The organism is Nonomuraea sp. NPDC050733, assembly GCF_040654215.1.
Classification (GTDB): domain Bacteria; phylum Actinomycetota; class Actinomycetes; order Streptosporangiales; family Streptosporangiaceae; genus Nonomuraea.
In genome coordinates, this window is sequence record NZ_JBFAHO010000006.1 from 342,354 (window position 1) to 384,502 (window position 42,149).

At 73.1% G+C, this 42,149-nt stretch carries 34 protein-coding genes (1 of these 34 only partly in view); 13 read left to right on the plus strand and 21 right to left on the minus strand.

What is annotated here, in order from left to right; translation table 11 throughout:
- A protein-coding gene (locus AB0H64_RS15000; RefSeq protein WP_357624013.1) for a thiamine pyrophosphate-dependent enzyme crosses the window boundary here: on the minus strand, positions 1–431 show its 5' portion. Its footprint begins 1,789 nt before the window's first position; only the first 431 of its 2,220 coding nucleotides appear in the window; its start codon is at positions 429–431; its stop codon lies off the left edge, out of view.
- Positions 432–627: 196 nt separating this feature from the next.
- Between AB0H64_RS15000 and AB0H64_RS15005 the strand changes: the two genes are divergently transcribed.
- Positions 628–1,977: a hypothetical protein gene (locus AB0H64_RS15005; RefSeq protein ID WP_357624014.1), complete on the plus strand. Its 1,350-nt coding sequence runs from the start codon at positions 628–630 to the stop codon at positions 1,975–1,977.
- Positions 1,978–2,028: 51 nt separating this feature from the next.
- Here the strand turns inward: AB0H64_RS15005 and AB0H64_RS15010 are convergent, their stop codons facing one another.
- Positions 2,029–2,625 carry a hypothetical protein gene (locus AB0H64_RS15010; protein ID WP_357624016.1) on the minus strand — a complete coding sequence of 199 codons (597 nt, stop codon included), beginning with the start codon at positions 2,623–2,625 and terminating at the stop codon, positions 2,029–2,031.
- Positions 2,626–2,917: 292 nt separating this feature from the next.
- A complete protein-coding gene (locus AB0H64_RS15015; protein WP_357624017.1) occupies positions 2,918–3,526 on the minus strand; it encodes a helix-turn-helix domain-containing protein in 609 nt (202 codons plus the stop codon).
- Positions 3,527–3,590: 64 nt separating this feature from the next.
- Here AB0H64_RS15015 and AB0H64_RS15020 point away from each other — a divergent pair, with 64 nt between their 5' ends.
- A complete protein-coding gene (locus AB0H64_RS15020) occupies positions 3,591–5,159 on the plus strand; it encodes a carboxyl transferase domain-containing protein (RefSeq protein WP_357624019.1) in 1,569 nt (522 codons plus the stop codon).
- A gap of 42 nt (positions 5,160–5,201) precedes the next feature.
- On the opposite strand, the gene AB0H64_RS15025 is transcribed toward AB0H64_RS15020, so the two are convergent.
- Positions 5,202–6,419: a transposase gene (locus tag AB0H64_RS15025; protein WP_357624021.1), complete on the minus strand. Its 1,218-nt coding sequence runs from the start codon at positions 6,417–6,419 to the stop codon at positions 5,202–5,204.
- Between the two features lie 107 nt (positions 6,420–6,526).
- On the opposite strand from AB0H64_RS15025, the gene AB0H64_RS15030 reads away from it, so the two are divergent.
- From AB0H64_RS15030 to AB0H64_RS15040, 3 genes are read left to right on the plus strand one after another with little or no spacing between them, the layout of a single operon-like run.
- A complete protein-coding gene (locus AB0H64_RS15030; protein ID WP_357624077.1) occupies positions 6,527–8,572 on the plus strand; it encodes a biotin carboxylase N-terminal domain-containing protein in 2,046 nt (681 codons plus the stop codon).
- Positions 8,572–9,483: a hydroxymethylglutaryl-CoA lyase gene (locus tag AB0H64_RS15035; protein ID WP_357624023.1), complete on the plus strand. Its 912-nt coding sequence runs from the start codon at positions 8,572–8,574 to the stop codon at positions 9,481–9,483. The genes AB0H64_RS15030 and AB0H64_RS15035 overlap by 1 nt, the downstream gene beginning before the upstream one ends.
- A gap of 6 nt (positions 9,484–9,489) precedes the next feature.
- Positions 9,490–10,626, plus strand: a complete 1,137-nt coding sequence (locus AB0H64_RS15040; protein WP_357624024.1) for an acyl-CoA dehydrogenase family protein — start codon at positions 9,490–9,492, stop codon at positions 10,624–10,626.
- A gap of 26 nt (positions 10,627–10,652) precedes the next feature.
- Here the strand turns inward: AB0H64_RS15040 and AB0H64_RS15045 are convergent, their stop codons facing one another.
- Positions 10,653–11,159, minus strand: coding sequence for a DUF402 domain-containing protein (locus AB0H64_RS15045; protein ID WP_357624026.1), 507 nt, complete (start codon positions 11,157–11,159; stop codon positions 10,653–10,655).
- Between the two features lie 63 nt (positions 11,160–11,222).
- Here AB0H64_RS15045 and AB0H64_RS15050 point away from each other — a divergent pair, with 63 nt between their 5' ends.
- Together AB0H64_RS15050 and AB0H64_RS15055 are read left to right on the plus strand one after the other, a co-directional pair.
- Positions 11,223–11,585, plus strand: a complete 363-nt coding sequence (locus AB0H64_RS15050) for a GNAT family N-acetyltransferase (protein ID WP_357624028.1) — start codon at positions 11,223–11,225, stop codon at positions 11,583–11,585.
- 54 nt (positions 11,586–11,639) lie between these two features.
- A complete protein-coding gene (locus AB0H64_RS15055; protein ID WP_357624030.1) occupies positions 11,640–14,537 on the plus strand; it encodes an AAA family ATPase in 2,898 nt (965 codons plus the stop codon).
- 79 nt (positions 14,538–14,616) lie between these two features.
- Here the strand turns inward: AB0H64_RS15055 and AB0H64_RS15060 are convergent, their stop codons facing one another.
- From AB0H64_RS15060 to AB0H64_RS15090, 7 genes are all read right to left on the minus strand, one after another.
- Positions 14,617–16,407 carry an FtsX-like permease family protein gene (locus tag AB0H64_RS15060; protein WP_357624031.1) on the minus strand — a complete coding sequence of 597 codons (1,791 nt, stop codon included), beginning with the start codon at positions 16,405–16,407 and terminating at the stop codon, positions 14,617–14,619.
- 5 nt (positions 16,408–16,412) lie between these two features.
- On the minus strand, positions 16,413–17,153 hold the full coding sequence (locus tag AB0H64_RS15065) for an ABC transporter ATP-binding protein (RefSeq protein ID WP_357624033.1): 741 nt from the start codon (positions 17,151–17,153) through the stop codon (positions 16,413–16,415).
- A gap of 6 nt (positions 17,154–17,159) precedes the next feature.
- Complete coding sequence (locus tag AB0H64_RS15070) at positions 17,160–17,684, minus strand: PadR family transcriptional regulator (RefSeq protein ID WP_357624034.1); 525 nt, start codon at positions 17,682–17,684, stop codon at positions 17,160–17,162.
- Positions 17,685–17,807: 123 nt separating this feature from the next.
- Positions 17,808–19,919 (minus strand): transglycosylase domain-containing protein, encoded by a 2,112-nt coding sequence (locus AB0H64_RS15075; RefSeq protein ID WP_357624036.1) that lies wholly within the window; start codon positions 19,917–19,919, stop codon positions 17,808–17,810.
- A gap of 701 nt (positions 19,920–20,620) precedes the next feature.
- Complete coding sequence (locus tag AB0H64_RS15080) at positions 20,621–22,951, minus strand: hypothetical protein (RefSeq protein WP_357624038.1); 2,331 nt, start codon at positions 22,949–22,951, stop codon at positions 20,621–20,623.
- A gap of 82 nt (positions 22,952–23,033) precedes the next feature.
- A complete protein-coding gene (locus AB0H64_RS15085; protein WP_357624039.1) occupies positions 23,034–24,050 on the minus strand; it encodes a sugar kinase in 1,017 nt (338 codons plus the stop codon).
- Positions 24,047–24,973, minus strand: a complete 927-nt coding sequence (locus tag AB0H64_RS15090; RefSeq protein WP_357624041.1) for a pseudouridine-5'-phosphate glycosidase — start codon at positions 24,971–24,973, stop codon at positions 24,047–24,049. The genes AB0H64_RS15085 and AB0H64_RS15090 overlap by 4 nt, the downstream gene beginning before the upstream one ends.
- 207 nt (positions 24,974–25,180) lie before the next feature.
- Here AB0H64_RS15090 and AB0H64_RS15095 point away from each other — a divergent pair, with 207 nt between their 5' ends.
- The 6 genes from AB0H64_RS15095 (at position 25,181) to AB0H64_RS15120 (ending at position 32,734) form a co-directional block, all read left to right on the plus strand.
- Positions 25,181–26,698, plus strand: a complete 1,518-nt coding sequence (locus AB0H64_RS15095) for an NAD(P)/FAD-dependent oxidoreductase (RefSeq protein WP_357624042.1) — start codon at positions 25,181–25,183, stop codon at positions 26,696–26,698.
- A 66-nt stretch (positions 26,699–26,764) separates the two neighbouring features.
- Positions 26,765–27,460, plus strand: coding sequence for a response regulator transcription factor (locus AB0H64_RS15100; protein WP_357624043.1), 696 nt, complete (start codon positions 26,765–26,767; stop codon positions 27,458–27,460).
- On the plus strand, positions 27,457–28,794 hold the full coding sequence (locus AB0H64_RS15105) for a HAMP domain-containing sensor histidine kinase (protein ID WP_357624044.1): 1,338 nt from the start codon (positions 27,457–27,459) through the stop codon (positions 28,792–28,794). The genes AB0H64_RS15100 and AB0H64_RS15105 overlap by 4 nt, the downstream gene beginning before the upstream one ends.
- Before the next feature lie 40 nt (positions 28,795–28,834).
- Positions 28,835–30,007: a bifunctional glycosyltransferase family 2/GtrA family protein gene (locus tag AB0H64_RS15110; RefSeq protein WP_357624045.1), complete on the plus strand. Its 1,173-nt coding sequence runs from the start codon at positions 28,835–28,837 to the stop codon at positions 30,005–30,007.
- The gene (locus tag AB0H64_RS15115) at positions 30,007–32,097 is read left to right on the plus strand and encodes a glycosyltransferase family 39 protein (protein ID WP_357624047.1); all 2,091 of its coding nucleotides are present in this window, start codon (positions 30,007–30,009) and stop codon (positions 32,095–32,097) included. The genes AB0H64_RS15110 and AB0H64_RS15115 overlap by 1 nt, the downstream gene beginning before the upstream one ends.
- 16 nt (positions 32,098–32,113) lie before the next feature.
- Positions 32,114–32,734, plus strand: coding sequence for a TetR/AcrR family transcriptional regulator (locus tag AB0H64_RS15120; protein ID WP_357624048.1), 621 nt, complete (start codon positions 32,114–32,116; stop codon positions 32,732–32,734).
- An 88-nt stretch (positions 32,735–32,822) separates the two neighbouring features.
- Here the strand turns inward: AB0H64_RS15120 and AB0H64_RS15125 are convergent, their stop codons facing one another.
- The 9 genes from AB0H64_RS15125 to AB0H64_RS15165 all read right to left on the minus strand — a co-directional run bounded on the left by AB0H64_RS15125 (position 32,823) and on the right by AB0H64_RS15165 (position 42,011).
- On the minus strand, positions 32,823–33,089 hold the full coding sequence (locus AB0H64_RS15125; RefSeq protein ID WP_357624050.1) for a hypothetical protein: 267 nt from the start codon (positions 33,087–33,089) through the stop codon (positions 32,823–32,825).
- A 71-nt stretch (positions 33,090–33,160) separates the two neighbouring features.
- Entirely contained in the window at positions 33,161–34,012 is an 852-nt protein-coding gene (locus AB0H64_RS15130) for a helix-turn-helix transcriptional regulator (RefSeq protein ID WP_357624051.1), read from the minus strand.
- A gap of 104 nt (positions 34,013–34,116) precedes the next feature.
- Positions 34,117–34,329 carry a hypothetical protein gene (locus AB0H64_RS15135; RefSeq protein WP_357624053.1) on the minus strand — a complete coding sequence of 71 codons (213 nt, stop codon included), beginning with the start codon at positions 34,327–34,329 and terminating at the stop codon, positions 34,117–34,119.
- Between the two features lie 94 nt (positions 34,330–34,423).
- On the minus strand, positions 34,424–35,230 hold the full coding sequence (locus AB0H64_RS15140) for a GNAT family N-acetyltransferase (protein ID WP_357624079.1): 807 nt from the start codon (positions 35,228–35,230) through the stop codon (positions 34,424–34,426).
- Between the two features lie 182 nt (positions 35,231–35,412).
- Positions 35,413–37,107: an acyclic terpene utilization AtuA family protein gene (locus AB0H64_RS15145; RefSeq protein ID WP_357624055.1), complete on the minus strand. Its 1,695-nt coding sequence runs from the start codon at positions 37,105–37,107 to the stop codon at positions 35,413–35,415.
- Entirely contained in the window at positions 37,107–37,898 is a 792-nt protein-coding gene (locus AB0H64_RS15150) for an enoyl-CoA hydratase-related protein (protein ID WP_357624056.1), read from the minus strand. Before AB0H64_RS15150 ends, AB0H64_RS15145 begins: the two co-directional genes overlap by 1 nt.
- Entirely contained in the window at positions 37,895–39,799 is a 1,905-nt protein-coding gene (locus AB0H64_RS15155) for a biotin carboxylase N-terminal domain-containing protein (RefSeq protein WP_357624058.1), read from the minus strand. Before AB0H64_RS15155 ends, AB0H64_RS15150 begins: the two co-directional genes overlap by 4 nt.
- Positions 39,796–41,328 (minus strand): carboxyl transferase domain-containing protein, encoded by a 1,533-nt coding sequence (locus AB0H64_RS15160; RefSeq protein WP_357624081.1) that lies wholly within the window; start codon positions 41,326–41,328, stop codon positions 39,796–39,798. The genes AB0H64_RS15155 and AB0H64_RS15160 overlap by 4 nt, the downstream gene beginning before the upstream one ends.
- A gap of 53 nt (positions 41,329–41,381) precedes the next feature.
- Positions 41,382–42,011: a TetR/AcrR family transcriptional regulator gene (locus AB0H64_RS15165; protein ID WP_357624060.1), complete on the minus strand. Its 630-nt coding sequence runs from the start codon at positions 42,009–42,011 to the stop codon at positions 41,382–41,384.
- Positions 42,012–42,149 lie beyond the last annotated feature (138 nt).

The following is a 42,149-nucleotide window of genomic DNA, read 5'->3' on the forward strand; positions in this document are numbered from 1 at the left end:
AGGTCGGGATGGCCGAAGACCTTGTGCCGGCCGCCCGCGATCGGCTCCTCGGCGGCGGCGCACAGACCCAGGAGGACGTCGCGCAGCCCCTGGTCGGGCAGCCGCCCGGCCTGCTCGGAGCGGGTGAGGTAGAAGGCCCCGGAGCGGTAGTGGAGCAGCGCCGGGTCGGTGGGCCGCAGGGCGGCGGCCACGGCCGCGTTGCCCTCGTGGCCGGCCGAGCCGATCGTGTAGAAGCCTTCGTCGCGCTCGCGCAGCCAGCGGGCGGCGATGTCGAGCAGCCGGCTGTCGAGCTGGCGATGGAACAGGGTCCTGGCCTGATCGCCGGTCAGCGAGCTGCCGTCGCGGATGGGGCGTGCCGGATCCCGGACCGGAGCCGCCGTCAACGCCGTCGCCGCCTGGATGAAGTGAGTCTCAACTGTGTCCCGCGCCACAAGCCCGATTATGTCCCCTGCCGCCGCCCGCGTCTGCTCGTCGGCCGTGGCATGTTGTGGACCGGTCCGATTAACGGTGATCTATGAGAGATTGTCAGATTTGCGAACACTTACGGGTTCCTGTGCGTCTATTGAGTGAAAACGTGGCACCCTCAATTGCCGCGTTGAACCACTGGGGTCTCTGAAAGGAACCCGTATGTTACAACGCATCCGTACGGCCGCCATCGTGCTCACGATGGGAGCCGGGGGCCTGGTCATGGCCCCCGCCGCCTCGGCCGCCGCGGCACCCGCCATCTCCAAGGTGAGCGTCAGCCCCGGGTCGATCGTGGTCTTCGACAAGGCCGTCCCGGCGACGTTCTCCTTCACCACCAAGGACGTCGGCTCCACCGAGCTCCAGCTCAAGCCGCCCGGCGTGAGCGCCGGCAGCCCGATCGCGCTCACGGCCAAGCCGTTCGGCCAGTGGACGAAGTGGACCGGCACCCGCGCGTTCGAGGCCAAGGACGCCGGCACGTGGAACGTCCTGGCCATCGCGCACGGCTCGGGCTCCTCGGGCGAGAAGTCCGTCACCGGGACGTTCGAGGTCCGCAAGGCGCTCGACACCAAGATCGTCGACTTCGACGCCGACCCCGACCGGGTCTCGCGCGGTGACGCGCTCAGGGTCTCCGGCACGCTCCTCGCCGGCGGCAAGGGGTACGCCGGGCAGTCCGTGACGATCACGTTCCGCGAGCAGGGCACCGACGCCTACCGGCACGTCACCAAGGCGACCACCGGCGCCGGCGGCGCCTTCGCCGCCCGTGTCCGCGCCGACGCCACCGGCTGGTGGCGGGCCGAGTTCGGCGGCAACACCGAGGCCGTCTCCTCCGTCAGCGACACCGACCGGGTCGACGTGCGGGTCCGCGACCGCGGCACGGCGATCACCGGCTTCGACGCGACGCCCGACCCCGTCGACAAGGGCGCCACGCTCCGCTTCGAGGGCACGCTGCGCTCCGGCGGCCACGGCCTGCCCGGCCAGCGGGTGGCCGTCCAGTTCAAGGCCCGCGGCTCCGACCGCTGGGAGTACGTCACCAGTGACGTGACCGGACGCCACGGCCGCTTCGAGGCGTCCGCGACGGCCGCCGAGTCGGGCTGGTGGCGTGCCGTCTACCGGGGCACCAGGGGCTTCGACGGCTCGGTCGGCCACGCCGACTGGGTGCGGGTGGTCGAGCCCACCCCGCCGCCGGTGGAGCAGGCCGACACGCGCGTCGTCGCGTTCAACGCCTACCCGGAGCCGGTCAAGCGCGGCAGGTACCTGAAGGTCAAGGGCCTGCTGCAGATCGACGACGAGGGCACCTGGGAGGGGTACGCGGGCAAGGTCGCGCTGTACTTCAAGCCCGCCCACTCGCGCTCCTGGCAGTACGTCAAGACCACGTGGTCCGGTGACAGCGGCAAGCTGTCCACCAAGGTCAAGGCGTGGAAGTCGGGCTCGTGGAAGTTCGTCTTCGCCGGCGACGACGACGCGCGGGGCGACAGCAGCCGCTCGGACTACGTCCGCGTGGTGAAGCGGTAACACCCGCCCAACGCTGAGGCCCGGGAGCTCACCCCGGGCCTCACGCGTGTGCTAGGCGCGCTCGGGTGCCTTCGCACCCAGGCTGACGAGCATGGCCTTGATGTCGGTCATGTCGCCTGTGAGCCCTGTGACCGCGCCCTTGAGGTGGGCGATGTCCTGCTCGACTCGACCGAACCGCTGGTCGATGGTCTCGAACCGTTGATCGATGGTCTCGAATCGCTGGTCGATGACGTCGAACCGTTGATCGATGGTCTCGAACCGCTGGTCGATGACGTCGAACCGTTGATCGATGGTCTCGAACCGCTGGTCGATGACGTCAAATCGCTGGTCGATGGTCTCGAACCGCTGGTCGATCTTTTCGAATCGGCCGTCGACCTGCTCGAACCGGAGGTCGATCAGATCGAGACGCCCGTTGACGTGCTCGAAGCCCTGCTTCATCTCGGCCCGGGTGTCGCTGATCCGCGAGTCGAGTTCCTTGAAGCGGAGGTCGAGCGCCTTGAGGACGTTTCGGCCGACGATGTCGACGCGATCGTGCAACACGCCGAACCGCTCTGCGATGCTCGTGTCGGGCATGCCGCTCACTGTACGAGCTTCGAGAGCGGCGACCCGTACTTTCAGACGATCCATTTCCACATGCAGGTCAAGCATTGGGGTTCCTTTCGCGAAGTGATCGACGGGTGTCGCTCGCCTGCCTGCCGCGGAGAGAACATTACAAGAAGTACTCGTACCGTCGCTCTCCGAATGTGGAAGTGTGCGCCACTAGTCCGCCCGCCGGAACTGCGCGATCCCGGCCACCAGGAGCGCCAGACCCAGGACCGTCACCAGCCCCAGTTCCAGCCCACCCCGAGCAATGCGAACAAACCCGCGAGGGTGAGACGCCCGCTCGCTTGCGAGGGGAGGGATGTCAACCGGTATCCGTTCTTCGAAAAAAGAAACGGTGTTAGCGGGCGTTAACGGCGGCGTCGATGGCGGCACGGGCCATCGCGCGCAGCAGCGGGCGCATGTCGCGCGCCGGCAGCTCTCCCGCGCTGTACGGGGTGGAGTTCAGCAGCCCGAAGACCGCGTGGGTGGCGGCGCGCAGCCGGGCGGCGGGGCAGCCCGGGTGCAGCTCCGCCAGCACCGTCACCCACTCCTCGACGTAGAGGCGCTGCAGCCGCCGGATCCGCCGCCGGTGCGGCTCGGGCACATTGCCCAGCTCCCTGTCGTGCACGGTGATCAGCGCCGGCTGCTCAAGGGCGAAGGTGATCTGCACGTCGAGCAGCGCGTTCAGTGTCTCGGCGGAGGAGGCGGCGGGTGTCGCGGCGGAAGTGACGACGGCGGCGGCCGACTCGCGCAGCCGGGAGCTGACGTCGAGCAGCATCTCGGCCAGCAGGGCCTCCTTGCCGGCGAAGTGCCGGTAGAGTGCCGGGCCCGAGACGCCGACCGCCGAGCCGATGTCCTCGATGGACACGCCGTGGAAGCCTCGGGAGGCGAACAGCCGGGCGGCGGCGTCGAGGATCTCGGCGCGCCGATTGCCGCGGTTGCGGGTAGGGGTACGGGCGGTCGTCACGTCTCACATGCTAGACGGTTACGTTAACGGTGACTAACATCTCGAACAGGACGAGAGGGGAGTCATGAGCGACTGGCCCGTATTGAGGTCGTCCGCCGATCCCGGCGGCGAGGACTTCAAGCGCAACGCCGAGCGCAACGAGGGGCTCGCCGCCGAGCTGCTCGAACGGCTCGCGATCGCGGCGCAGGGCGGCACCGAGCGGGCGCGCCGCCGCCACGTCGAGCGCGGCAAGCTGCTGCCGCGCGACCGGGTCGACGGCCTGCTCGACCCCGGCTCCCGCTTCCTGGAGCTGTCGCCGCTGGCCGCCAACGGTCTGTACGACGACCAGGCCCCCGCCGCCGGCATCATCACCGGCGTCGGCCGGATCTCCGGCCGGGAGTGCGTGGTCGTGGCCAACGACGCCACGGTCAAGGGCGGCACGTACTACCCGATCACCGTGAAGAAGCACCTGCGCGCGCAGGAGGTGGCGCTGCACAACCGCCTGCCCTGCGTCTACCTCGTCGACTCCGGCGGCGCGTTCCTGCCCAAGCAGGACGAGGTCTTCCCCGACCGCGAGCACTTCGGCCGCATCTTCTACAACCAGGCCACGATGTCCGCGCTCGGCATCCCGCAGATCGCCGCCGTCCTCGGCTCCTGCACGGCGGGCGGCGCGTACGTCCCCGCGATGAGCGACGAGGCCGTCATCGTCCGCGACCAGGGCACCATCTTCCTCGGCGGCCCGCCGCTGGTGAAGGCGGCCACCGGCGAGGAGGTCACAGCCGAGGAGCTCGGCGGCGGCGACCTGCACGCCCGGGTCAGCGGCGTCACCGACCACCTGGCCGCCGACGACGCCCACGCGCTGGCCATCGTCCGCGACATCGTCTCCACCCTGGCCCCCCGCGCGCCCCGGCCGTGGCCGGTCGCCACGCCCGAGGAGCCCCGCCACGACCCGCGCGAGCTGTACGGCATCGTGCCCGGCGACACCCGGCAGCCGTACGACGTGCGTGAGGTCGTCGCCCGGATCGTGGACGGCTCGCGGTTCCTGGAGTTCAAGGCCGAGTACGGCCCGACGCTCGTCACCGGCTTCGCGCACCTCCACGGCCACCCGGTGGGGATCGTCGCCAACAACGGGATCCTGTTCAGTGAGTCGGCCATGAAGGGCGCCCACTTCATCCAGCTGTGCGACCAGCGCGGCATTCCGCTGGTGTTCCTGCAGAACATCAGCGGCTTCATGGTCGGCAAGGCGTACGAGGCGGGCGGCATCGCCAAGCACGGCGCCAAGATGGTCACCGCCGTCTCCTGCGCCCGGGTGCCCAAGCTCACCGTCGTCATCGGCGGCTCGTTCGGGGCGGGCAACTACGCGATGGCCGGGCGGGCGTACTCGCCGCGCTTCCTGTGGATGTGGCCGAACGCCCGCATCTCCGTCATGGGCGGCGAGCAGGCGGCCAACGTCCTCACCACGGTCGGCTCGGCCGACGCCGACGCCGTCCGCGCCCAGTACGAGCACCAGGGCAACCCGTACTACTCGACGGCCCGGCTGTGGGACGACGGCGTCATCGACCCGGCCGACACCCGCACCGTCCTCGGCCTGGCCCTGTCCGCGGCGGCCAACGCCCCGCTCGAACCCGTCCGCTACGGCGTCTTCAGGATTTGACATCCTCACCTGCCTGCGGGCAGGTGATTCCAACGGCAACAGCTACTCAATGAGGAGGAGGTCGCGTTGAGGTTCACGGTTCACAGGCTCACCCGACGACGAGCCTCCCCGTGCGGACACGGCATGCCCTGCCGCGTATGCGATGTTACGTGCCGCGTTCACATCGGCGTTGGCGGCGTATCCGCAGGAGCGGCAGCGGAAGACGGCTTGGCTCTCGCGCGCCTCCCGATCCACGATCCCGCACACCGAACAGCGCTGGCTCGTGTACGCGGCTTTGACCTTGACGACGCGGCCCGGAGCCTTCTGCCCCAGCCGCGCCACCAGCATCCCCCATCCCGAGGCCAGAATGCCCCGGTTCAGGCCTGCCTTCTGCCGCACACTCCGCCCTGGATTCGCGACACTGCCTCGTGCCGACCGGATCATGGCAGAGATCTTCAAGGCCTCGACGCCTATCACGTCGAACTCACGGGCCACATAGGTGGACGTGCGCTCCACCCAGTCCTTGCGTCGGTCGCGCTCGCGGGTCTTCAACCTGGCGATGCCCAACTTGAGCCTGTCTCTCCGCTTGGAACCTCGCTTGGCGCGGGCCAACCGGCGCAGCAGGCGTATCAGTCGCGCCTTCTCCGTCTCACGCAGGCCGGGTACCAGAAACTGCTCGCCGGTGGACAGCGCAGCCGCAACTGCAACGCCCCGATCCACGCCTACCACTGCCCCGTTGCCGGGTGCGGGGATCGCCTCTGGAACGACGGCGAAGGCGACATGCCAGCGACCTGCCGCATCTCGGGTGATCCGATAAGACTTCACGCCGGCGGAGACAGGACGCGACCAGCGAAAACGCACCCAACCCACCTTGGACACCCGTACCGCGCCCACACGCCGCGACAGGCGCCGCACCTCCCGCGATGTCGTCGCGACAATGCGGAACCCCTCACCGCTCCCGCGCCTGCGCCACGTCGGCCGTCCGTGTGTGCCGGTGAAGAAGTTGCGCATGGCCTGGGCGAAGTCCTTGAGCGTCTGCTGCTGCACGATCACCGAACCGGCACGCAACCAGGCGGACGTCCGCCGCGCTGCGGTGAGCTGACGGCACTGCTCGGTGAACCCGGGAGCGCTTCTCCGTCCCGGTCGCCAGTGCCCGTGCTGCTCTACCGCGAGGTTCCAGACGAACCGGGCATGCCCATAATGCTCCAGCAACGCAGCCTCCTGGGCTTGCGTCGGCTGAAGGCGATACCGGCACACGCTGGTCAACCTAGCTCCGCCCACCGACAAAACCGGGAGATGCCGATGCCCTGCCGTTCCGCGCTTCCTCCCTGTCCTGCGGGGCGGGGCAGCCGCGCTGAAAGCGCTCGGTGACGCTCGCCATGGCCCACATGCTGTTCGACACCGTCCTCGTCGCCAACCGGGGTGAGATCGCCGTCCGGGTGATCCGCACGCTGCGGGCGCTCGGCATCACCTCGGTCGCCGTCCACACCGCCTCGGACGCGGGGGCGCGGCACGTGCGGGACGCCGACCTGGCCCTCCAGATCCCGAAATATCTGGACATGGAGGCGATCGTGGCGGCGGCCCAGGCGTCCGGCGCCCAGGCGGTCCACCCCGGCTACGGGTTCCTCGCCGAGAACGCCGCCTTCGCCCGCCGCTGCGCCGAGGCCGGCCTGGTCTTCGTCGGGCCGCCGCCCGAGGCCATCGACGCGATGGGCGACAAGATCCGCGCGAAGGCGACCGTGTCGGCCGCCGGTGTGCCCGTCGTCCCCGGCGCCGCCGAGCCCGCCGAGTCGCTGGCCGAGTGGAGCGCCTTCCCCGCCCTGATCAAGCCCTCCGCCGGCGGCGGAGGGAAGGGCATGGTGCTGGTCCGCTCGGCCGCCGAGCTGCCGGACGCGATCGAGTCCGCCCGCCGTACGGCCCGCGCCGCGTTCGGCGACGACACGCTGCTCGTCGAGCGCTACGTCGCCAACCCCCGCCACATCGAGATCCAGGTCCTGGCCGACGCGCACGGCGGCGTCGTCCACCTCGGCGAGCGCGAGTGCAGTCTCCAGCGCCGCCACCAGAAGATCGTCGAGGAGGCGCCGTCGCCGTTCGTGGACGCGGACCTGCGCGCCCGCATGGGCGCGGCGGCCGTCGAGGCGGCCCGCGCGGTCGGCTACACGGGGGCAGGCACGGTCGAGTTCATCGTGGACGGCACGACCGGCGAGCACCACTTCATGGAGATGAACACCCGCCTTCAGGTCGAGCATCCCGTCACCGAGCTGGTCACCGACCTCGACCTGGTCGAGCTCCAGCTCCGGGTGGCGGCGGGCGAGCCGCTGCCGTTCGCGCAGGACGACGTGCGGCTGCGCGGGCACGCGGTGGAGGCCCGCGTCTACGCCGAGGACCCGGCGCGCGGCTTCCTGCCGACGGGTGGCCGTGTCCTCGCCCTGGACGAGCCCGCGGGCGAGGGCGTGCGGGTGGACTCGGGGCTGACCGCGGGCATGGTCGTGGGCAGCGAGTTCGATCCCATGCTGGCCAAGGTGATCGCCTGGGCCCCGTCCAGGGAGGCGGCGCTGCGGCGGCTGGACCAGGCGCTGGCCCGGACCGCCGTGCTCGGCGTCACCACGAACGTCCCGTTCCTGCGCGCCCTGCTCACCCACCCCGCGGTCGTGGCGGGCGAGCTCGACACCGGATTGGTCGAGCGGGCCCTGCCCGGCCTGCCGCTCACCGGCGAGCCCTCCGCGGAGGCCCTGGCCGCCGCCGCGCTCGCCTTCCACGCCCAGCCCCCGGGCGCCGACCCGTGGGACGTCGCCGACGGCTGGCGGGTCGGTGAGCGGGCGTGGACGACGTGGCGGCTGGAGTCGCGTGGCATGGTGCACGCCGTCCAGGTGCGCGGCCTGCCGTACGGCTCCTCCGGCACGGGCCGGGCCGCGGAGGCGGCACACGCGGCGGAGGCCACGGCGGCCGCCGAGGCGCGGCTGCCCGGCGACGACTCCGGCCGGGCCACCCCCGCGCGGATCCGTCGGGACGGCTCCCGGCTGTCCGTCACGCTCGGCGGGCGCACCCGTCACTACACGCACGCCCGTGACGGCGACACGCTCTGGCTCGCCGCTGACGGCGCCGCGTGGGCGTTCACCCGCCACCTCATCGGCGACCCCGGCGACCGCCCCGGCGCGGCCGGCTCCGGCGACGGCGTCGTCCGCAGCCCCATGCCCGGCACCGTCCTGGTGGTCAAGGCCCAGGTGGGCGACCAGGTCGCCGAGGGTCAGCCGCTGCTCATCGTGGAGGCCATGAAGATGGAGCACACCGTCACCGCCCCGCTCGCCGGCCGCGTCACCGAGCTGCCCGCCCAGGCCGGCCGCCCGGTCGACATGGACGCCGTCCTGGCCGTGGTCGTACCCGAGGCCCCGGCCACGCGGGACGCCGCGGTCACACCCGAGGAGGCGTCCTGATGCGCCGGCCGTACGGACTGGAAGGTCTGCCCCACCACGTCACCGTCTACGAGGTCGGCCCGCGCGACGGCCTGCAGAACGAGGCCGCGGTCGTTCCCGTCGAGGCGAAGGCGGAGTTCGTCCACCGCCTCGCCGACGCCGGACACAAGATCATCGAGACGACCAGCTTCGTCCACCCCCGGTGGGTGCCGCAGCTCGCCGACGCCGACGAGCTGCTGGCCCGGGTCGAGCGCAGGCCCGGCGTCCGCTACCCGGTCCTGGTGCCGAACGAGCGCGGCCTGGACCGGGCGCTGGCCCGCGACGTGGACGAGATCGCCGTCTTCGCCAGCGCCACCGAGACGTTCGCCGCCAAGAACCTCAACCGCAGCCTGGAGAGCCAGTTCGACATGTTCGAGCCGGTCGTCGCCCGCGCCCTGGCCAACGGCGTCAGGGTGCGCGCGTACGTCTCCATGTGCTTCGCCGACCCGTGGGAGGGTCCCACGCCCGTCCAGCAGGTCGTGGAGGTCGGCGAGCGGCTGCTGGGGCTCGGCTGCCACGAGCTGTCGCTCGGCGACACCATCGGCGTCGCCACGCCCGGTCACGTCACCGCGCTCATCGAGGCGTTCGGCTCGCCCGACCGGCTCGCCGTCCACTTCCACGACACGTACGGCCAGGCGCTCGGCAACACGCTCGCCGCGCTCAGGGCCGGAGTGACCACCGTCGACGCGTCCACGGGCGGCATCGGCGGCTGCCCGTACGCCGAGTCGGCCACGGGCAACCTCGCCACCGAGGACCTCGTCTGGATGCTCGACGGCCTCGGCGTCGAGACCGGGCTCGACCTCGGCCGGCTCGTGGAGACCAGCACCTGGCTGGCCCGGCTGCTCGGCCGGCCCAGCCCGTCCCGCGTCGTCCAGGCCCTCTCGAAAGGCTGACCACCCATGCTGACCGGCGAGTACGAAGAGCTGCGCAAGACCGTCGAGGCGTTCGCCCGCGACGTCGTCGCCCCGGTGATCGGCGAGCACTACGAGCGGGAGGAGTTCCCGTACGGCATCGTGCGGCAGATGGGCGCGATGGGCCTGTTCGGGCTGCCGCTGCCGGAGGAGTACGGCGGCATGGGCGGCGACTACTTCGCCCTCTGCCTGACGCTGGAGGAGCTGGCCCGGGTCGACTCCAGCGTGGCCATCACCCTGGAGGCGGCCGTGTCGCTGGGCGCCATGCCGATCTACCGGTTCGGCACGCCCGAGCAGCGCCAGGAGTGGCTGCCCAGGCTGGCGACGGGCGAGACGCTGGGCGCGTTCGGCCTGACCGAGCCCGGCGGCGGCTCCGACGTGCCGGGCGGCATGCGCACCACGGCCGTCCTCGACGGCGACGAATGGGTGATCAACGGGACCAAGGCGTTCATCACCAACTCCGGCACCGACATCACCGGCGTGGTGGCGGTCGCGGCCCTCACCGGCGAGCGGGAGATCTCCACGATCCTCGTGCCCAGCGGCACGCCGGGCTTCACGGTGTCGAAGAAGTACTCCAAGGTCGGCTGGAACGCCTCCGACACCCGCGAGCTGGCCTTCGGCGACTGCCGTGTGCCCGCCGCCAACCTGCTGGGGGAGCGCGGGCGCGGTTACGCCCAGTTCCTGCGGACCCTCGACGAGGGGCGCGTCGCCATCGCCGCCATCGGCGTCGGGCTGGCGCAGGGCTGCGTGGACGAGTGCCTGCGCTACGTACGGGACCGCAGGGCGTTCGGCCACCCGATCGGCCACTACCAGGCCATCCAGTTCAAGATCGCTGACATGGAGGCCCGGGCCCACACCGCCCGCCTGGCCTACTACCACGCGGCCGAGCGGATGCTGGCCGGGGAGTCGTTCAAGAAGGAGGCGGCCATCGCCAAGCTGGTCTCGTCGAACGCCGCCATGGACAACTCCCGCGACGCCACGCAGATCTTCGGCGGGTACGGGTTCATGAACGAGTTCCCGGTGGGCCGCTTCTACCGCGACGCCAAGATCCTGGAGATCGGCGAGGGGACGAGCGAGGTGCAGCGCATGCTCATCGCCCGCCAGCTCGGACTCGGCGACCTCTGACCCGTTGCCGCTCGGATCGGTGAGGTTCAGCCCGAACCCTGGACCAGGGCGAACCACTTCTCGTGGGCGCCGCCGAACGCGCCCTGACGCGAGCCCACGGCCGTCATCAGCATGGCGGCCGTCTCCTCCGCCCGGGCGACCACCTCGGCCGGGTAGCCCAGCAGCACCTGGTGATCGGCGAACTCGTCCTCGTCGTCCAGGAACAGCCGCCCGTCGCGCATCCGGATGACGTCCAGGTCGAGGTCCACCATGGTGACCTCGCCCTCGCGCCACTCGGGCACCGTCGTGACGTCCACGTACACGTCCGTGCGGTGCGACGGGGCGTGGAAGCTGGCCGTCCACCACGCCTCGCGCGGGAACAGCATCACGATCCCGGTCTCCCACGTGACCGGCGGGTCCGCGCCCTTGCGGGCCAGGGTGCCGTCAGGCACCCCGACCCACGCGCCGTGCTCGTCCTCACCGAGGAGCGTCCCCCGGTGGTGCCAGTGCAGCGCGCCACCGTACTTGCGGTAGACGACCATGATCTCGCTCACGTCCGGAACGCTAACCCACGGACCCGTGTGCCGCCCAGGGGAGGGCCCCCTACGGTGAGGATCATGACGTCGATCGACACCGTGGGGACGGCAGGGGAGCCGGTCATCAGGCCGGCCCGGGATTCGGACGCGGACGAGCTGTTCGCGCTGGCCCGGGAGTTCGCGACGACGTTCCGGCCCGGGCGCGACGCGTTCGACGAGGCGCTGCCGCGGCTGCTGGGCGACGAGGACGCCCTGCTGGTCACCGCTGTGAAGGGCGGGCGGGTCCACGGCTACCTGCTGGGGTTCACGCACCTGACCCTGTTCGCCGACGGGCCGGTCGACTGGGTGGAGGAGGCCATGGTGCGGCCCGGATCGAGACGGCAGGGCATCGGGCGGGCGCGGCTGGAGGAGTCGGCCGCGTTCTTCCGCAAGATGCTCAGGTAGGGAGCCCGTACGGCCGGGCTCGTCCTGTCGGGGGCGGATGGCATCCTGTAGGGCGTGACGATCCACATGGTGAGCCCGCTGTTCGTCGGCCGGGCGGGCGAGCTGGCCGCGCTCGGCGACGCCCTGGCCCGCGTCCGCGCCGGGGCGTCGTCCACCGTGCTCGTCGGAGGCGAGGCCGGCGTGGGCAAGACGCGGCTGGTCGGGGAGTTCACCGGCCGGGCCGGCGACGCGCTGGTGCTCGTGGGGGGCTGCCTGGAGCTCGGCACCGAGGGCCTGCCGTTCGCGCCCTTCAGCGCCGTGCTGCGCGGCCTGGTGCGCGAGCGGGGCCGCGACGGCGTCGCCGCGCTCGTGCCCGGCGGCACCACCCGCGGCCTGGCCCGGCTGCTGCCCGAGTTCGGCGAGCCCGACCGCGACGGCGCGGAGGCCCGGGCCAGGCTGTTCGAGCAGGTGCTCGGGCTGCTCGAACGGCTGGCGGAGGACCAGCCGGTGATCCTCGTCATCGAGGACGCCCACTGGGCCGACCGCTCCACCCGCGACCTGCTGTCGTTCCTGGTCCGCTACCAGCGCTCCGACGCGGGGCTGCTCATCGTCGTCACCTACCGCACCGACGAGCTGCGCCGCACCCACCCCCTGCGCCCGCTGCTGGCCGAGCTGGCACGGGTCGGCTGGGTGAGCCGGATGGAGCTGCGCAGGCTCACCCGCCGGGAGGTCGTCGAGCAGGCGGCGAGCATCCTGGAGCGCGAGCCGAACGCCGCCGACATCGAAATGATCTACGCGCGCAGCGAGGGAAACCCGCTGTTCGTGGAGGCGCTGCTGAGCGAGGCCGGCGGCGGCGTCGCGCTGCCCGAGTCGCTGCGCGACCTGCTGCTGGCCGGCGTCGAGCGGCTGCCCGAGGACACGCAGGAGCTGCTGCGCGTGGCCAGTGCCGGAGGCCAGCGCATCGAGCACGCGCTGCTGACGGCCGTCTCGGGCCTCGACGACGCCGAGCTGTCGGGCGCCCTGCGTCCCGCCGTCGCCGGCAACGTGCTCGTCGTCGACGGCGAGGGCTACTCCTTCCGCCACGCGCTGATCCGCGAGGCCCTCCACGACGACCTGCTGCCCGGCGAGCACACCCGCCTGCACACCCGGTTCGCGCAGGCGCTGGAGCGCGACCCGTCCATCCTGCCCGCCCCGCGCGGCGCGATCGAGCTGGCCCACCACTGGCACTCCGCCCACGACGCCACCTGGGCGCTGGTCAGCGCCTGGGCGGCCGCCGCCGCCGCGCGCAGGTCCACCGCGTACGGCGAGCAGCTGCGCATGCTGTCCCGCGTCCTGGAGCTGTGGGACAAGGTGCCCGACGCCGCCGAGCGCATCGGCTGCGACCACGTCGGCGTGCTCTACCAGACCGTCACCGTCGCCCATCTCGCGGGCGAGTACGAGCGCGGCATCGCCCTGGCCGGCGCCGGCATGAAGGAGCTCGACCCCGGCGCCGACCCGATCCGGGCCGCCCGGCTGCTGCGCAAGCGCGGCATCATCCGCTACGACCTGGGCCGGTTCGGCCACATCGACGACCTGCGCCAGGCGGCGGCCCTGGTGGCCGACGGGCCGATTCGGCTGCGCGCCCAGGTCCTGGAGAACCTCGCCCGCATGCTCCACTCGGCCGACCTGTGGGCCGAGCGGATCGCCACCGCCCAGCAGGCCATCGACCTGGCCCGCCAGGCGGGTGACCCCACCGTCGAGGCACGCGCCCTGATCGCCCTGACCTGGGCCCGTTGCCGCGACTACTCCCAGATCGACGCCCACCTCGGCGGCTTCGCCGAGGCCCGGCGGCTCGCGCTCAGCGCCGACGCCTACAACGCGCTGCTCGCCTGCGCCATCTCCGAGTCCGACACGCTGGAGGGCGCCGGACGGCACGAGCGGGCGGCGCAGGTGGCCCGCGAAGGCGTCGCCGAGGCGGAGCGGTACGGCGTGGCCCGCACCTCGGGCGCGTTCCTGTCGATCAACCTGGTCGAGCCGCTGGTGTCCCTCGGGCGGTGGGACGAGGCCCTCGACGTCATCGAGCACGCGCTCGACCTCGTGCCCCCGCCGCCGTACCAGGCCAGTCTCCAGGGCATGGGCATGGACATCGCGCTGGCCCGCGGGGAGCTCGACCGGGCCGAGGAGCTGTTCGACCGGGTCCGGTCCGTGGTGTCGCGCGGCGTGTTCCGTGACCAGACGATGCTGCCGCAGGCCGAGAGGGAGATCAGCCTGCTGCTGGCGCGCGGCCGGGCCGACGAGGCGCGGGAGGCGGCCGTGCGGGCCCTGCGGGACGACGTCCCGGACGCCGGGCCGCGCTACGTGTGGCCGCTCCTGGTGACCGTCGCCAGGCTGGGCGAGCCGCTGCCGCCGGAGCTGGCCGCGGTGGCGGCGTCGACGAAGGTCCAGGGGGCCGTGCAGCGGGCGCACCACCTGACGTTCACCGCCCTGACGGGCCCCGGCCTCGGCGCCGAGGAGCGGCTCAAGGCGTGGGACGAGGCCGTGGCGGCCTGGGCGGCGCTGTGCCAGCCGTACTCGGAGGCGCTGACCCTCGCCGACGCGGCGCGGGCCGCGCTGGCGTGCGGCGAGCGGCAGGAGGCGGCGGCCCGCGTGGCGCGCGCCCGGGAGCTGGCCGAGCCGCTGAAGGCCGCGCCGTTGCTGGCTGAGCTCGACGCCCTGGTGGGCCGCGCGCAGGTGGCTTCCGGGCGGTCGAGGGGCGCGGCCGGGCCCGACGGCGCGCCGGTGGGTTCGCCGCTGGGACTGACGGCCCGCGAGCTGGAGGTGCTCCGGCTCGTCACCGCCGGGCGCAGCAACCGGGAGATCGCCGGTGAGCTGTTCATCGCCGTCAAGACGGTGAGCGTCCACGTCTCCAACATCCTGGCCAAGCTCGGCGTCGCCTCACGAGGCGAGGCCGCGGCCACGGCCCACCGCCTGCGCCTGTTCGCGGGCCCGCAGTGATCCCGGGCCTGTTCGCCGGTCCGCAGGGATTGCGGGCCTGTTCGGAGGACTGCGGCGGTCCCTGCCGGGCCGGGCCCGGTCAGGCGGTTTCGGCGCTGAGGGTCTGTGCCACGGAGCGGCGGGCCGCCAGGCGTGCGGGCAGGGCGGCGAGCGCCGCTGTCGCCAGGAGGGTCGCGAGCGCGGCGGTGAGCATCCAGGAGATGGGCGGTGTGCTCCTCTCCCCGACGCTGAGGAGCACGCCGACGCCCAGGGGCACACCGGCGACGGCGCCGGGCAGGGCGGACAGGAGCTGGGCGGTGGACAACCCCGCGGAGATCTGTCCGGGGGTGGCGCCGAGCGCGCGTGCGATGGCCATGGTGGTCCGGGCTTCCATGGCCGTGGTCCAGGTGAGCGTGACGGTGTTCACGGTGGCGAGCGCGAGCACCAGGACGGTGACCGCCAGCAGCAGCCGGCGGTCGTGAACGTCTCGCAGGTCGGGCAGGCCGGAGGAGCCGAGGCCGTACCCCCTGACGGGCCGGGCGTAGAGGGTCAGCAGGGCGACGATCGCGACCAGTGTGGCGGCGGTGGAGCACGCGTGCTGCACGGCGCGGCCCGGCCCGCGGGCCGTCAGGCGCAGCCCGAGCAGCAGCGGGGTGGGCAGCAGCGCGGACAGCGCGGTCAGCCGCGGACGGTGGCGAGGCCGGCGGGCGGTGCCGGCCAGTGCTGTGCCGGGCAGTGCGGTGACGGTCGCGGTTCGCAGCACCCGCAGGGTGGGACCCACGATGGACAGTGCCGCCACCGCCACGGCGAGGACGGTCGTCGCGGCGATGGTGGCGCCGGCCGGTCCGGCGACATCGCCGATCCGGCTGGCGGTGGGGCTGGCGATGGCGGGCTCGGCCAGGCGGGCGAGCGTCAGCCCCAGCGCGTCGGCCAGCAGCGCCAGAGCCAGGTACTCGGTTAGCAGGACGGCGGCGATCAGGCCGGGGGTGGCGCCGACGGCCTTGAGCAGTCCCGCTCGCCGGGTCCGCTCGAAGGCGCGCCCCGCGGCCAGCGCGGCCACTCCGGTGACGGCCAGGAAGCTGAGCAGCCAGCTGCCGACGACCAGGATCGGCCGGCTGGTCCTGAGGATGACGGCGTCCTGGTCCGCCTTGAACTGCCAGGTGTCCAAGGTCACCCTGGTGGCGGAGATGTGATGGGCGTCGACGAAGGCCCGGGTGGCGGCGGGGTCGCGCAGCTTGAGATCCAGGGCCGTGGTCACCGGGAGATCCGGCGTGGCCAGTGCCCGGGCGTCCGACGGGGTGAGCCAGGCCAGGCCGCTCGGGTCGCTCGGGCCGCCGTGCGGGCCGATCTGCGCCGCCCAGGGGTAGATGGAGGTGGCCGCCGTCACGGCGATCCCGACGACAGGGTACGAGCGGCCGGCGATGGTGACGTGCTCGCCGACGTGGACGCCCAGCGCGGTGGCGAAGCCTCGTTCGAGAACCGTGCCGCCGGGGCGTAGCCAGCGGCCCGAGGTCACCAGCGGCCGGTTGACCGCCCCGGGTGTCTCGGCGGCCTCGTGCACCACCACGCGGGAGGAGGAGCCGCGCGCCGTGAGGGTGGTGTAGACGATGCGGTAGGGGCCGTTGTGGGCGACGACGCCGGGGGCGCGCACCAGCGCGTCCAGCGCCGGGGCGACGGCGGGGCCCTGGTCGGGGGCGAGCGCGACCACGTCGGGCCCGGCGGTGGCCGCCCGGGTCTGCTGGTAGAGCGCCTGGCTCGCCCCCCGCAGGGACAGGCCCAGGGCCAGGGTGGCGGTGGCCGCGGTCACCGCGAGCAGGAGCATCGCGGCCTGGGCCCGGTGCCGGCGGACGTCGGCCAGGACGAGGCGGACGACGAGCACGATGCGGCCCATGGCGCTCAGCCCTCCAGCCCGATCAGGCCGCCGAGCCGCCCGGTGCCGGTGCCGGCCAGCCGGGTGTCGTCGACGAACATCCCGTCGCGCATCGAGATCAGCCGGTCCGCGGTGGCCGCGACCCGTTCGTCGTGCGTGACGATCACGAGGGTCTGCCCCGCGGAACGCAGGTCCTCGAAGATGCGCAGCACGTCGAGCGTCGCCGCGGTGTCGAGGTTGCCGGTCGGCTCGTCGGCCAGGACGACCAGCGGGTCGTTGGCCAGCGCGCGGGCGACGGCGACCCGCTGACGCTGCCCGCCGGACAGCTGCGACGGCAGATGCCGGGCACGGTCGGCGAGCGCGACCCGTTCCAGCAGCAGGCCCGCGCGCCGCCTGGCCTCGCGCCGCGAGCACCCGGCCAGCAGCAGCGGCAGCTCCACGTTGTCGGCCGCCGACAGCTCCTCCACCAGATGGAACGCCTGGAAGACGAAGCCCACCGACCGGCGCCGCAGCCGCGCCAAGGCCGCTTCGCCCAGGGTGTCGATGCGCTCATCGGCCAGCCACACCTCCCCGCCGGTGGGCCGCTCCAGGCCGCTCAGCAGGTGCAGCAGGGTAGATTTCCCGCAGCCGCTGGGCCCCATCACCGCCAGCGTCTGCCCCTGCGGCACCTCCAGGTCGACGGTGTCGACCGCGCGGACCCGGCTCGGCCCCTGACCATGGTCCTTCACCAGGCCGCGGGCCCGTACCACGCCATGCAACACGTTCATGCACCCTCAGACTGTGTCATCGCCGTCGGACCAGGCTCGCTCGCAGGCCGTGAGCCAGCGCAGGTCGGCCTGCAGCCGCAGCACGACCCCTTCCAGCAGCAGGCCGGCGGCCGACCGGGCCGGCTCGGCCAGCGCCGCCCGCTGCGCCTCACGCAGGTGGCGCAGCAGCTCACGGCGCTGCGCCGCCACCAGCTCGGCCGGGTCGGCGAGCCGGGCCGCGGAGGCGGCGACGAGCTTGAGGTGGAACTCCGCGAGGTCCGGTTTCGGCCAGCCCACCTCGGCCAGCCAGGCGGCCACCCGCTGCTGCCCGGCCGGCGTCAGCGCGTAGACCTTGCGCTCCGGCCGCTCGGGAAGGCCCTCCGCCCGTTCGCAGACCACGAGCCCGGCCTTCTCCAGCCGGGCCAGGGTCACATAGATCTGACCGGGATTCATCGACTCGCCCAGCGGGCCGAGACTCTGCCGCAGCCGAGCGCGCAGGTCATACCCGTGCGACGGCTCTTTGGCGAGCATCGCCAGCACCGCGTCCTGCACTCCAGCCTCCTAGCGCCGAAACCCTCGGCCGTCCATCGGTGAGAGTTCCAGTCTCCCCCGGTACGACGCTGGGAGCTCACGCCACCATGCCCCGGCCGCCGCGGCCCGATGGCGTGACGGCGGTCATCCGTCCGAGGCGGTGACCTCGTCCGTCCCGGCGGGATCCTCGTCGCCGTTCAGGGTCTCGTCACCACCGTTCTCGAACGTGTCGTCAGCCGTGACGGGGTCGTCGTCGCCCGGGTCGTCGGCGAGGCAGGCGTCGTCGACGCAGGCCGGGTCGTCGTCGCCGACGTCGTCGTCGGTGGACGGGTCCGGGGTCGGCTTGGGCGTCGGCTTCTGCACCAGGTCGTGCTGCTCGCCGCCGAAGACGGGCGCCGGGAACGGCTCGACCGGCTTGCCGGTCATCGCGGCCGTCATGAAGTCCCGCCAGATCTTCGTGGGCGTTCCGGCGCCCTGGATGTCGCCCAGGGAGACCTCCTTGGGCAGGGGATGGCCGTTGGCGTCCTTCATGACCTTCTTGGTCTTCGGGTCGATCTGCGGGATCTCCTTGTACATCCCGACGGCCGCGGAGAGCTGCGGGACGTAGCCGACGAACCAGGCTTCCTTGTTCTCGTTGTTGGTGCCGGTCTTGCCGGCGATCGGACGGCCGCCGGGCAGCGAGGTGCCCCTGGCCGTGCCGTACTTGACCACCTGCTGCATCGCGTAGGTGGCGTCGGCGGCGGTGTCCGGGCTGATGACCGTCCTGGGCACGCCGACCTCCTTCATGGCGGTGATCCCCTTGGACGTCTTGACCGAGATCACCACGTGCGCGCCGTGGTGGACGCCGCCGTTGGCGAAGATGCCGTACCCGGTGGCCTGCTCGACCGGAGTGACCAGGCCGGCGCCGATGGACATGCCGTACGCGTGGTCCTCGGCGGCCTGTTCCAGGTTCTTCTGGTCGATCCCGGCGCCCTCGGCGATCCGCTCGACCTCCTTCAGGCCGACCTCCTGCGCCATCGTGGCGAACGCCGTGTTCACCGACTCGGCGGTGGCCCGGTCGATCTGCACGGCCGCGCCCACGTCGTGGGAGTTGCCGATCGGCTTGGTTCCCGGCAGGGTGACCGGGCCCTTGCCGGACACGTAGCTCTTGAGGCTGTAGCCGTTCTGGAGCCAGGCGGCCAGCACGTACGGCTTGAAGGCCGACGCGGCCTGCTTGTGGGCGTCGAAGGCGTTGTTGGTGAAGCTCTTGAGGTAGTCGTGGCCGCTGTAGAACGCGATCACCCGTCCGTTGCGCGGGTCCACGGCGGCCATGTTCGCGCGGATGTGCTTGTCGTTGAGGGTGGCGAGGTTGCTCTCCACCGCCTTCTTCGCGGCCTGCATGAGCTTCTTGTCGAACGTCGTCGTGACGCGGTAGCCGCCGCTGCGCAGGCTCTCCCTGGTGATCCCCCGCTGCTCCAGCTCACGCTGCACGATGTCCACCATGTAGCCGTTGACGCCCTTGAAGGTCTCCTTCTTGTCCGGCTTGGCGAGCTTGGGGAACTTCGCCGTTCTGGGCAGTCGCCCGTACTTGGCGGGGTCGACGATCGCCATCCCGCGGATGGCGTAGGCGAACCGCTCCCGGGTCGGCGCCCAGTTCTTCTCCGCCTCCGTCCGGTCGAAGGTGACCGGGTTCTGGATCCGGCCCGCCAGGTAGGCGGCCTCGACAGGGGTCAGCTTGTCGACGTCCTTGTCGAAGAACGCCTGGGCGGCGGCCTGGATGCCGTTCGCGCCGCGGCCGAAATAGATCGTGTTGAGGTAGTTGGCCAGGATCTGGTCTTTTGACATCTCCTTGCCGGCGCGGATCGCGACGAAGACCTCCTTGACCTTCCGCTGAAGGGTCCGCTCCTGGCTGAGACCGTCGTAGTAGCCCCGCGCCATCTCCTGTGTGATCGTCGAACCGCCCTGGACCTGCTGGCCGGTCACCGTGCTCCACACCGCCCGCATGATGCCGGACACCGAGATGCCCGGGTCCGTGCGGAACGTGCGGTTCTCCACGGCGATGAACGCGTCCTGAACGTGCAGCGGGATCCTGGAGATCGGAACGATCTCCCGCTTGGTGCCGAGCCGGGCGATCTCGGTCTTGCCGTCCCGGTAGTAGATGACGCTGCCCTGCTCGACGGCGTGGTCCTGGGTCTCCACGGGCAGCGGGGTGTTGGCGTAACCCACCATGATCATGCCGAAGAAGCCCGCCACCAGCACCACGCAGCCGAGGGCCACGACTTTCCAGCTGGGGACGAACCGCTTCCAGCCGGTACGGGGAGGGAGCTCGCCGCCCTCGCCCGGCCGCTCACGCCGGCCCCCCGGACCCTCGTCACCCGGTCCGCCGGACCCGCCTGAGCCTCCTCGGCCGCCGCCGGACCCGCCTGAGCCTCCTCCGCCGCCGGGGCCGCCCTGGCCCCGGTCGCCGGATCTCCGTAACCTGTCGCGACCCGGCTCTGGGTGCGGAAACATCGCCTGGGTGCCGTCCAGGGCCGCGGCGCGGCGCCGCCGTCCGCGTGGACTTCGCCCAGCACCGTCCCGGTCTGGCTCGCCCAGCGGGCCAGGACCTTGCCGCAGCCGGGCGCGCGGGTGGTACCCGCGCCCCGGCTCTTCGGCGAGCATCGCCAGCACTGCGTCCCGCACCTCATCCCTCTAACGGTTAGCTATTAGATAGCGGTTATCCATATGGGGTGTCAAAACGCCGCGCGTTGCGATCGACTGGACATGCCCTGCCCTGCCGCCGGCCGGACCGGACGCACTGACAGCACGCGGCATCCCGCGTCAGGGACTGCACTCGGGGCATGCCAGCAGGTCAGGGCGCACGTCACGGTGGCGCTGTGGTTGGCCGGGGGACGAGCCGGCCGTCAGGTGACGGGGCCACCAGCGGGCCGGCTGTCCGTGACGGCCGTCCGGTTGGGGTCCTGGACGTGGTGGGCGGGTCAGCCGGTCAGCTGGGCTTCCAGGCGGTAGCCGTCCACCGTGACGTACACCTGGTCGCCCGGACGGGCGTTCAGGCGCATCAGCACCGGCTGGAGCGAGTCGAAGACCGGCTGGTGGCCCTGCCAGACCAGGACGATGGCGTTGTCGCCCGGCCCCGTCACCGACAGGAGCGTGCCCGGCCGCATGCCGAGCTGCGCCGCGTACCCCTCTGGGACCGGCACCGGGCCGCCGCGCAGGTGCTCGGGCGTGACGTCGATGCGCTGCCAGCGGCGCGGGTCGGACGACGGGCCGGGGATGGGCGGCGGCGGGCTGGACGGCGCGCCCGCGAGGCTCGGCCGCACGGGCGCCCGCCCGCCCGAGAGCGCCGAGAGCGTGGCGAGTGCCGCCGAGGGGTCGATGGAGCCGGTCCCGGCGGTGGGGATCGGCTGGCCGCCGCGGTGGTGGTGGCCGTTGGCGCCGGGCGTGCGGCGGGGGAGCGGCTGCGCCGGCGAGGGCGAGGAGGAGGCCAGGTCGTGCGCCGAGGTCTCCGGGGGCAGCGCTTCGAGCCACGCCTTGGCGGAGTGGGCGCGGATGCCGAGCTCGCCCAGCAGCTCCACGACGTCGGCGTCGGACGGCTGCGACGCGAGGAGCTGCCTCGTACGCGCCTGGAGCCGCTGGATGTCGCCCACGACGAGCCAGCCGTCCTGGAGACGGCGGTCGGGCATGAGGGTGACGAGCACCCGCCACAGCGGCGTACGCAGCGACGGCACGATCACGGGGTGCGCCGGGTCGGCGCCGATGAGCTGCTCCTGGGTGGCGGCGGCGCCGAGCCACTCGGTCAGCCGGAACATGTGGCCCGTCACCGGCGCCGACTCCGACGAGCGCAGCCAGTGCAGGACGCGCTCCTCGGCGGTGCGCTGCGCGTGGGAGAGCGCGTCACGGTCGACGAGCATCTTGTGGGCGAGCGTACGGAGGCTGACCGGGTCCTCGGCGAACAGCCGGTGGACGGCCACGGCCAGCTCCAGCTTGTCCAGCCCGCGGAACAGGCTGTCCACGACCCGGACCATCGCGTGGTCCATGTCCGACGGCACGGGCGAGGGCGGGACCGGGGAGGAGCCGCCGGGCAGGCTGGTGCCGTAGTCGCCCGGGAGAGGGGAGGCGGAGGGCGCCGGGTGCTGACCGTTCGCCTGCGGGCCGGGCGCGACCGGGGAGCCGGGGACGTGGCCGTTCGGGACGTTCGGTCCGGGAGCGCCGCCGGTGCGGGGCAGCGGGCCGGTGTGGGCCGCTCCGGGCTGTGCGCGGAACGCCCCCGTGTCCTGCTGGCCGCCGCCCGGCCGGGCAGGGAAGGCGCCGGTGTCGGACCGGGTCTCGCCGGGCTGGGCCGGGTAGGCGCCGCTGTCGGGGCGCGCCGCGCCGGGCTGGCCGGGGAAGGCGCCCGTGTCGCGCTGCGGCGCGCCCCCCGGCTGGGCCGGGAAGGACCCGGTCTGGCCCGCGCCGGACGGCGAGCCGTTCTGGCCCACGGCCGGGAAGGAGCCGGTCTGATGCGGTTGGGGGCTCGGGCCGGCGGCCGGGAAGGGCCCCGACTGCTGCGGCGCGTCGCCCTGCTGCGAGGGGCCGTCCTGACCCACGGCGGGGAAACCGCCGGTCTGGTGCGGCGGCACGTCCTGCGGCTGCGCCGGGAAGGCGCCGCTCTGCTGGGCGGCCTGCGGCTGCGCGGGGAAGCCCCCGCTCTGCGGGTCGGGCTGCGCCGGAAAGGGTCCCGACTGGTGCGCGGCGGGCTGCACGGGGAACGGGCCGGAAGACGGAGCCGCGCCCTCACCGGGACCACCGGCGGGGCGCGGGACGAACGGCCGGGTGACCTCCGGGTGACCGGCCTGGACGGCGGCGGTCGCACCGGTGGTCCCGGCGGTCGCGCCGGTCTGCGTCACGTCGCGTTGTACGCGGCCGAGCACCTCGCGCAGCACGGAGCCGAGGACGACCTCCGGCGTGGCCGAGGGGGTGGCCAGGTCGGCGGGGGAGAGCCTGCGCAGCCGGTGCCAGCCGCCGAGGCCGGCCACCGCCGTGCGGGTGGCGTCGGACCAGCCCGGCAGCGCCGGGTCCACCCGGTACACCGACAGCGCGGGAAGCAGGTCGGACAGCGGCAGGTGGTCCCAGCGGGCCGCGGCCAGCCGCGCGAGCCGTTCACAGATCCAGTCGAGTCCGGCCGTCGCGAGCGCCCGCGACAGCGACAGGGAGGACCACCAGGCGGCCGGCAGACGCGGATCGCCCAGCGCCTCCGCGACCTGCTGTGGCCTGCTCCAGCGCAGGGCGGGGACCAGGTCGCTCAGGCAGATCGATGACTCGACTTCCATCGGCAGACCTTAACCTCCCCAGAGTGAACCACGTGGCTGGCGATACACCTGTGGCTCATGGTGCAGCTTACGCGGCAAGCTATCAATCGGCGTGAATAGGGTAAAGACGGTTCACTTCCAAACCGTACCGTGGCCGACCGCCCACCAGGGCCACACATTCCGCACCCGCCTGGCACCCGGCCCGCAGAGCAGCCGCTTCGCCGGCGCCTTCGAGGCGCGCTGTGAGATATCCGGCAGCGAAGGCGTCGCCCGCTCCGGTCGTGTCGACGGCGTGGACGCGCACGCCCTCCGCCGCCGCCACGATACGTCCTCCGCTCGCGGCGACAGCTCCCTGGGATCCCAGCTTCACCACCGCCGTGCCGTACCGCTCGCTGAGGATCTCGGCGGCCCGCTCCGGCTCCGGAACGCCGGTCAGCACGAGGGCCTCGTCGCGGTTCGGGATGATCAGGCCGGCCGGTGCCGACTCGCTCAGGAACCGCTCGACGCCGAACTCCCTCAGCGGCCCGGTCGAGGCCGGGTCGACGCTGACCGCGATCCCGGCCGCGGCGGCCCGCTCCATCGCCAGCCGGGCCAGCCGCAGCCCCGGCTCGGTGAAGAACGTGTAGCCCGACAGGTGCAGCAGCGCGACGCCGTCGAGGAAGGCGTCGTCCCAGTCGCCGGGGGAGATCCGGCCGCCGGCGCCGCGGTTGGTGAGCATGGAGCGCTCGCCGGTGGCGTCCACCATCGCGATCACCACGGCCGTCGGGTGGGCCGGGTCCACCTGGGCGTGCGGGCGGACCCCCGCCCTGACCAGCTCGGCGGTGTGCCACTCGCTGCTGTCGTAGCCGAGCCGGGTCAGCAGACGGGTGTCGGCGCCGAGGCGGGCGGCCCAGCAGGCGGTGTTCGCGCCGGAGCCGCCGGGTCGCAGCACGATGTCGGCGGCGGTGTCGGTACCGGGCGCGACGGGGGTGCCGTGCAGGGCCACGACATCGGTCACCACGTCCCCGACCACCAGCAGCGCGCCTCCCGCCTCTCCGCTCCCCGCCTCTCCGTCCCCCGTCCCGGACTCGGCGGGCGGGTGCGTCGCGGGTGAGGTGCGCGGCGGGGCCGCTTCGGTCACGGCCGGGACCAGGCGAGCGCGACGCGCGCCGCGAGGGCGGTGTTGCCGCGGACGGCGGCCAGGTTGGCCTCCAGGGAGGCGCCGCCGGTGCCGCGCACCAGGTACCCCAGCAGGAACGGCGTGATCGCCTGCCCGGTGACGCCGTCGCGGGCGGCCGCCTCCAGGGCCTCGGCCAGGACCCGGTCGTGCAGCTCGGGGTCGAGCTGCTGCTCCACCGGCACCGGGTTGGCGAGGATGAGCGCGCTCTCCTGCCCGCCGAAGGCGTCCTGGGCGCGCATCACGGCCGCCACGTCCTCGGGCGTCTCGACCCGCCACTCGACCGGCAGGCCGGAGGAGTGCAGGTAGAAGCCCGGGAACGAGTCGGTCCGGTAGCCGGCCACGCTGACGCCGCGGGTCTCCAGCCGCTGGAGCGTGGCCGGCACGTCGAGGATGGACTTGACGCCGGCGCACACCACGGTGATGCGGGTCGCGGCGAGGGTGCCGAGGTCGGCCGACTCGTCCTGGTCCTCGGTCCAGCCGCGGTGGACGCCGCCGAGCCCGCCGGTGGCGAACACGCGGATGCCCGCCCGCGCCGCCAGGAACGACGTCGCCGAGACGGTCGTCGCGCCGCTCGCCTTCAGCGCCGCGGCCATCGGCAGGTCGCGCTGGCCGAGCTTGCGCAGCCCCGGCTCCGAGGCGACGCGCTCCAGCTCGGCCTCGGTCAGGCCGGCGCGGGCGACACCGTCCAGCACCGCGATCGTGGCCGGCACGGCGCCCGCCTCGCGGACGATCCCCTCCAGCTCCCGGGCGACCTCCAGGTTGCGCGGCTGCGGCAGGCCGTGGGAGATGATCGTGGACTCCAGGGCCACGACGGGCGCGCCGGTGGACAGGGCCTCGGCGACCTCGTCGGACGGCTGGAGAAGGGGGTCGGCGGCGGTGCGCATGTGGGTGCGGTGCTCCTTCGGATGGTCGGCCTGACACAGGGAAACGTGGACTTTAGTGCATTTGGGGGGTTTGCGGTGAATTGGGGGCGCGCGTCCCCTCGCGACTCGCCCCGCCCCAGCTTACGGGCCTCCTCGCCACACCCGTCGGCGCCGGCTCCGCACGCCGGCCGGCTGTCCGGACGGGAGCCGGAGCCTTAGGGTGCCGGTATGGGGAAATATGACGTCGTGGTGGCGGGCGGTGGGCACAACGGTCTGGTCGCCGCCGCCTACCTCGCGCGTGCCGGGCGGCGGGTGCTCGTCCTCGAACGGCTCGACCACGCCGGCGGTCTGGCCATCTCCGCCCGCGCCTTCCCCGGCGTGGACGTGCGGCTGTCGCGCTACTCCTACCTGGTCAGCCTGCTCCCCACCGCGATCGTCCGGGACCTGGGCCTCGACCTGGAGCTGCGCCGCCGCCGTTACGCCTCCTACACCCCCAAGGGCGAGACCGGGCTGCTCGTCGACAACGAGGACGCCGCCCGTACCGAGGAGTCGTTCCGGCGCGTCACCGGCGGGGAGGCCGACCACAAGGCGTGGCGCGACTTCTACGCCATGGCCGGGCGGACCGCCCGCGTCCTCGCGCCCACGCTCCTCGAACCCCTGCGGACGCCCGCCGAGATCGAGCGGCTGGTCGGCCCCGAGGCGTGGCGCGACCTGTTCGAGCGGCCCGTCGGCCAGGCGGTGGACGAGCGGTTCGGCGACGACACCGTGCGCGGCGTGGTGCTGACCGACGCCCTCATCGGCACGTTCGCCGACCCGGCCACGGACCTGGCGGCCAACCGATGCTTCCTCTACCACGTCATCGGCGACGGCACCGGCGAGTGGAACGTCCCGGTCGGCGGCATGGGAGCCGTGTCCGGGGCCATCGAGGCGGCGGCCAGGCGGGCCGGCGCGGAGATCAGGACCGGCGCCGAGGTCGTCGGCATCGCGCCGTCCGGGGAGGTGACCTTCCGCGCGGAGGACGGCGAGCACACCGTGACCGGCGGCCACGTGCTGGTCAACCTGCCCCCCGCCGTCCTCGACCGCGTGCTCGGCCGGCCCGCGACCGTGCCCGAGGGAGCCCAGCTCAAGGTCAACATGGTGCTGTCGCGGCTGCCCCGGCTCCGGGACGTGTCGGTGGACCCCCGGGCGGCCTTCAGCGGCACCTTCCACATCAACGAGAGCCGCGACCAGCTCGCCGCGGCCCACGCGCAGGCGTCGCGCGGCGAGATCCCGGAGGTGCCGCCCGCCGAGGTGTACTGCCACTCGCTCACCGACCCGTCCATCCTCGGGCCGGAGCTGCGGGGCAGGGCCGAGACGATGACGCTGTTCGGCCTGCACATGCCGGCGCGGCTGTTCCGGGCGGACCCGGAGGGGGCGCGGGCGGCGGCGCTGCGGGCCACGTTCGCCTCGCTCGACCGGGTGCTGGCCGAGCCGATCGAGGACTGCCTGCTGCGCGGCCCGGACGGCACGCCCTGCGTCGAGGTCAGGACGCCCGTGGACCTGGAGACCGAGGCGGGGCTGCCCGGCGGCCACATCTTCCACCGCGACCTGACGTGGCCGTACGCGGAGGACGGGGAAGAGGGCGGGGGATGGGGCGTGCGGACCGAGCACGAGCGGATCCTGCTGTGCGGCGCGGGCGCCCGCCGGGGCGGCGGGGTCAGCGGCATACCGGGACACAACGCCGCGATGGCCCTGCTCACCGCCTGATCATTCTCATCGAAGATGGCCGGGCCGTTCATAGGGTTCTCATGATGTGCCCCTAGTTTGTGAGGCATGACTGAGCCCGCACGGTTGCTGGTGGTGGACGACGAGCCCGCGTTGCGTGAGGCGTTGCAGTCGAGCCTGGAGTTCGAGGGCTACCGGGTCGTCACCGCCAACGACGGCCAGGCCGCGCTGGACGAGCTGGTCCGCGAGCCGTACGACGCCGTGCTGCTCGACGTGATGATGCCGCGCCTCGACGGGCTGACCGCGTGCCGCCGGCTGCGCGGCGCGGGCAACCACGTGCCGGTGCTCATGCTGACCGCCCGCGACGCCGTGGGCGACCGGGTGTCCGGCCTGGACGCGGGCGCCGACGACTACCTGGTCAAGCCGTTCGAGCTGGACGAGCTGCTGGCGCGCGTCCGCGCGCTGCTGCGGCGCGGCGCCCTGCGCGCCGGCACGCCGGAGAACTCCCTGACGTACGGCGACCTGCGCATGGACCCGGCGACGAGGGAGGTCACGCGCGGCGACCGGCCGCTCGACCTGACCAGGACCGAGTACCTCCTCATGGAGCTGTTCCTGACGCACCCGCGTCAGGTGCTGACGCGCGAGCAGATCCTGGGCGAGGTGTGGGGGTTCGACTTCGAGCCGACCTCGAACTCGCTCGACGTCTACATCATGTACCTGCGCCGTAAGACCGAGGCCGGCGGCGAGCCGCGGGTGATCCACACCGTGCGCGGGGTGGGGTACGTCCTGCGGGTGACGACATGAGGCGCTTCGGCAGCCTGCGCTCGCGGCTGACGCTGCTGGTCACGGTCGCGGTGGCGCTGGCCATCGCCATGGCGTCCGCGATGTCGTGGTTCGTGGCCGAGCAGCAGATGCTCCGCACGCTCGACCAGACGATCCTGGAGCCCGAGAAGCCCGGGGACCAGCGATGGCTGCAGGACAACTGCCGGCCTGAGGGCACCGACGGTCACTTCGCCGAGACCGTGACCCTCCTGCTGTCCGACAACACCACCTGCTCCGTGGGCACGCCCATCAAGTCCACCGAGGAGGACCTGGCTCTGGTCGCTCACCCCGGTGCGCCGGTCTTCCGGAACGGCCGGACCGCCGACGGGCGCAGCGTGCGCGTGGTGACCACGAACTTCGCGCCGGGCGTCGCCGTCCTGGAGTCGCGGCCGCTCAACCATCTCGACAGCTCCCTGCGGCGGATGGCGCTCGGCCTCGCCGGTCTCACGGCGGTCGGCGCGCTGGCGGCCGCCTGGGCCGGTCTGGCGATCTCCAGGGCCGCCCTGGCCCCCGTGGGCCGCCTGACCAAGGCCGTCGAGCACATCGCGCAGACGCAGGACCTCAGCACCCGCATCCCCGTCCAGGGCACCGACGAGATCGCCCGGCTCGGCTCGTCCTTCAACGCCATGACGACCGCCCTGGCCGGCTCGCGGGACCGGCAGCGCCAGCTCGTCGCCGACGCCGGCCACGAGCTGCGCACCCCGCTCACCACCCTGCGCACCAACATCGACCTGCTGCTGCGCAGTGAGCAGACCGGCCGCAGCCTCGAACCGGGCGCCAAGCAACGCCTGCTCGTCAATGTCAAGGCGCAGTTCGCCGAGCTGTCCACGCTGGTCGGGGACCTGCTCCAACTGGCCCGCGGCGACACCGACCACGAGCCGCACGCCGAGCTGGGCCTGCACGACGTCGTGCGGGCCGCCGTCGAGCGGGCGCGGCTGCGCGGCGCCGAGGTCAGCACCGACCTCGGCGAGTGGTACGTCTTCGGCGGCGCGGCCTCGCTGGAACGTGCCGTGCTCAACCTCATCGACAACGCGGCGAAGTTCGGCCCCGGCCAGGTGGACGTGGTCCTGCACGACGGCACGCTGACCGTCCGCGACCACGGGCCCGGCATCCCCGAGGAGGAGCTGCCGCACGTCTTCGACCGGTTCTGGCGCTCGCCGTCGGCCCGCGCCCTGCCCGGCTCGGGGCTGGGGCTCGCGATCGTGGCCCAGTCCGTCGCCGAATCGGGTGGCCGCGTGCGCCTTGACAACGCCCCGGGCGGCGGAGTCATGGCCACAGTTGAGATTCCTGGGAAATCTCAGCCCGCGCTCAGATAGGCATAAGTACCTTCAAAGACGGATGTTTTGCACTATTACCATGCAGACATCAGTCAGGACTCGACTCGTCGAGGTGGTCGTCCCGGTCTACAACGAGCAGCGGGCGTTGCGCGAGAGCGTCGCCCGGCTGCACGGCTACCTGACCCGCACCTTCCCCTACGGCTTCCGCATCACGATCGCCGACAACGCCAGCACCGACGACACCTGGCACGAGGCCCGGCGACTGGCCGCCGAGCTGCCCGGCGTGCGAGCCGTCCACCTCGACGCCAAGGGTCGCGGCCGGGCGCTGCGCCACGTGTGGTCCGGCAGCGACGCCGACGTCGTCAGCTACATGGACGTCGACCTGTCCACCGACCTGGACGCGTTCCTGCCCCTCGTCGCCCCTCTCCTGTCGGGCCACAGCGACCTCGCGATCGGCACCCGGCTCTCGCGCGGGTCGAACGTGGTGCGCGGGCCCAGGCGGGAGTTCATCTCCCGGGCGTACAACCTGTTGCTGCGCTCCCTGATGGGGGCGCGCTTCTCCGACGCCCAGTGCGGCTTCAAGGCGGTGCGCACCGAGGTGGCGCAGGCGCTGCTGCCCGCCGTCGAGGACGAGCAGTGGTTCTTCGACACCGAGCTGCTGCTGCTCGCCGAGCGGCACGGCCTGCGCATCCACGAGGTGCCCGTCGACTGGGTGGACGACCCCGACAGCCGCGTCGACGTCGTCCGGACCGCCCTGGACGACCTGCGCGGCATGGCCAGGGTCGCCCGCAGGACGCTGTCCGGCGCCGCCCGTCTCCCCGTCCCCGCCCGCGTGCGCCAGGCCGAGCTGCCGCGCGGCATGGCCCGCCAGCTTCCCCGCTTCGCCGTCGTGGGCGCGTTCAGCACGCTCGCCTACCTCCTGCTCTTCTCCGGCCTGCGCCAGGCCGTCCCGGTCTTCACGGCGAACGCCGTCGCCCTGCTCGTCACCGCCGTGGCCAACACCGCCGCCAACCGCCGCTTCACCTTCGGCGTCACAGGCTCGTCCGGGGTGCTGCGCCAGCAGTTCGAGGGGCTCGTCGCGTTCCTCGTCGGCCTGGCCCTCACCACGGGGAGCCTCGCGCTGCTGCCCGGCGACGTCTCCCACGGCGTCGAGCTGGTCACCGTGATCGTGGCCAACGCGCTGGCCACCCTCGCGCGGTTCCTGCTGCTGCGCGTGTGGGTCTTCAACCCCCGGAGAAGGAACGCCGCCTGATGACGACCACCACCATGAGCCGCTCCGCCCGCCGTCGCATCTCCTGGAGCGCCGCCGACGACGCCCCCCGCTGGTCGCGCCCCGCGCTGTGGGCCGTGCTCGCCGCCGCCTTCGTCCTGTACGCGTGGGCGCTCAGCGGCTACGCCAACGAGTACTACTCCGCCGCCATCCTGTCCGGCACCAAGAGCTGGAAGGCGTTCTTCTTCGGCGCCATCGACGCGGGCTCGTACATCACCGTCGACAAGCCGCCGCTGGCGCTGTGGGTGATGGGGCTGTCGGCCCGGGTGTTCGGCTTCGGCACGTGGAGCATGCTGCTGCCGCAGGCCGTCGCCGGCGTGGCCGCCGTCGCGCTGGTCCACTCCGCCGTCCTGCGGGCCTACGGGGGCGCCCGGCAGGGGCACGTGGCCGCCCTCGTCGCGGCCGTCGTCATGACGCTCACGCCCATCACGGTGGCCATCAACCGGGACAACAACCCCGACACCATCCTCGTGCTGCTGCTCGTGCTGGCCGCGTGGTTCTGCCTGGAGTCGCTGCGCACCGGCCGGCTGCGGTCGCTGCTGCTGTGCGCGCTGTTCGTGGGGCTCGCCTTCAACGCCAAGATGCTCCAGGCGTACCTCGTGGTGCCCGCGTTCGCGCTCGCGTACCTGGTGTGCGCCCGCGGCGCGGTGGCGCGGCGGATCGGGCGCCTGCTCGCGGCCGGGGCCGTGCTGGTGGTCTCCAGCGCCTGGTGGATGGTGATCGTCGACCTGTGGCCGGCCGGCTCCCGCCCGTACATCGGCGGATCGACCGACAACTCCGTCCGGGACCTCGTCATCGGCTACAACGGCCTCGGGCGGATCTTCGGCCAGGGCGCCGGGAACGGCGGGTTCGGCGGCGGTGGCGGCGCGTCGTTCGGCGGCGAGTCTGGGGCCGGGCGGCTGTTCAACGAGATCATGGCCGGGCAGATCTCCTGGCTGCTGCCGTTCTGCGCCCTCGCCCTGGCGCTCGCGGCGCTGTCCCGCTGGACCTCCCGTCGCGCCGGCGTTGAGGGGGCGGCCGGCGCGGAGGGGAGCGGCAACGCCGAAGGGGCCGGCAACGCCGGAGGGACGTCCGGAGCGGCGTGGCTCGTCTGGGGCGGCTGGCTGGTCGTCCACTTCGCGGTGTTCAGCTTCTCCAGCGGCACCTTCCACCCGTACTACACCACCGCCATGGCCCCGGCCGTCGCCGCGATCACCGGCATGGGCGGCGTGCTCATGTGGCAGTCGTACCGCCGGTCGCGGACCTGGGCCTGGGTGCTGCCGCTGGCGGTCGCCGTCACGGGCGGCTGGTCGTTCACGGTGCTGCGCCGCTCGCCCGACTTCGTGCCGTGGCTGGCGTGGGCCGTGCTCGCCGCGACCGTCCTCGCCGTCGCCGGGCTGGCGCTGGCCGGGCTCGTCCTCGCGGGGCGCGGGCGCGTGGCCGCCAGGGTCGCCGCGGGCGCGCTGCTCGCCACCCTGGTCGCCGGGCTGGCCGGCCCCGCCGCGTACGCCGTCAGCCCGCTCCGGTCGCAGGTGAACGGCAGCAACCCGACCGCCGGCCCCTCGACGGGCGGCATGGGCTTCGGCCGCGGCCCCATGGGCGGGATGCGTCCCGGCGGCCTGCCGCCCGGAGTGCCCGGGGAGTACGGCTCGTTCGGCGAAGGCCGGTTCCCGCAGGGCGGACAGCCGCCGCAGGACGGCCAGGACCAGTCGGCGCAGGACGGGCGGGCCGGGCGGACGGCCGGCGGCCCCGGCGGCGGCGTCGGCGACGCGACGGTCACGTACCTCCTCGCCCACCAGGGCCGGGCCGAGTGGCTGGTGGCCGTCGGCAGCGCCCAGCAGGCGTCGTCGATCATCCTGTCCACGGGCCGGCCCGTCATCGCGATGGGCGGCTTCACCGGCAGCGACCCGGCCATGACCGTCGACCGCCTCAAGGAGCTCGTCTCCTCCGGCAGGCTCCGGTACGTGCTCGGCGGCGGCGACCGCGGCGGCCCCGGCCGGGGCGACACCGAGGTCACCACGTGGGTCCAGCAGCACTGCACGGCCGTGGACGGCCAGGACGGCCTCTACGACTGCTCCGCCGCGGCGTCCTGACGGATAGGCTGGCCCGGTGCGGAGTACGTCCCGGGCCGATCAGGCTGACCAGCGCAGGGCCGAGCTGCTGGAGGCCACGCGCAAGGTGGTGCTGGAGCGCGGTCTGGCCCACACCCGGATCGCCGACATCGCCAAGTCGATCAACGTCAGCGGCGGCCTCATCCACTACCATTTCGCCACCAAGGACGAGCTGATCACCGCCATGCTCCGGGCCACCCTCGACATCGAGAGCGCCAAGCTCGACGAGCTGGTCGCGGGCCCGGGCTCGGCGGCGGAGCGCCTGGACCGGGTGCTGCGTTACTACATCCCGGAGTCGCCGTCCGACCAGAGCTGGCTGCTCTGGATCGACGCGTGGAACACCGCGCTGCGCGAGTCGGCCGTCAACGAGATCATGCTGGAGCTGGAGACGGCCTGGCTCGACGCGCTGGCCCGGGTGCTGTCCGACGGCACGGACGCGGGGGAGTTCGCCTGCGAGGACCCCGCGGGCGCGGCCGAGCGGATCGACGCCATGCTCGACGGGCTCATCATCCGCTACACGCTCCACCCCGACGTGCTGAGCCGGGGGCGGCTGCTGGCCCACGCCCGCACGGCCGCGGCCCGCGAGGCCGGCATCCCGGTGACGTCCTTCCCCGGCTGACGCCCCCGCGCTGACGGCTCCGGCGCTGACGGCTCAGCGAGCAGACTCAGGCGGGCAGACTCAAGCGGGCAGGCTCAGGCGGGCAGACTCAAGCGGGCAGGGCGGCGAGCAGGAACGCGAGGCGGGCGGCGGCGGACTCGACGTCCTGCGCGGTGCCGAGCCGGTAGCCCCACGACGTGACGAAGCTGCCGTCGTCGGAGCAGGTCACGGTCTCCGCCAGCGTGGTGGAGAAGCGGTTGCGCACCGACACGTACGCGGGATCGCTGGCCAGGGAGAGGCTCTGGATCGCCAGATCCGCGTGACGGCCCGCGTACCACGCGAACCGCTCGAGGCTGAGCGCGGTATCAAGCATCATGCGTCACCTCCGCAACGTCTCCCGCGACAGAATTGCACGATCTTGTGCGGGCGGGCAAGCAATTGCGAGGATTAATGCGACGGTTGTTTCCGGTATCCATCGAGAACGCGGATGATGACGTCCCTGCCGTCCTCGTCGAAGGCCGCCGCCCCGGCGAAGTCCTCGAACGCGCGGACGTAGAAGGCGATGTCGTCGGGGTCGCGCAGCACGAGATCCTTGGTCAGGGTGGCCACCCCCACCATGGCGTCGTTGTAGATCCAGAATCCGTTGATCGGCGCGGCCGGCAGCTCCGCGTCGTAGGGGATGACCCCGAACTCGACATTCGGCAGGGTGCTGACCGCGAGCAGCCGGTCGAGCTGGCCCCGCATGACGTCGAGGGGGGCCAGCCGGGTGTGCAGCGCCGACTCGGGCAGCACGAAGCGGAACGTCCGGGCGCGGTCGTAGAGGATCTCCTGCCGCTGCATCCGCACCCGGACCGCCGCGTCGATCTGGTCAGGGGCGCTGTAGAGACGCTTGACCTTGCTGAACACGTGCCGGGAGTACTCCGCCGTCTGCAGCAGGCCGACCACGATGTTCGGCTCGAAGACCCGGAAGAGCCGGGTGCGGGCCTCCAGGTCGCGGATGTCCTCCTGGATGGCGGCCAGGCCGCTGCGGTGCCGCTGCCGCCAGTCGTCGTGCCGCTCCAGCAGCGCGATCGCCTGCCTGATCAGGTCGTCCGTCGTCTCGGCACCGGCCTGTACGGCCTGCGCCCACACCACGACGTCGTCCTCGGTGGCCGTCTGCCTGGCGTTCTCCAGGCGGGAGACCTTCGACGGCTGCCAGCGCAGCCGCTCGGCGAGGTCCTTGCCCGACAGGTGGGCGGCCTCGCGCAAGTGCCGGAGCTGGCTGCCGAGGTCGATCCGCGCCTGCTGAAAGGACGTCACGCCGCAAGAGGCTAGACGGGCCGGGGTGGATCATGCCAGAGGCAGTGGCGCAATCGTGACCAAGCAGTAGCGGAAGGTGGCGAAACGGCCGAGGCGTCCCGGGGTTACGGGTCCTGGAGCACGCGGCGGGCGATCTCGGTGATCAGCTCGCGGGGAATCTCCACCGCGTCCTCGCCGTCGAGCACGTCGCGCAGGTCCGCGAGGGCTTCGGGGTCGGTGAGCCTGAGCCCCTGGACCACGATGGTGCCGCGGTCGGTCTCGTACAGGGTCGGGCAGGCGCCCGCCTCCGACGTCGAGCCGAGGAACCGCATGCGCATGGCTGGTCCTTCCCCCTGGACGGACGACTGCAATTGCGCGCAATTGTACGGCCCGCCGGGACATATGTGATCGTTTTTGGAAAAATGGTCATATTCATCCCAGGGCCTGCATGAACGGGAGGAACTGGCGGGTCCGGTCGCCCGGCAGGTCGCCGTCCCTGACCATGAGCGACACCTGCCAGGGCCGGCCCATCCCATGGGCCACGGCCCAGCCGACCAGCTCCTCCTGGGCCAGGTCGAGGTCCATGCGCACCTCGCCCCCGGCGTCGAGGGCCAGGTCCCCGATCAGCGCCTGGGCGGTCGCCAGATCCCGGGCCACGACGGGGCCGATGACCACGTTGGAATCGTTGCGCCAGCAATGACCGAAACCCCCGTCGGCGATCCGCACCCGCAGCCCGAACCCGAACATGCGGCGCAGCAGCGAGGACCGGTCCGTGCCGAAGACCTCCGCGTCGAGCGCCAGGATCGCGCCGAGGTCGTCCTCGGTGGCCGGGCGCGTCACCCCGGACGGGCGGCCCTCGAACACGCCGGTGTGCTTGGCGACCCGGCCCACGGTGCGGAAGCCGAGCTTCTCGTACAGCGGGCGGCCCTGCTCGGTGGCGTGCAGGGAGACGGTCCGGTCGCCGGCCTGCTCCAGCGCGTGCTTCATCAGCCTCCTGGCCAGGCCCTGGCGGGAGTGGCGGGCGGCGGTGAGGACCATGCTGATCACGGCGTGGTCGTGGCCGTAGCGGGTGAGGACGTTCGCGGCCGCCAGCCCGTCGCCGTCGGGCGCGTCGATGCCGTGGACCTCGCCGACCTCCAACAGCAGCGACCACTTGTGGCGTTCGGGCTCCCACTGGCGGTCGATCGCCAGGCGGGTGCAGGCGTCCAGATCGGCCAAAGTCAGGCGGCGTATCCTCATCACGCCCGGCATCCTTCCGTATCCGGAAGAGTCCGCTCAAACCCTTTCGTAGTGCTCTATCCCCTTCAACCTGATGGGGCTGGTGGAGTATAAGGGGATGGAGTGTGCCGTGGCGGTTGATGTGGGTGGGACGACCCGCGAGGGCGGCCTCATCAGCCGCGACGGCACGCTGCCGGCCGGGATCAGGGGAGCAGCTCTTCGGGGACGTCCACCAGCCGGGCGCGCAGCTCCTCGCCGAGGGCCTTGGCCTGCGGGTCCATGCGCGGGCTGGCGGCCACGCCGCGGCCGAGGAGGCCGTGGACGACGAAGTTCAGGGCGTTGAGGTTGGGGAAGGCGTAGCGGTCGATCCGGTGGGGGGCCAGGTCTGGCAGGAGCTCCTTCAGCCGGTCCGTGGTGAGGGTGGCGGCCAGCCAGGCGTACCGCTCGGCCGTGGTGACCCAGACGCCCAGGTTCGCGTTGCCGCCCTTGTCGCCCGAGCGCGCGCCCATGATGCGCCCCAGGGGGACACGCCGGCCGGCGGGCAGCCGGTGAGGGATCACCGGGGCGGGGCCCTCCAGGTCGTCCACGGGGCCGCTCCGAGGGGTGGCGGTGGCGCGTTCCTCCGGCTCCGGCGGGAGGAGCCGGCCGTTGAGATGCACGGCCGGCCGGACGTCGGCGGCCGGCACCAGGACCGGCCAGTAGATCCCGTACGGCGTGGCGTCGCCCGGAGGCGTCAGGGCGTGGAAGCCCGGGTAGCCGGCCAGGCCCGTCTCCACCACGGCCGAGGAGAAGGCCCGGCCCGCCCTGCGCCGGTCCGCGTCCATGACGGTGATCCGCAGCAGCCCCCGGTCCGTGAGCGTGACGTCCACCTGGTCGAACGACTCCCGCGGCACCCGCGCCCAGATCGCCTCCTCCGCGACCCGCGCCTTGGCCTCGACGTCCAGGCCCGTCAGGACGAGCGTCATCGTGTTGCGGTAGCCGGCCGGGACGGTCACCGCGACCTTGAGCGTGTCCGGCGGCGGCTCGCCGCACACGCCCGAGATCCGGACGCGGTCCGGCCCCTCCTGCGACAGCGTGACGGTGTCGAAGCGCGCCACCACGTCCGGCCCGGGGTAGCGGGGCCCGGCGATCTCGTACACGAGCTGCGCCGTGACCGTGCCCACCGAGACGAGCCCGCCCGTGCCGGGGTGCTTGGTGATGACCGACGACCCGTCGGCGTGCAGCTCGGCGATCGGGAAGCCGCAGTGCGCGAGGTCCGGCACCTCCTGGAAGAACGCGTAGTTGCCGCCCGTGGCCTGGCAGCCGCACTCGATGACGTGTCCCGCGACCACGGAGCCGGCCAGCGCGTCCAGGTCGTCCGGGCCCCAGCCGTACCGCCAGATGCCGGGGCCCGTCACCAGGGCCGCGTCGGTGACGCGGCCGGTCACCACGACGTCCGCGCCCGCCGCGAGCGCCCTGGCGATCGGCCGGCCGCCGAGGTAGACGTTGGCGGTGAGCGGCGTGGCGTCGAGCCGCTCACCGGTGTCGGCGTTGACGAGGTCGAGCGGCCGGCCGGTCAGGTCGTCCCCCGTGACGTACGCGACGTCGGGGGACAGGCCGAGCCGGGCGGCCAGCTCGTGGACGGCCTCGGCGCAGCCCGCGGGGTCGAGCCCGCCCGCGTTGGCGACGATCCTGACGCCGCGGTCCAGGCACGGGCCCAGCACGTCCTCCAGCTGCCTCAGGAACGTCGGCGCGTAGCCGGGGCGGCCCTTGAGGCGGTTGCCGGCCAGGATGAGCATGGTCAGCTCGGCCAGCCAGTCGCCGGTCAGCACGTCGACGGGCCCGCCCTCGACCATCTCCCGCGCGGCCGACAGCCGGTCGCCGTAGAAGCCGCTGCAGTTGGCGACGCGCAGCGCCATCACGCCTCCGGCTTGCCCGGGACCCACGAGGGCGGGCGCTTCGCCATGAACGCGGCGATCCCCTCCTGCCCCTCCTGCGAGGTGAAGCGCTGCGCCGACAGCGCCGTCATCCGCCGCAGCCCCTCCTCGAACGGCATCGCCGGCACCTCCCGCACCAGCCGCTTGGTGATCGCCAGCGCCTCCGGCCCGCCCCTGACGAGCATGTCCGCGTAGTGCGCCACCGCCGCGTCGAGCTCCTCCGCCGGCACGGCCTTCGACAGCAGCCCCATCTCCACGGCCCTGGCGGCGTCGAACACCTCGCCGGTCATCAGGTACTCGGCCGCCGCCCTCGGCTGCAGCCTGCGCAGCACCGGTACGGAGATCATCGCGGGCACCACGCCGAGCCGTACCTCGGTGAACGCGAACGACGCCGTCAGCGGCGCCACCGCGAAGTCGCAGGCGGCCACCAGGCCCAGCCCGCCGGCCCGCGCGGTGCCGTTGAGCCGGCAGACGACCGGCTTCGGGCTCTCCCAGATGAGCGCCAGGACCTCCGGGAACGACGCCGTCACCGGAGCGTCGGCGGCGGCGGAGGAGGGCTCGATCCGCTGCTCCTTCAGGTCGGCGCCGGAGCAGAACACCGGGCCGGTGCCGGTCAGCACGATGACCCGCGCCTCCGGCTCGGCCAGCGCCCAGGTCAGCCGTTCCTCCAGGTCGCCGAGCAGCCGCACGGACAGCGCGTTGCGGTTCGGCGGCGAGTCGAGCGTGATCGTCGCCACGCCGCCGGCGAGCTCCCTGTGGACCAGGCGCGTCATGTGTTCTCCTCGTCGATGATCGCCAGCACCGCCCCGGCCTCGACCTGTCCGCCCTTCGCCACGCGCAGGGCGGACACGGTCCCGGTGGCGGGCGCGGTGATCCGATGCTCCATCTTCATCGCTTCCAGCACCAGGACGGGCTGCCCCTTGTCCACGCGCTGCCCTTCCTTGACCTCCACCCGGAGAACGGCCCCCGGCATGGGCGCGAGCAGCGAGCCGGGCACGGCCCGCTCGACCGGCTCCGGCAGGCGCGGAACGGGGGTCAGCTCGGCGTGCGTGGCGGGCGAGTCGACGTAGACCTTGCCGCCGTGGCACGCCACCCGGAACGCCTGCCGTACGCCGCCGTCCTCCAGCACGACCCGGTCCGGCTCGGCGGAGACCAGGACGACGCCGTCCGGGAGCGGGTCGTAGACCGCCTCGGCCTCCTCGAAGCGGGCGGCGCGCGGCTGCGAGCGGACGTTGCGCCAGCCGCCGGGCAGGCTCGCGAGGACGCGCGCGTCGCGGCGGTTGGCGGCGGCGCCGGCCAGCGCGGCGGCGAGCACGGCCAGCGGCGGCGGCTGCGGCGGTCCGGGCGGCAGGAGCGCGTCGCGGTGCTCGTCCAGGAAGCCGATGTGCGTCTCGCCGGCGCGGAACGCCGGATGGTCCAGGACGGCGACCAGCAGGTCCCGGTTGGTGGTGACGCCGTGCAGCCGGGCGCGCCGCAGCGCCGCCGCCAGCCTCCTGACCGCCTCGCCGCGCGTGGCCCCGTGCGCGACCACCTTGGCCAGCATCGCGTCGTAGTACGGCGGCACCACGGAGCCCGACTCCACCCCGGAGTCCACCCGGACCCCGACCGGGATCTCGAAGCGCCACAGGGTGCCGGTCTGCGGCAGGTGGTCGCGGTCCTCGGCGTACAGGCGGGCCTCCACGGCGTGACCGCGCGGCCGTGGCGGCTCCGCCGGCAGCGCCGCGCCCTCGGCGACCTCCAGTTGCAGCCGCACCAGGTCCACCCCGTACACCAGCTCGGTCACCGGGTGCTCGACCTGGAGGCGGGTGTTCATCTCCAGGAACGCCACCCGCTCGCCCCTGACCAGGAACTCCACGGTGCCCGCGCCGACGTAGCCGATCGCGCGGGCGGCGCGGACGGCCGCGTCGCGCAGCGTCTCCCGCGTCGCGTCGCCGACGCCGGGCGACGGGCACTCCTCGATCACCTTCTGGTGGCGGCGCTGGATGCTGCACTCGCGCTCGCCGAGCGTCCACACGGTCCCGTGGGCGTCGGCGAGGATCTGCACCTCGACGTGCCGGGCGCCCTCCAGCAGCGGCTCCGCGAACACCGTGCCGTCGCCGAACGCCGCCTCGGCCTCCCGCCGCGCCGACGCGGCCTGCGCGGCGAGGTCGGCGGGGGAGCGCACGACGCGCATCCCGCGCCCGCCGCCGCCCGCCGACGCCTTCACCAGCAGCGGGTACTCCTGAAGCGGCGGGTACTCCACATCCGGCGTGTCGTCCGGAGCGGGCAGGGCGATCGACGGCAGGACCGGGACGCCCGCCTCCGCCATCAGCCGCTTGGCCGTGACCTTCGACCCCATCGCGGCGACCGCCTCCGGCGGCGGCCCCACCCACACGAGGCCCGCTTCCAGCACGGCCCGCGCGAAGTCCGCACTCTCCGACAGGAACCCGTACCCGGGGTGGACCGCGTCGGCCCCCGCCGCCCGGCACGCCGCCACGATCCGCTCGATCGCCAGGTACGTGTCCGCGGGCCGCGTGCCCGGCAGCCGTACCGCGAAGTCGGCCTCGGCCACGTGCGGCGCGGAGGCGTCGGCGTCGGAGAACACAGCGACGGTCTCGATCCCCAGCGCGCGGCAGGTCCGGAACACCCGGCGCGCGATCTCTCCCCGGTTGGCCACCAGCAGGCGCGTGATCACGGCCGGAACACTCCGTATCCCGCCGCCTCGGGCACCGGCGCGCTGTTGACGGCCGACAGGCACAGCCCCAGCACGGTCCGGGTGTCGCGCGGGTCGATCACCCCGTCGTCGTACAGCCGCCCGGACAGGAAGAACGGCAGCGACTCCGCCTCCACCTGCGCCTCCACCATGGCCCGCATCGCCGCGTCGGCCTCCTCGTCGTACACCTGCCCGCGCGCCTGCGCCGAGGCGCGGCCGACGATCGACAGCACCCCGGCGAGCTGCGCCGGACCCATGACCGCGGACTTGGCGCTGGGCCAGGCGAACAGGAACCTCGGCTCGTACGCCCGGCCGCACATGCCGTAGTTCCCGGCCCCGTACGAGGCGCCCATGACCACGGTCAGGTGCGGCACGGTCGAGTTGGACACCGCGTTGATCATCATGGCGCCGTGCTTGATGATGCCGCCCTGCTCGTACTCCTTGCCGACCATGTAGCCCGTGGTGTTCTGCAGGAACAGCAGCGGCGTGCGGGTCTGGTCGGCGAGCTGGATGAACTGGGTGGCCTTCTGCGCCTCCTCGCTGAACAGCACGCCGCGCGCGTTGGCCAGGATGCCGAGAGGGTAGCCGTGCAGCCGCGCCCACCCGGTCACCAGCGACGACCCGTACAGCGGCTTGAACTCCTCGAACTCGCTGCCGTCCACGATCCGGGCGATCACCTCGCGCGGGTCGAACGGGACGCGCAGGTCGTCCGGCACGATCCCGAGCAGCTCCTCGGCGGGGTGTGCGGGCTCGCGCACGGGCAGTGGCGCCGTGCCGAGCTTGCGCCAGCCGAGCGAGCGGACGATCCGCCGTCCGATGCGCAGCGCGTCGTGCTCGTCGGCGGCGAGGTGGTCGGCCAGGCCGCTGACGCGGGCGTGCATCTCGGCGCCGCCGAGCGACTCGTCGTCGGACTCCTCGCCGGTCGCCATCTTCACCAGCGGCGGCCCGCCGAGGAACACCTTCGCCCGTCCGCGGACCATCACCACGTAGTCGCTCATCCCGGGCACGTAGGCGCCGCCGGCGGTGGAGTTGCCGAAGACGAGCGCGATCGTCGGGATTCCCGCGGCCGACAGCCGCGTCAGGTCGCGGAACACCTGCCCGCCCGGGATGAAGATCTCCTTCTGCGTCGGCAGGTCCGCGCCGCCGCTCTCCACGAGATTGACGTACGGCAGGCGGTTGCGCAGGGCGATGTCGGAGGCGCGCAGCGTCTTCCTGAGCGTCCACGGGTTGGAGGCGCCGCCGCGGACCGTCGGGTCGCTGGCGCAGACCACGCACTCGACGCCCTCGATCACCCCGATCCCCGTCACCACGCTCGCGCCCACCGGGAAGTCGCTGCCCCAGGCGGCCAGCGGCGACAGCTCCAGGAACGGGGAGTCGGGGTCGAGCAGCAACTCGATCCGCTCGCGGGCGAGCAGCTTGCCGCGCCGGCGGTGCCGCTCGCGGTACTTCTCGCCGCCGCCCGCGACCGCCTTGGCGTGCTCGGCGTCCAGCTCGGCCAGCTTGGCCAGCATCGCCGCGCGCCGCCGCGCGTGCTCGGGGTCGGCGGGGTCGATCCTGCTCGTGATCACGTGTTCTCCCCTGAAGTCGACGCCGGCGTCAACCCGATGGCCCTGGCCCACAGCCTCGTCAGCAGGTCCACGGCCGCGCGCTCGTCGGCGGGCTCGCCCAGGTCGAGCCAGACGCGCGCGAAGTGCTCGACCATGCCGCCCAGCATGATCGCGGTGAGCCGCGGGTCGAGCGACGGGTCGGCCAGCCCCTGCTCCTGGAGGCGGCGCAGCCCGTCGGCGCCGCGCCGCACGAACACCTCCCGCAGCTCCAGCAGCAGCTCGCGCAGGCCCTCCTCGGCCGCGGCCTGCTCCAGCATCCGCACCAGCCGGGGGTTGGCCGACCAGGCACGCAGGTAGAGCCGGTTGGCCGCCTCGATGCGCGCGTACGGGTCGCCGGGCGCCGCCGGGCCCACCACGCTGGCCGCGAACATCTCGCCCACCACGGCGCCGGCCACCTCACGGAAGAGGTCCTCCTTGGAGCCGAAGTACGTGTAGAAGGTGCCGTGCGAGACGCCGGCCCTGGCGCACACGTCGTCGACGCGCACGGCCTCGTACCCGTGCTCGTCGAACGCCTCGCGGCCGGCCCGCACCAGCGCGGCCCTGGTGCGCAGGCCCCGGGCCGTCAGCGTCCCGGACCTGACGATCACGTCAACAGCGTAACCCCGGCCACCGGAAGGGGGAAGGCCCGCCCGCGACGACCCTCGCGGGGGGGCCGGCCCTCAAAAGCCCCGGGGGGGGGGGGCCGGAGGCCCCCTGGGGCCACCCCGCCATACCGCGCACCCACG

What these genes read in the sequence shown, in the direction of transcription:
- AB0H64_RS15030 (WP_357624077.1), top strand. Translation starts at nt 6,527, where the DNA reads ATGCTGTTCGACACCGTCCTCGTCGCCAACCGGGGTGAGATCGCCGTC.
- AB0H64_RS15040 (WP_357624024.1), top strand. Translation starts at nt 9,490, where the DNA reads ATGCTGACCGGCGAGTACGAAGAGCTGCGCAAGACCGTCGAGGCGTTC.
- AB0H64_RS15115 (WP_357624047.1), top strand. Translation starts at nt 30,007, where the DNA reads ATGACGACCACCACCATGAGCCGCTCCGCCCGCCGTCGCATCTCCTGG.
- AB0H64_RS15110 (WP_357624045.1), top strand. Translation starts at nt 28,835, where the DNA reads ATGCAGACATCAGTCAGGACTCGACTCGTCGAGGTGGTCGTCCCGGTC.
- AB0H64_RS15005 (WP_357624014.1), top strand. Translation starts at nt 628, where the DNA reads ATGTTACAACGCATCCGTACGGCCGCCATCGTGCTCACGATGGGAGCC.
- AB0H64_RS15145 (WP_357624055.1), bottom strand. Translation starts at nt 37,107, where the DNA reads ATGGCGCTGCGCGTCGCCAACTGCAGCGGCTTCTACGGCGACCGGCTG.
- AB0H64_RS15095 (WP_357624042.1), top strand. Translation starts at nt 25,181, where the DNA reads ATGGGGAAATATGACGTCGTGGTGGCGGGCGGTGGGCACAACGGTCTG.
- AB0H64_RS15010 (WP_357624016.1), bottom strand. Translation starts at nt 2,625, where the DNA reads ATGCTTGACCTGCATGTGGAAATGGATCGTCTGAAAGTACGGGTCGCC.
- AB0H64_RS15135 (WP_357624053.1), bottom strand. Translation starts at nt 34,329, where the DNA reads ATGCGCATGCGGTTCCTCGGCTCGACGTCGGAGGCGGGCGCCTGCCCG.
- AB0H64_RS15160 (WP_357624081.1), bottom strand. Translation starts at nt 41,328, where the DNA reads ATGCTGGCCAAGCTGGCCGAGCTGGACGCCGAGCACGCCAAGGCGGTC.
- AB0H64_RS15100 (WP_357624043.1), top strand. Translation starts at nt 26,765, where the DNA reads ATGACTGAGCCCGCACGGTTGCTGGTGGTGGACGACGAGCCCGCGTTG.
- AB0H64_RS15060 (WP_357624031.1), bottom strand. Translation starts at nt 16,407, where the DNA reads ATGGGCCGCATCGTGCTCGTCGTCCGCCTCGTCCTGGCCGACGTCCGC.
- AB0H64_RS15035 (WP_357624023.1), top strand. Translation starts at nt 8,572, where the DNA reads ATGCGCCGGCCGTACGGACTGGAAGGTCTGCCCCACCACGTCACCGTC.
- AB0H64_RS15125 (WP_357624050.1), bottom strand. Translation starts at nt 33,089, where the DNA reads ATGATGCTTGATACCGCGCTCAGCCTCGAGCGGTTCGCGTGGTACGCG.
- AB0H64_RS15065 (WP_357624033.1), bottom strand. Translation starts at nt 17,153, where the DNA reads ATGAACGTGTTGCATGGCGTGGTACGGGCCCGCGGCCTGGTGAAGGAC.
- AB0H64_RS15080 (WP_357624038.1), bottom strand. Translation starts at nt 22,951, where the DNA reads ATGGAAGTCGAGTCATCGATCTGCCTGAGCGACCTGGTCCCCGCCCTG.
- AB0H64_RS15140 (WP_357624079.1), bottom strand. Translation starts at nt 35,230, where the DNA reads ATGAGGATACGCCGCCTGACTTTGGCCGATCTGGACGCCTGCACCCGC.
- AB0H64_RS15090 (WP_357624041.1), bottom strand. Translation starts at nt 24,973, where the DNA reads ATGCGCACCGCCGCCGACCCCCTTCTCCAGCCGTCCGACGAGGTCGCC.
- AB0H64_RS15105 (WP_357624044.1), top strand. Translation starts at nt 27,457, where the DNA reads ATGAGGCGCTTCGGCAGCCTGCGCTCGCGGCTGACGCTGCTGGTCACG.
- AB0H64_RS15050 (WP_357624028.1), top strand. Translation starts at nt 11,223, where the DNA reads ATGACGTCGATCGACACCGTGGGGACGGCAGGGGAGCCGGTCATCAGG.
- AB0H64_RS15020 (WP_357624019.1), top strand. Translation starts at nt 3,591, where the DNA reads ATGAGCGACTGGCCCGTATTGAGGTCGTCCGCCGATCCCGGCGGCGAG.
- AB0H64_RS15150 (WP_357624056.1), bottom strand. Translation starts at nt 37,898, where the DNA reads ATGACGCGCCTGGTCCACAGGGAGCTCGCCGGCGGCGTGGCGACGATC.